We start from the raw sequence: 55,939 nt of genomic DNA on the forward strand, positions 1-55,939 counted from the left end.
GAAGGGCCGACTTCGTCCATCACCAGGATGTAGGGTTCATTGGGTTCCTGCGCAGTGTCGACGCCGCACAATTGCGCCAGTACGCGGCGACCGATGTCGCGCAGGTCGGCGGCGCGCTCGGCGAGCAAGGCATCCTGCAACGACTCCTGCTGCCGGGCAGCCGCTTCGATCACGCTCATCCAGGCCGCTTCGGCGCTTTCGCCTTGCTTGAGACGGGTGTCGACTTCGTCGGTCAGTTCCGGGTCGTCGAGCATTTCCTGGTGAGTGATGAAGATCTCGCGAATCGCCTTGGACTGGCTGCGTTCGATCAGACCCTCGATATCGCGACGCACATCACTCAGCGCAGCCTGCAGGCGCTGGCGCTCAACCGCGCAGGACTCACCGCGCAGTGGGTAGTCGAAGACCTGTTGCACCTGGATGTGCGCAGGGCCGATGGCGATACCGGGCGCGGCGGCAATTGCCTGGATCTGGCTACCGGACAGCGGCGCGCTGATCACCGGTTCGATGTCGACAGTGGCGGGCTGGGCGCTGACGGTCGGCAAAGGCTCGACCTCTTCCCCCAGGCCTTCTTCAATTGCGGTCAACAGGGCTGGCAGCGCATCCCCGGCAATGCTCGGCTCGGCGACGAATTCCAGCACCTGGCCACGCCGCGCGCCGAGGCTCAACAGCTTGCTCAGGCTTTTAACCGACACCGCGCCGACCGGACCATCGACAATGCGCACGCGAATATCGCCATCGAAGCTTTTCGCCAGTTGCGCGAGGATCTTCGCCGGGCGTGCATGTAACCCGTGGGCATTGGCCAGGGTGATGCGCGCGCTCGGCCAGTCGGGCGGCAGTTCGCCACCCAGCACCTCAAGCACGGCACGACTGCTGGTGGCGCGGCCCAATTCCTGGCCGCGCCCTTCGATCAGCAAGGCGCACAGGCGCTCGAGCAACGCCTGATGCGCTTCGCCCAGGCTGGCCAGGCAGAACAGGCCATTGAGCGGCTGGCCCAGGTAGCGCATGGGTTTGTCCGGCGTGACGAAGGCCAGGCCCGGGCGCTTGACCGTCTGCTCGCTGTGCAGCCACCACAGGCCATCGCCCAGGGGCAGTGCATCGACTTGCTGCAACACGGCGGCAAACCCGTTGCTCACGCAATCGGCCTGGCGCAACAGGCGCGCGCCGCGCCACACCAGTTCCTCGAAATCATCGGCCGACACGCCGAGGCTGATCATCTGTGCATCCAGTGCCAGTTCCTGCGGCGCGCCTTGCAGCAGTTTCAGCAAGGCGTCGGCAGAACCGGCACGGCGCAGCGCCTGGCCGAGGTCGGTCTCACCCAGGGCGCGGGTCAGCAATTGCAGCAGGCGCAAGTGTTCATCGGATTTGGCGGCAATCCCGATCGCCAGGTACACCACCTGGCCGTCGCCCCAGTCCACGCCTTCGGGAAACTGCAACAGACGCACGCCGGTGGAAAACACCTGGTCGCGGGTTTCCGGTGTGCCGTGAGGAATGGCGATGCCTTGGCCAAGAAAGGTCGAGCCTTGGGCTTCACGGGCTTGCAAGCCACTGAGATAACCTTCGGCAACCAGGCCATCGGCCACCAGTTTTTCCGCGAGCAGGTGCAAGGCCGCAGATTTATCCACCGCCACCTGGCCCATGGATATCTGCTCTACAGTGAGCTCGAGCATGCCGTTCTCCTAGTTAGTGCGGGGTGCGCACTAGGTATTGTTTTGAATAAATCAGCTTAGCGGTGTTCAAAAGTAACTGACTGAGCGGTCAGTTGGCAGTAGCCACTCAGCGGCGAACATCGTAAAAATACCCTTGCTGAAACGTTTAATCTAGAATTTATGGCAGATTACGCGTTAATTGCGCAAGCTTGAAGGGCCACTCGGCGCCTGTTGTGGGACATTGGTCGTATGCGGGAATCGGTTACGATTGGACAAAATGTCGGGGCACGCTCAAAAAAACAAGGAAACCCGGTTTGAAACTCAGTGATATCGCACGTCTGGCCGGTGTGTCGGTCACAACCGCCAGCTATGTCATCAATGGCAAGGCCGAACAACAACGTATCAGCAACGCGACGGTGGAGCGGGTGCGGGCCGTGGTCCAGGCCCATGGTTTTACGCCTAACCCGCAAGCCGCCGGCTTGCGCAGCCGGCACACGCGTACCCTGGGCTTTATCCTGCCGGACCTGGAGAACCCCAGTTACGCACGCATTGCCAAGTTACTCGAACAAGGCGCACGGGCGCGCGGCTATCAATTGCTGATCGCCAGCTCCGACGATGAGGCTGACAGTGAGCGCCAATTGCTGCAACTGTTCCGCGCGCGGCGCTGCGATGCGCTGTTTGTCGCCAGCTGCCTGCCGGCCGAGGATGACAGCTATCGCGAACTGCAAGCCAAAGGTTTGCCGGTAATCGCCATCGACCGGGTGATGGAGCCCAGCCAGTTCTGCTCGGTGGTCAGCGACGACCGCCAAGCCTGCCAGCAGCTCACCGGCAGCCTGCTGCAACCGTTGCCCAAGCAAATCGCGCTGATCGGCGCCCATCCGGAACTGAGCATCAGCCAGGAACGTGCTGCGGGTTTTCGTGAAGCCCTGCAAGGCTTTACCGGCGAGGTGATCGTCGAACAGGGCGAAGCCTTCAGCCGCGACTGCGGGCGACAGCTGATGGAGCAATTACTGCAGCGCCTGGGGCATCTGCCTGACGCGCTGGTGACCACGTCCTACGTACTGCTGCAAGGCGTGTTTGACGCCCTGCACGACTTCCCGCTCAAGTCGCGGCCACTGCGCCTGGGTACCTTCGGCGATACCCAGTTGCTGGACTTCCTGCCGCTGCCGGTCAACGCCATGGCCCAGCAGCATCAACTGATCGCCGACACCGCCCTGCGCCTGGCCCTGGCGGCCATTGAAGAAGAACATTACCAACCCGGCGTGCACGGCATCAGCCGAACCTTCAAGCAGCGTATTCACGAGGCCTGAGTGTGGAGCTGATCGACACCCATACCCACCTGGATTTCGCGGACTTCGACAGTGATCGTCCGCAGGTCCTCGCCCACAGCCGTCAACTCGGTGTGCGGCGCATGGTGGTGCTCGGGGTTTATCAGCGCAATTGGCAGCGGTTGTGGGATCTGGTGGTAGAGGATGAAGGCTTGTTCGCCGCCTTCGGCCTGCACCCGGTGTATCTCGATGAACACTGCCCTGCCGACCTGCTGGAATTGGGCGACTGGCTGACGCGCCTGCAGGGCCACCGGCAACTGTGCGCCGTGGGTGAAATCGGCCTGGATTACTTTCTTGAGCACCTGGACCGAGCGCGCCAGCAAGCGCTGTTCGAAGCCCAGTTGAAACTGGCGGTGGATTTCACCCTCCCCGCTTTGCTCCACGTACGCCGCAGTCACGCGGCGGTGATCGCCACACTCAAACGCATCCACCTGCCGCGTGGCGGCATCATTCATGCGTTTGCCGGCAGCCGGGAAGAGGCCCGCGAGTACATCAAGCTTGGCTTCAAGCTGGGCCTGGGCGGTGCCGCGACCTGGCCGCAGGCCTTGCGCATGCACAAGGTGCTGGCCCAATTGCCACTGGAAGCGGTGGTGCTGGAGACGGACGCGCCGGATATGGCGCCGGCCATGTATCCGGGCCGGCGCAACAGCCCACACCACTTGCCGGACATCTGCAGCGCCCTGGCCGAGCGCATGGGCATCAGCGCGTCACGGCTGGCTGAGGCGAGCACACGCAATGCGTGCGAGCTGTTCCAGTGGTAAGCGGCTGACGACTTGCAGGTTCAAGGTCATCCGTTGCCGATGCCGCACGTAGCGCAGCACCAGAAAGTGGATCAACAGCGTCGTCAGCGAAATGTTGAATTGCCCGATCACACTGAGCAGCCCCAGCCACTCTGCAAACAGCGCTGCCAGGAGGGTCGCGCAGGTCAGCATGATCATGCCGGGCGGCACCAGCGCCCAGTGGTCCAGGGCACGAAAGCGACGCAGCTGCTTGCGGCAACACAGCTGCAGGCACGTGTGGCAATAGGTACAGACGAAGGGTTCGTCGATGGCGATGGCGTTCAGTTGCCAGGGTTTGAGTTCAAACGTCATGTCGCAGTGGGCGCAATGCCCTTTGATGCCGATGACAGCGGCCATCGCCGTGCCTCCTTGAGACCGTGACCAGATGATTCAAATGTTCACTCATTCACGGCATATTGAAAGGCCAGTAGCGAAATCAGGATAAGGGCCACGTGTGACGGGGTTAAATCCCACCGAAAATTCCTACGTGCGGAACGCGCCATAGGTATCTACACAACTTTGGCGTGACGCCGAACTTGCTCCCCGTTGCTACCCGTAGGGGGCACAGCAGCCTATCTTACTGATACCCCACAAATCCAAATGTGGGAGGGGGCTTGCCCCCGATGGCGGCCTTAGGGCCGACCAGGATGTTGGATTGGGTTGAGTACATATCCGTTTCTGCGGTCACGGCTGCTTAGGGTTCCGCTTTTACAGCGGCTCACTTTTGAAAAGCGCAAAAGTAAGCAAAACGCTCTTGCCCCACCACTCGGCACCTCGCCTAGGCTCGGTGTGCCCGAACGCAGGCTTGAATCCGTGGGCCGCCGCAATGGGCCATCCATGGCCCAGTGCGGCTAACCCGGCGTCCTGCCGGGTTACCCACGGATTCAAGCCTTCGTTCGGCCAGCGTGGTTTAACGGGGCGCCTAGGATCAAAAGCAGATCAAGATCAAGGGCGACTCGCTTCGCATCGTGGTTAGCTTTGGTGGCTATAGCCTACGAAGTTGTGTAGATATTGGTTATCGGGGGCAAGCCCCCTCGCACGCTGACTGCGCCTCCCCGATTTTGGCTGATCCCTGCTCGGTCAAATGTGGGAGGAGGCTTGCCCCCGATGGCGGTCTCAGGGCAACACCGTCCAGATTGCAAATCCGGCATACCACAGCACCGCCGCACGCAGCAGCAATTCCCACAGTTGATCAAGACTGCTGATGCCTTCGGCGCCCACCACCGGTGGCGGTATTTCCGCAGCGGCCAGGCCGACTTTTTCCACCAGTTGTGCAGCGCTGATATCCCAGCTGAGCAATTCGTGGAGCATGACCCGGCTGACCCCGACAAAGTTGCCCACCAGGGCAAAGCTCGCGGCCAGCAGGCGCACCGGCAGCCAGTCAAAGGCGTGGCGCATTTGCGTGGCGCGTTCGGCCACCAGGGGGTTCTGGCTGTGCTCACTGGCCAGCGCCAGCAGGCGATAGGCCAGAGCCGCCACCGGGCCCAGCAGGAAATACCAGAAAATCACCGCGAAAAAGCTCTGGTACGCTTGCCACAGCAAATGGCCTTGAACCCGCTCGAGCAACTGCTCGCCACTGTCGGCACCCAGCTTCAGGTCACGTTCGGCCACGTGCTCGGCGGCTTGCAGATCACCCCGCCGCCAGGCATCACGAAACGGTCCCAACGCGGCCAACAGATCGCCACGGCCCAGACTGTAGATCACCACCAGTACATGCACCGGCAACGCCAACAAGCCATAGGCCACGGGCTCCAGCACCAGCAGCAACAAGCCCAGCAGCGCCGAGGGCAGCACCACCAGCGCCAGAAGGATCAGCCAGGGCCGCTTGCCCATGCGCGGGCTCGATTCAAGCCTGGCCAGCTCGCGCAGCCAGCCGCCGTCGCGCTGCAACCGCTGGCGCAAGGCCGAGAACTTCTCGATCCACACTGCCAGCACCAGCACCAGGAAACTCATAGTTTGTGTCCTCCATCCTGCAGCGCGCCACGAAAGCGCTTCCAATCAAAAGCCGGGCCCGGATCGGTTTTGCGGCCTGGGGCGATGTCGCTGTGACCGCAGATACGTTGGGGGGTGATCGCAGGATAAGCTGCGAGCAACTGACGCGTCAGCTCAATCAGCGCCTGGTACTGGGCATCGGTGAACGGCAGATCATCTGTGCCTTCCAGCTCGATTCCCAACGAGAAGTCGTTGCAGGTGTCGCGCCCTTCAAAGCTGGAGACGCCCGCGTGCCAGGCCCGGTCCCGGCATGCCACAAACTGCGTCACTGTACCGTCACGCTCAATCAGAAAATGCGCAGAGACCCGTAGGTCGACTATCCCCTCAAAGTAGGCGTGCTCCGTTACATCCAGGCGATTCTGGAAAAACTCATGCACCTTACCGGTGGCAAACTGCGCCGGGGGCAAGCTGATGTTATGTATCACCAACAACGATACCTCACCTGCCGGGCGCTCGTTGAAGTTGGGCGAAGGGCAATGGCCAATGCCCTCGAACCAACCGCTGACGGGGTCCAACTGCATACAGGCTCCTTGACTGAGACAAAGTGTTACCAGTATGCCGCGTTCCGCCCTGCGGTTGCGATCACTTGCCGCGATTGAGTTGGCGCAGGTTGCCCATCACCGCCGCCAGCGCGCGGTCGAACAGCGGCCCCTCGTCCAGGCTGTGCAGGGCGCCGCGCTTGAAAGCCGCAGCCAATTGCCCGGGGGTTTGCTCCAGGACCTTGAGCCCCGTGCGGCTGACGAAAATATAACGATGGTTCGGCGCCATGATCGCCGTGAGCTTGCAGCGCAATACCGTGTCGTCGTCCTGGCGCAACTCCACCCAACCGCCGACCCGCAACGGGAGCACCTTGAGCAGGTCCGGGTCATCATGCGGCCAGTCCTCGCCGGCGTCCGACAGTGGGGTGCCGAGAACAAAGGGCTCGCGAACTTCAATCAGCCCGTCGTCGCCTCCGCCTTCGCATGTTTGAACATGTACGGTCTGCAAGCGTAAAAAAAACTCCCGCGTGCTGAAAGGATCGAACGCCGCACTGGCCAACCCGTCGCGCAACGACTTGAGCAACCCTGGCAATTGCGCCAGCAGATGCCGGCCTGCCTCGGTGTCTTCGTGCAGGCCGACGCTCCAGATCAACTCATCCATGGTGCGCAGCCCGGTCTGCCACTGCACCGAGTGTTCGCCGTGCTTGAGAGCGGCCAGCAACAATACCTGGCTCCAGGTTTGTTGCAGAAATTGCACCACGAACGGCGGCAGGACCTTGCCCAATAGCCGCCGGTTCAGCGCATGCGCCACGCGCTGACGAGCGACCTCGGTACGCAGGCGACCTTCCTCGACGTCGCGGGTGTGCTGTTCGAGCAACTCACTGCGCCGCTGCTCTTGATCGATGAAGGTGCTGAATGGCGCCAGTAACTGCGAAAAAATCAGCGGATCTTCGGCAAATTCATTCAACAGGCGCTGGATGACCTGTTCGATACGCAGGTACAGGCTGTCGTTCTGATCGCCATCGTGCGGGCTGCACCCCATGGCGGCACTGGCGATCTGATTGAGCAAGCGGCGTGCCGGGTGCCCGGGGCAACTGAACAGGCTCTTGTCGAGCACGGCAACTTTCAGTATCGGAATCTGCAGGCGAGCGATCAGGGCCTTGAAGGCGTGGGGCACACTGCGGTCATTGCGGATGAACTCGAAAAGCAGCGCGACGAGGTTGATCACATCTTCGTCGGCCGCCTCCAACACCCGCGACTTGCCGCTCTTGACGCTGACCCGGGTCAGCAACTGTTCGAGCTGGTTGCGCAGGTCGAAATCGTCCTCGGCGCCAGGCTCCGGTACGTATTGCTGCAAATGCGACAGCAGGCGCAGCAAGTCTCGGCTGGCGATGGGTTGCGGTTGCGCACTGGCTTCAAGGGTTGGCGCTACGCTGCCGCGCACCGCCACCAGCAAGGCTTGCAGGGCGGCAAAGGCTTGCTGGCCGCTTTCGTCACAAGGCGGTTCGGCGGCCGGCGGACGCGCCGGTTGCGGGAGCTCACACGCCGCGCGGCCACCGGCACGACGGGACGGCACGCTCTGGAGTCCGGGCAGGACCCCGGTGGCAACCAGCAGTTGGTTGGCTTCGCCATACAGGTGGTCGGCATCGCTGAGCACGTATTTCTCGAAGAGCTTGAGCATGATCAGCTTGACCCGGATCTCCACCCCCAGGCTGCGGCCCGCCTGCAAGAAAAACTGGCAAAGCCGTGCAGGGCCCAGAGGGTTCTCATGATCGGTCATGGGCCTGCCCAACACTTCACTCAGGCGCGCGCTCAATTGCCCGAGCGCCACGCCGTCACGGTGGCGTACCCGACCGAGCATTGCCTCCAGTGCCACGGCCTTTTCCCGGTCATCGGCCCGGATAGCGCCGGCCACCTCATAGGACACCACAGGCACCGGGTGCAACGCACCGCTATCGGCCTGGCTCAGGTTGGCGAAGGCGGCATACAGTTGTTCCATGAACACGCGCTCGAAGTTCTTGCGCTTGAGGCGCAGGTCGCGCATGGCCTGAAAGAAAATATGCTGGTCAACCGTGCTGCGGGCCTTGTCGGCCATTTCAAACAGGGTGTCGTCGGCGTTATCGAACAGTTCCTGCAACCCCTGTTGCAACTGTTGCGCCGCTTTGTCACGCACCTGCAGCACCACCACCGGCAGACGTGCGAGCGGCGATGGCGTGGCCTGTGCCTGCTTGATAGGCACCACCTTCCCGTCATTGTGCATCCTGGCCTCCTGAAACGGCGGGTGTTGAGATGGGCAGGAACGGGGCCTGACCCGCTGGGCATTGCAAATACCCGATCACCATCAGGACGTCAAAGCTATGACGCCAATTGCAAGGCGCGAGATTATCGGCAAATCATGGACATTGCGCCAGTAAACTCTGCCCGGCGCGGTAAATGAGTAACGCGTCTGGGTTCCAGTTCACACAGCCCCTATAATCGCGGCACTTAGTCTGTGGAGCCTGTTATGCCGAACCTGCGTCTTGCCGACCTCGCCGCCGAAATCGAAGCCAACGTGCGCCGCGCACTCCTGGAAGACATCGGCAGTGGTGATATCACCGCACAGTTGATCCCGGCCGAACGGCTGGCCAAGGCCACGATCATTACCCGCGATGCGGCCGTGATTGCCGGGACCGCCTGGGTGGATACGGTCTTCCGCCAACTGGACCCCCGCGTCGCCGTGCATTGGCAGGTGGCCGACGGTGAGCGCGTCAGTCCCAACCAGCCGCTGTTTCACCTTGAAGGGCCGGCGCGCTCGCTGCTCACCGGTGAACGCAGTGCGCTGAATTTCCTGCAGATGCTGTCAGGTGTCGCCACCCGCGCCCGATACCTGGCGGATTTCGTCGCCAGCACCCAGGTCAAGCTGCTGGACACGCGCAAGACGTTGCCGGGCCTGCGTCTGGCGCAGAAGTACGCGGTGACCTGCGGCGGTTGCCACAATCATCGCATCGGGCTGTATGACGCCTTCCTGATCAAGGAAAACCATATCGCCGCGTGCGGGGGCATTGCCCAGGCCATCAGCGCGGCCCACAAAATCGCCCCCGGCAAGCCGGTGGAGATCGAAGTGGAAAGCCTGCAGGAGTTACGCGAAGCACTGGCGGCGGGTGCCGACATCATCATGCTCGATGAGCTGAGCCTGGACGACATGCGCGAAGCCGTGCGGCTGAACGCGGGCAAGGCCAGGCTGGAAGCCAGCGGCGGGATCAATGAAAGCACGCTGCTGCCCATCGCCGAGACCGGCGTGGACTACATCTCCATTGGTGCGATGACCAAGGATGTGAAGGCTGTGGATTTGTCGATGCGGCTCAGTATCTAAAGAGCCTAGGCAGTAGGAGCGAGCTTGCTCGCGAAAAACTCAACGGCGCCGCGTGCACTCGGATGTCACGCGTTATCGTTAACGTTTTTCGCGAGCAAGCTCGCTCCTACCGGCAGCGTTTAGACTACCAGATTATTCATCTCGCAGTACTCGTCCCATTCGACCCCCAGCACTTCGGCGGCCTCCTTGTGCAAGGCCAGGCGTGCGGCTTCGAATTCTTCCGGTGCGCAGGTGTACTTGAGGGTCAGTTCCCAAGGCTGGAGATTCTGGCTCTCCGCCTCGTCCTCGAATGCCCACTGAATCTGATCACGCTGGTCGTCAGCGCTCAGGTCCTTGATCTCGTCTTTGAGCTGCGGCGTTGCCTCGAGGTATTTGTCGAGGGCTGCTTGGTGCCGAACTTCCTGGGTCATCTCAGTCGTGGTCATGTCGTTCTCTTAGATCGAGGAATGGGGATGCATCTGGGTCATCAAGGTTGCGCAGATACGAAAGAGCAGGCGCGAATGCCGGCTCGTCTGGCCTTCAGAACCATTCTGGGATCATCTGAAAACTGTGCCTTTGAAACAGGCCTTTTGAAGCGGGCCCTTGAAACATGCCAGTGAAACAGTGTTGCCTTGGTGCCCGAGACAGGAATCGAACCTGCGACCTTCGCGTTACGAGTGCGCTGCTCTACCGGCTGAGCTACACGGGCGGTGGGCTAAAGCTAGCACCGCATTGGGCATGCGGCAACCGGCTCGCTCACCACCCGCCAGACGTCATGCGCCGTTGGCGCCACAACCCTTGGCGACGTATTGCGCCTCGGCCGTGGTTGCACAGGTCCAGCCGCTGGTGGCGCTGCGCGTCAAGGTGATGGTCTTGCCCAGTACGGGCGCAGGCGCATCAACGATTTCACAGCTGATGGAGCCGCTGCCCGTGGCGACATCTCCTGTCACATCGACCTTGCAATTGGCGGTGGGGCTCTTGCCGCCAATCAACGGCAGCGTGGGTACGGTGCCCTGGTTAATCACATCTTCGTAGCCGGCCTTCAACGCGCTGATTTCGGCCAACCCCGCCGTGAACTTGGCCTTGGCCTGGTGCTTGGTGTACATGGGCAAGCCAATCGTGGCCAAAATGCCGATGATTGCCACGACGATCAACAACTCGATCAAGGTAAAGCCTTTCTGATGCATCACTTTCACTCTCCAGAATAGAACCATGACAAGGCGCATCCTGCGCCCCGTATTGTGCAGCGGCGCCAGTGTACTCATCCCTGCGCGGCCAATCGCATACCAGAAGCACAATCTGACATTTTATCGGCCAACGCCAGCCTGCCTGTATCCGCCCGCTGGCTAAGCTGTAAATTCTTAATCTGCATGTGCGAACGCGACATGAACGACACCTCGACGATCTACGCCTGGCAGGGCATCAACCGCAACGGCCGAAGGGTGTGCGGGAAAATTTCGGGGCATGACCCTGCGTGGGTCAAGACACGACTGCGCCAGCAGGGAATCTGCCCCGAACATGTGCGCAAGCGATCGTCAGGCCTGCCACGCCTGACGGCGCCGATACTGCCGGCTGACATCGCCCTTTTCACCCGCCAACTGGCGACGCTGTTGAAGGCCGGTATCCCGCTGTTACAAGCCTTCGACATTATCGGCGAGGGCGTCGAAAACCGCACACTGCGCGAGCTGGTCAAGGGTATGAAGCAACACGTCGCCGCTGGTAACAGCCTGACCGGTACGTTGCGCCAGTACCCGCGTTATTTCGATGACCTGTACTGCCACCTGATTGCCGCCGGCGAACAGGCCGGAGCCCTGGAAACGCTGCTGGAGCGCGTGGCCATTCATCTGGAAAAAAGCCAACGGCTCAAGACCAGAATCAAGAAAGCCATGACCTACCCGCTTGCCGTGCTGGTGGTGGCCGGCCTCGTCAGCGCCGTGCTGTTGATACAGGTGGTGCCGCAGTTCCAGCACCTGTTTGCCGGAGTCGACAGCCAATTGCCCGGCTTCACCCTGGGAGTCATCGCCCTCTCCGACTTTCTGCAACAGGCCTGGTGGATACTGGCGCTGGGCCTGGGCACGCTCATCGGCGGGCTGCGCCACGCCTACCGTAGTTCTGTGCGGTTTCGCTACCGGCTGGAGGCGGGTTTGTTGAAAGTCCCCCTGGCAGGCAAACTGTTGAACAAAGCTGCCGTCGCCCGCTACGCCCGCACGCTTGCAACCACCTTTGCGGCAGGTGTTCCCCTGGTGCAGGCGCTCGGCTCAGTGGCCGGCGCCGTCGGCAATGGCCCTTTCAAACAGGCAATCGAACATATGCGCCACGATGTATCCAGAGGCATGCAGTTGAATCAGTCCATGGCCGCCAGCGGCCTGTTTCCAGGCATGGCGATCCAGATGACGGCCATCGGCGAAGAGTCCGGCACCCTGGACCACATGCTGGAAAGGGTCGCAAACCATTACGAGGCCGACGTAGAGAGCCTCGTCGATAACCTCACAAGCTTGATGGAACCGCTGATCATGGTGGTACTGGGGAGCATCGTCGGCGCGTTGGTGATTGCGATGTACCTGCCGGTGTTTCAACTGGGTTCGACATTTTGAGCGCGTTGTCGGGCGAGCAGCCCTGGGCGTTTGTCGGCATGGCGCTGGTGCTGGGGCTGATCGTTGGCAGTTTTATCAATGTGCTGGTGTGGCGCCTGCCCAAGATGCTCGAGCGCGAATGGCGCGCACAGGCCCGTGAGATCCTCGGCCTGCCCGACGCGCCGGCGGGGCCGGTCTATAACCTGATGCGCCCGAATTCCTGCTGTCCACACTGCGACCAACCGATTCGCCCTTGGGAGAATATCCCCCTGCTCAGCTACCTGATGCTCAAGGGGCGTTGCGCCCGTTGCCGTGCATCCATCAGCGCGCGCTATCCGTTCACCGAACTGGCCTGTGCGCTGATATCCGCCACCATAGCCTGGCACTTCGGCTTTGGCTGGCAGGCGGGCGCGGTGATGCTGCTGAGTTGGGGGTTGCTGGGCATGAGCCTGATTGATGTAGATCACCAACTGCTGCCGGATGCCCTCGTGCTGCCGCTGCTATGGCTGGGGCTTATCCTTAACAGTCTGGGCCTGTTCGCAACATTGCCCGATGCGTTATGGGGCGCGGTGCTGGGCTACATGAGCCTGTGGAGCGTGTTCTGGCTGTTCAAGCTGGTGACCGGCAAGGATGGCATGGGCCATGGCGACTTCAAGCTGTTGGCGCTGTTCGGTGCCTGGGGCGGCTGGCAGATACTGCCGATGACGCTGCTGATGGCCTCACTGCTCGGCGTGTTTGCCGGGTTGCTGCTGATGCGCTGGCGCAAGACGCACGTGTCGGCACCCATGCCATTTGGACCCTGCCTGGCAATTGCCGGCTGGATTGCATTGCTCTGGGGTGGTCAAATAACCGACTTCTATCTGCAGTCTGTCGGTTTCACATGACCACTCCTGTTGCAACACCCTGGATTCTCGGCCTCACAGGCGGTATCGGCAGCGGTAAAAGCGCTGCGGCCGAGCACTTCACCACGCTGGGTGTCGACCTGGTCGATGCCGATCATGCCGCCCGCTGGGTGGTCGAGCCCGGCCGGCCGGCGCTGGCGCGCATAGCCGAGCATTTCGGCAGCGCTGTGCTGCAGGCGGACGGCCAACTGGACCGCGCCGCGTTGCGCACATTGATTTTTGAAGTACCCGAAGAACGTCGCTGGCTCGAGGGCCTGTTGCACCCGCTGATCGCTGACGAGATTCGCGATCACCTGGCACGCGCCCGGTCGCCCTACGCGATCCTGGTGTCACCGCTGCTGATCGAGTCCGGCCAATACCGCATGACCCAGCGCATCCTGGTGATCGACGTGCCGCAATCCCTGCAGATTCAGCGTACCCTGCAGCGCGACGGCATCAGCGAGCAACAGGTGCAGGCGATTCTCAAGGCCCAGTCGAGCCGCGAAGACCGCCTGAACCATGCCGATGACGTACTGGTCAATGACCAGGACCTTGCCTGGCTGCACGGTGAGGTCGAGCGACTGCACCACTTTTACCTTACTTTGCGTGGAGGCCGATCATGAGCCAACCCTTGACCGTCGACTGCCCAACCTGCGGTGCACCCGTGGAATGGAAACCCGACAACCTCAACCGGCCGTTCTGCTCGGACCGTTGCAAACTCATCGACCTGGGTGCCTGGGCCGCTGAAGAACACAAGATCCCGGTAGCCCCGGACGCCGAAGACGAGTTGTTTTCCGAAGACCTGCCGCCGCGCCACTAAGGCCGCATAAAGGCATATTCCTGCTGGTCGTCGAGGTTTTCCGCAAGGTATTGCAACTCGTCGGCCAAGTCTTCAAAGCTGCGAACGCCCTTGCTCTGCTGCACCACCGCGCTGAGCATGGCGCGCAGGGTCAGGCCTGGATCAAAACCGATTTCCTGCGCGGCATCCTGGCTTCTGCGCAGTTCCTGCCGTGCCCATTCGTACACACTCATGATTGGTGCTCCTGAAATTTCGCAGAGCATGGGCCTGTGCGCTCGGCGCCTTTTTGATCTGGATCAACGCGCTGAATCGTCATCCTTCCACGGCGCCGAGAGGTAGCGGGTGCGGTTGAAAGTCTCAAGCCATTCCGGGCAAAACACCACCAGGGCACTGATCACCATGCCGTTGATAAACGCTTCGGGAAAGATGATCAGCCACAGGTAGCCGACGAAATCCTCCAGCCATTGCGGCATTTCAAATCGACCATCGAACCACAGCAACCCCAGGCCGACCAACAGGCAAAGCAACGCCGACAGCGCCGCAGCGAAAAAACCGGAACAGAAGATATACACGAAGGGGTTTCGCGGTTGCGCCCGCTCCACGAGTCGCGCGCAAAGCTCAGTGATGAGTACCGGAAGGCCAATCAACAACAGGCCATTGACGCCGACAGCGGCGAGGTCCTGACGCCCCAGCCATACCAACCCCAACTGCGCGGCCACCCCACCGACGATTGCGAGCGGCCAATCCAGCAACAGGGTCACCGCGGTCATGCCAATAAAGTGGTACGACACGCCCGTATCGAAATCCCGCCGCACCAGCCACAACATGAACAGCGCGAACACCGTGCCGAACAGCAAATGCTGGCGACGTCGGTCGGCAAACAGTTCGACCCAGGGCGCACGCACAATCGCCCAGATCACCAGCGGGGCATACAACAACCAGCCGATGCCGAGCGTCGAGGGCGCTAGAACAGCTGCACTGATCACAGATGCACCACCTTTATAGACCGCCTCACCGCACACCTCATCCCTGGGCTTGCTGCCAGATGAACAGTCTACACCCGCGTTTAAAGCAAGACTTCCTGCGGTCATCATTTGAACGCTAAGCTAGGCAGATGGACGACTCAGATTATTTGCGCTTGCTCACCGTAGCAGCCGAACAAGCCAACGCATTCCTGTCCAATGCCCGCAAATGGGAGCGTGAGCGTTGGGTCTGCCAGCGCCTGCTGCAAGGCTTGAACGTGCCCTATCGCGCCGAAGAATTCCACGCCGCAGGCACCGAGCCGCCGGACGTGCTGTTTCGCGACGCCAGTTTTGAAGTGTTCTTTGTATTGGACGAAGGCCGCCGCCTGAACGACGAATGGCGCGACGAATTGCTGCGCAGGCGCAGCGCTTTCTCCTTGAGCCAACTGGTGCGGCGCGAAGCCAAGCCAAGGCGCATCCCCGCCCATGAGTTCCTGTTGCGCCTGGCACCGACACTGCGCAAGAAAGCGCACAACTACAAGGAACGCGGCATGGACCTGGGGGAGCTGGACCTCATCGCCTTCGCCAGCCTCAAGCGCGAAGTGCTGGACCTCAACAGCCACTTTCCGCCGCCAACCGAATATCTGCGCCAGGGCTGGCGCTCCCTGTCACTGGTGGGGCCGACCTTTGCGCGGGTGCTGTTCGCTCATCCGGACGCGCCGGATTTCTTGCGCAACAACCTGGGCCGCAGCATAGTGTTCGATGTGGGCATCAGCCTTTGATCCACAGGCTGTAACGTGACGCCCTTTTGCAACGTCTACCTGACGAGGCCTTTATGAGCAGCCGCCTGAAACCCGATGACCAACAGCATGTCGAAGAGTACCTGCAACTCTCCCAGCACCGAGTCGAGCGCAAGCCTTTCAAGCCGTGGCTGCTCCTTGGTGTGGTGCTGGTGGTGGTGATCGGGCTCGGTTTGCTGAGCCGCCTTTTGAGTTACCTGACGCTATGAGCTGCCTGGCGCTCGCGGGGGTAACTGCTCCGATTTCTTTTAGCCTTGCGAGATATCCCCATGACCCATCGTATTATTGTCGTCGGCGGCGGAGCCGGCGGCCTGGAGCTGGCGACCCGCCTGGGTAAGACCCTGGGCAAACGCGGCAAAGCCAGCATCACGCTGGTGGACGCCAACCTGACGCATATCTGGAAGCCGTTGCTGCACGAAGTAGCCGCCGGCTCGCTGAACTCTTCGGAAGACGAACTCAATTACGTCGCCCAGGCGAAATGGAACCACTTCGAGTTCCAGCTGGGTCGTATGAGCGGGCTTGACCGCGAACAGAAGAAAATCCAACTGGCCGCCACCCTCGACGAAGAAGGCCGGGAACTGGTGCCTGCACGCGTCCTGGGCTACGACAGCCTGGTCATTGCAGTGGGCAGCACCACGAACGATTTCGGCACCGAGGGCGCCGCGCAACATTGCCTGTTCCTCGACACCCGTAAACAGGCCGAGCGCTTTCATCAGCAGTTGCTCAACCATTACCTGCGCGCCCACGCCGGGCAGACCGACACGGTCGAACAAATCAGCGTCGCCATCGTCGGCGCCGGCGCCACCGGCGTTGAGCTGGCGGCGGAACTGCATAACGCCGCCCATGAGCTGGCGGCGTACGGCCTGGACCGCATCAAGCCGGAAAACATGCACATCACCCTGATCGAAGCCGGCCCACGGGTATTGCCCGCGCTGCCGGAGCGGATTGGCGGGCCGGTGCATAAAACCCTGGAAAAACTCGGGGTGACCGTGCTGACCAACTCGGCCGTCAGCGAAGTGACCGCCGACGCGCTGATCACCAGCAGCGGCCAGGTGATCCCGGCCAGCCTCAAAGTCTGGGCTGCCGGGATCCGCGCACCGGGTTTTCTCAAGGACATCGATGGCCTGGAGACCAACCGCATCAACCAGCTGCAGGTGTTGCCGACGCTGCAGACCACCCGCGACGAAAACATCTTTGCCTTTGGCGATTGCGCCGCCTGCCCGCAACCAGGCACCGACCGCAATGTGCCGCCACGCGCGCAAGCCGCTCACCAACAGGCTTCATTGCTCGCCAAGTCGCTGAAGCTGCGGATTGAAGGCAAGGAACTGCCAACCTACACATACACCGACTACGGCTCGCTGATCTCGCTGTCGCGCTTTTCCGCCGTGGGTAACTTGATGGGTAACCTGACCGGCAGTGTGATGCTGGAGGGCTGGCTGGCGCGGATGTTCTACGTGTCGCTGTACCGTATGCACCAGATGGCGCTGTATGGCTTTTTCCGCACGGCGATGCTGATGCTGGGCAGCAAGATCGGACGCGGGACTGAGCCGCGCCTGAAACTGCACTGACAAGATAAAACAATGGGGTAGGAGCGAGCTTGCTCGCGAAAAACGTCAACGATAACGCGTGTTTCCTGAATGAACGCGGTGCCTGTGAGTTTTTCGCGAGCAAGCTCGCTCCTACAGACGGCGGTGAAGCCCCCACCTACCTCGCGCAAAATCGCCATCCGGACCAGCCTCTGGCAAGACGCGCCTGGTTATGTAAGGCTTTTTTCGAAGTAAACGCGATCGAAACCATACTCCATGCGCTCAGCTACTTTTACATAACCAAGCTTGGGATATATCGAGAGGTTGTCTGCCATCTTCGCATTGGTATAGAGATGAACGGCGTTCACACCGCGCGCGCTGGCGGCTTTTTCACAAAAGCTGATCAGCGCCCTTCCAACCCCCCGCCCGGCTGCGCTCGGGAGGACTGCCACGTTCTCCAATAGGCAATACCCGTCCTTGAAATAGAAGACAATAAAGCCCTGAAACCTGGCTTGATCGTCAAGCGCAACATAGACCACTCCGGCCGCTATCTGCGTGATGAAATCGGCGATCATCGGGGCTGGCTTGCGCCCGATCACGGGCACATAACGCGCGTAGGCTTGTTCAGCGCAATGTCTGATCTCGAACTCATCACTTGCTTCGGCTAACCGGATCATATCGCTGTCCTTAAGGCGCTCTATACCGCCAAGCTGTTATCTGCAACTTCCCATCCTGAATGCTTCCCTTCAAAACACTGGACGCTTTGAAAAAGAATTACGCAGCCCATCACTCCATTGGCGGGCACGTTATGGCTCGCCTAGCTGAACAATCGTTTTACCAAAATTACGTCCCTTGAGTTGGTCAATCAAGGCTTGCGGCGCTGTATGCAACCCATGGGTAATCTGCTCGCGATAAGTCAACTTGCCGTCGGCGATCCACTGGACCGCCTCCTCGAGAAAATCTGCCATTTGCTCTTCAGCGTATTCCGTCTGGATGAAACCGCGCAGGGTAAGGCTCTTGCTCATTATCTGCGCCATCGTATTGGATAGACGATCAATGCTTTCCTGAGCGCCGGACGGTTTCTCGTATTGAGAAATAATCCCGCAGACAGGAACGCGAGCGTAAGTATTCAAGAGCGGCAGTACAGCATCCCAGATTTTTCCGCCGACGCTTTCAAAGTACACATCAATGCCGTCCGGGCAGGCGTTGGCCAGTTGTTCTGCAAAGTCCGGCGCGTTGTAATCGGCGACTGCATCGAAATGCAGCTCGTCCTTCAGGTAGGCGAGCTTTTTCGCACCGGTAGTAATGCCTACCGCTCGAGCGCCACGCAGGCGGGCGATTTGTCCGACCATAGAGCCGACCGCGCCACTCGCAGCAGCAACCACTACGGTTTCACCGGGATTGGGCTTGCCAATGTTGCGCAAACCCGCATAGGCCGTGAAACCTGTCATTCCCAGTACGCCCAATGCGGTGGAAGGCGGTGCCAGGTCTGGATCAAGTTGACGCAGGTCGCTGCCATCTGAAATGGCAAAGCGTTTCCACCCGGAAAAAGCCAATACCCACGCACCGACTGGCCAATCGGGATGATGGGACTCCCTCACCCGGGACACCGTGGCGCCGACGATGACCTGGTCGATCTCGATAGGCTCGTTATAGGATTTTTCCGCCCTCATCCACCAGCGCATATAGGGGTCAATGGAGAGGTAAATGGTCTCCAGCAGAACTTCGCGCTCGCCTGGTATGGGTACTGCGACATCTTCAAGGCGAAGATCGGATGGCTTCAGGTCCCCATCCGGGCGCGCCGCCAGCACGACCTGCTGATTCGATAGCGTTGTCATTACATTTCTCCCGCTCAGGTTGACCAAATGATCCGGTGGGCAGCTTTCGCCGCACTCACATACAAAGTGTATGTAATTAATGTATTAACATACGCACCGCATGTCAATGCACCCGTGATTGATAAGGAGAGCCTGATGGCGCGACAAAAACGTGCGGATATGATTGCGTCAACACGCAGCAAGTTGATCGCTGCAGCCCGCAAAGCCTTTGCAGAAAAGGGCTACGCCGAGACCGCCATGGAGGATCTGACAGCGGATGCCGAACTGACACGCGGTGCGCTCTACCACCACTTCGGCGGTAAGAAAGGCCTGCTGGAAGCCGTTATTGCCCAGATAGACGAAGAGTCCTCTGCGCACCTGCGTGCAGTTGTAGAACAGGCCAGTACGCCTTGGGAGGGGTTCGTCGAGGAAAGTGTCGAATGGATCAAGCTGGCACTTAACCCGGAAATTCAACGTATCGTTCTGCTGGATGGCCCTGCGGTTCTTGGCGATCCGGCGCGGACGGCCAGCCAGAGCGCCTGCCTGGCCAGCACTATGCGTAGCATTCAAGCGTTGATCGACCAGAACGTCGTCAAACCGGTAGATGCACAGGCGACTGCCTATCTGGTCAATGGTGCAGCGTTGAACGCTTCTCTGTGGATCGCTGGCGCGGCGGATCCACACAAGGCATCGACACAGGCAATCGCCAGCTTTCGTATCTTGCTATCGGGGCTGCTGCGATAGCGTTTGGCGAGCAAGCATCACAGGTAGTTCTCCTGGCGTAATCGGGGGCGAGTCGAATCGTCGCATCGCCCCTCCCACAGTGTTTCAATCGGTCCTGAGTTTCGCGCAGGCAAAAAAAATCCCCGTATCTTTCGATACGAGGATTTTTAATATGGTCGGGGTAGGGGGATTCGAACTCCCGACATCCTGCTCCCAAAGCAGGCGCGCTACCGGACTGCGCTATACCCCGGTAATAAAAAGGCGACCTTTCAGTCGCCTTCTTCGATCAGCGCTTTTGGCCTCTGATCTTAAGATCTGATTCCAGCGTGAACTGGTCTCAAAAATGGTGGGTCGTGTGGGATTCGAACCTACGACCAATTGGTTAAAAGACAATTGGTTTAGTGCTTCAGAGCCCAGGATCGTGTTCGCTACACATAGCTGTTTCCGTGGCCTCGCAGCCTCTAATGAACCCACATTAGAGGCTCCAAACCATGAAAATCTCTGCGGTCGTTTCGACCAAAGGCGGCGTAGGCAAAACCACCATCGAGGCCAACCTCGGCGCTTTTTGTGCGGATGCAGGGCTGCGCGTGCTCCTCATCGACCTAGATCCTGCACAGCCCTCACTCTCCTCGTATTACCAATTGGTCGATGAAGCTCTGGGCGGCATCTACGACCTGCTGGCATTCAATATCACCGAATCAGTCAAGATCATATCCAGCACAGCGATTCCAAACCTGTCGCTTGTCATTTCCAACGACATCAACAACCAACTGAACAGCCTACTCCTGCAAGCACCTGACGGACGGTTGCGACTCGCCAACCTGATGCCAGCGTTCAAAGACCATTTCGACCTGGTGCTGATTGACACCCAAGGCGCCAGATCGGCCATGCTCGAAATGGTGGTCCTAGCCTCTGATTTGGTCATCTCCCCGCTTCCGCCCAATATGCTCGCTGCTCGGGAGTTCAGCCGGGGAACCATGCAGATGTTGGACGGCCTGCGCGCCTATGGGCGCCTGGGCATGAAAATCCCTCCCGTGCGGATCGTCGTCAACAATCTCGACCAAACCACTGACGCGCAAATGATCGAGCAGTCGGTACGGGAAATTTTCCAGGACAATGACGAAATCAACGTTCTGGATAGCGTCGTCCCCAGCGCAGTGGTGTTTCGTAGCGGTTCTTCACTGGGCGTCCCAGTACATCGCCTGGAATACCGACAGCCTTCAAACCGAATATCTCCGGCAGCCCTAGTCGTCATCCGCCGTTTGGCCATCGAGCTTTTCCCAGAATGGCGTGACCGCTTCGAGGCCATGACCGAGGAAAAGGTAGCCAACTTGGTGAGGGAGGGTCGTTGAAATGGCGAAGCCCTCCATTACCGACGCCCGCAGTATTACTGCAGATCTCATCCTAGAGGTTGGCAAGTACTACAGCGCTCAGCAATTGCGCAGCTTGCAAGCCAAGCTCAGTGGAACCGCACGAGAAATCAGAGCCCTGACAAGCGGTTGCCATCTGCCCGGTCGGATTGGCGCCCAGTTGAGCGTTGAACAGATTCAGCTTTTGCAAGACGCAGCGAAGCTAATCGAGTCAGTGAACTCGAACATAAAGCACGCGAAGGAAAAGCGCGGCCGCGACGAAAGCCAAGCCAAACACCGTCAGCAAAGTCGATATGCCGAAGCCAAACGCCTGGTAGCTGAAACATATCTAGAACCTTTTGTTCCTGAGTCAACGGCTTTGGACCCTCTCCTAGATATTCTTAAAGCAGCGCTGACGCTCAATCGCGCAGACGTTTTCAGGAATGGTTATTCACCTAGGGAGTTCAATCTCAGGCTCCGTGATTACCTGTCGCCTGCCAGAACTCGAAAGCTTATTGGCTGGACCAGTCCAAGTGCTTTCTGGATAAGCAGGGTTCTCTCTCTGCGTAATGACGTTGTGCAATCTGTTGAGCAAGAGATTGCTTACGACGATGGCTCAAGTGTTCAAGACCGTCTTGATGCCTTGAAACAGAAGGTTGCGGACTGTCTTGCCCGGACTCACCTATCTGCTGATGAGGAAGAAACACTTCGCCTGTGGTCTGAGGCGCTCTCCCCCCGCATTCAACAGGAAGGGGGTGAATGATGGACAAGCAAAAAGTCCTCAGCAAGGTCGCCAAACTCATGGCGCTGGCCAAGTCACAAGGCGCTGCCCCAAACGAAGTGGAAATTGCACTTCGCCAAGCGCGCCATTTGATGAAGCAGTACAACCTGGAACACACCGAAGTCGCTGCCCATACAATCGAAGAAGCCATTGTCGGTACCAAAACCCGTCGGGCACCGCAGGATTGGCTGCACCACCTGGCTTCAATCTGCTCTCAAGCCTTCGATTGCAGCCACTTGGCGTATTTCAATCCGTTACTTGGCTGGTCCTTCAAGTTCTTGGGGAAAGGTATTTCACCCGAGCTGGCAGCTCACACCTATTCATCGCTGCATCACCAGCTTGTCGCAGCCCGACGAGCTCATGTTGCCCAGCAGAAGCGCTGCCAACTGAAAACCAAACGCCACCGCGGCCAACTGTTTGCCGAGGGCTGGCTCAATGCCGTCGCCTCCAAGGTGAACCAGTTTGCAGGCGGGATAGACGAAAACACTGCGCTAGAGATCCAAGCCTACCTGGAATGGCACCATCCAAAACTAACACTAGCCATTATCAAGCCCATCGAAGCCAAAGGTCATGACACCCGCTCTTTGCAAGCGGGATGGGACCAGGGCAAGCATGCCAGGCTGCATCGTGGTGTTGGACAGCAGTCGCAAGGAGCCCTTGGGCATGGGGGGAGCCAATGAGAACTCATTCGCTTTCACCTTTGGCCATGGCTGCGCTGGAACAAGCCAGATCCCAGCTTGGGCTTACCCCGGTTCACAAACACCATGTTTGGAGTGAGGCAGAAGAGCGCACGCTCATTGCCCGTTATCCCGATGAACCGACTCATGTCCTAGCCGCCGAATTGGGGTTCAGCGTCTATCAGGTCTACGCCAAAGCCAAACGGCTGGGTTTGAGCAAAAGCACCGAGTTTCTTCGCAGTAGTCTCTGTGGCCGGCTTGACGGCAAGTTGGGCGCTGAATTCCGCTTTCCCAAGGGTTTTGTCCCGTGGAATAAGGGCCTCAAGGGGCTCCCCTCCTCTGGCCGCATGACTCAAACGCAGTTTAAGGCGGGGAATAAACCAGGGAACTGGCTCCCTGTTGGCAGCCTGCGCACGACTCCTGACGGCTATCAGCAGAAGAAAATCACCGATACAGGTTATCCGCCCGTTGACTGGAAAGCGGTGCACGTACTGCTCTGGGAGGAGCATCACGGACCAGTCCCTTTAAACATGTGCGTGTGCTTCAAGGACGGCAACAAGGCCCATATAGCCCTGAATAACCTGGAGTTGCTGACGAGGGCAGAACGCATGCGTCGTAACACCATTCATCGGTATCCGGAAGAGCTGAAATCCGCAATACGCGCTATCGGCAAACTCAAACGCACCATCCGGGAGGTTGAAAATGAAGAACAAGATTGAAGATCTACGTAATCACCTGTTCGTCGCGATCGAGAGCCTCCTGGACCCGGAAAAACCAATGGAAATTGAACGGGCTAAAGCGGTAGCGGAGGTTGCTCAGGTCATGATCAATTCAGCGAAGGTTGAAGTCGACATGGTCAAAGCCCTGGGGGCACGCAACGGGAGTGGTTTTCTTCAGATAGGTCAGGAGTCAGGGAAATGAATCACCTTGACCTATCACCGCCCTACTCCGTAGAGGCTGAACAAGGTGTGTTAGGTGGGCTACTGCTCGACAACAACACCTGGGATCTCGTCGCGGACAAACTGGATGCCTCTGATTTTTTTCGACACGACCATCGGTTGTTGTTCCGGACAATGGCAAGCCTTGCTGACAAGTCGATTCCGTTCGACATCGTCACCGTCCACAACGCGTTGGAGGAGCCAGACGAAGCCGGAGGGCTGAGCTATCTGGGCGAGCTGGCCAAAAATACGCCGTCTGTAGCCAACATCGAGCATTACGCATCCATCGTGCGTAATCGCTCTCGGCTCAGACAGCTCATGTCCCTTGGATACCAATGCTCTCGCGAGGCGACAGACCCGTTGGCAAGTGCGGAAAATGTTCAAGAATCAATTGAACAGCAACTGTTCGCTCTGGGTGAGGGCAAGAGCGCAACGGAATTCGTCAATATCAACCAGTGCCTGACGAACGTCGTCGAACAAATAGACGAGCATTTCAACGGCAATATCACCGTGACCGGCCTGCCTTCAGGCCTGGAGGACCTGGACGAGCTGACGTCGGGTTTTCAAGAAGCCGACCTGATCATCCTCGGCGCGCGCCCGTCTATGGGGAAGACCTCTCTGGCCTTGAACTTCATAGATACGGCTCTGCAGGCAAAGCTTGATCGTACAGTTCAGGTTTTCAGCATGGAAATGCCGGCCAAAGCATTGATGTATCGATTGATGGGCATCCTAGGCCATATCGATCTGGGCAGGCTATTGAAGGGCAAGCTCGATGATGATGATTGGCCGAAGCTGACTGCAGCTGTTTCACGTATCAATGGCTATGGCGAGCGCCTGGTCATCGACGACTCATCAGCGCTCACGCCTGCAGTAATCAGAGCCAAATCTCGTCGAGCAGCTCGTCGCTTCGGGCACCCGAGCTTGATCCTGATCGATTACCTGCAGCTCATGCGCTGCCCAGGTCAGGAAAACAGAGCCAACGAGATCAGCGCTATATCCCAGTCCCTCAAGGCCCTGGCGAAAGAGATGAATTGCCCGGTGGTTGCGCTTTCCCAGCTCAACCGGGAATTGGAGCGACGGCCAAATAAGCGTCCGATCAACGCAGACCTGCGTGATAGCGGTGCAATTGAACAGGACGCTGACCTGATTATGTTCGTCTACCGGGACGAGGTGTACCACCCTCAGAGCGAACACAAAGGCATTGCAGAAATCATTCTCGGCAAGGCGCGTAACGGCCCAACTGGAACCGTCCGAACAGCTTTCATCGCCAACCAGACCCGATTTGCCAACCTCAGTCCCAGCGCCGGCTGGCAAGGGGCTCAACTATGAAAAAGCATTCCTCAGCGATGAATACTCTCGTCCGCATCACTCACCGGTGCCTTCAATGCGATAGCCACCACCCGAAACATCAAGTGAATGGGGCTCCAGCCTTACCCGACGGTGAAGTGGACGAGCTTATTTGCCCTACTTGCAATAGCTATGACATCGAGGAGCTTCAGGAGGTGTCGGATGCACAGTAGCGTCGAGCTATTTCCTAGTATCCATGCCGGTGCGGTGTTCGAAGCCTCTGCCGTGGCTCACGCCCATAAATCTGGGATCAACCCAGTGGAGCTCGACGCATTAGCTCAAGCGATCGGCCGCCTTGCTCGTGACCACACCACCGTGGTCCCAATGAGCATGCGTGAGGATCTGTTGGAGTTTGAGAAGCTCTGCTACGTCGAGCTCACCAACACGCCCAGCGCAACAATTACCGTTGAACTGCTCTGCGCGGGCGCCTTGCTATCCAGCTACTTCTGGTCGGTTTGGGTGCCCCGCTACCTCCAGTGCTGCTCGCTGAAAGTGGGCGTCATGTCTCACCTACAACACCCCGCGGAAGTTCAGCACTGCAGCGTGGTGTTCCGCGTGCCTGGAGCACGTGAGGCTACGCGTCACTTTTTGCATGAGCTCGGCACCAAGTTTCCTGGCGACCAGGCTGAAATCATCGCGATCCAGGCCGGTAACGTTCTGGCAGACAGGGATGCAGAGCTATGACCACCAATCTCCTACGCGGAAAAAGCGAGAGCCTTCGTGTACTCGTGAAGTTTGCTGAAGCGAATGGCTGGACGGTGTCTCGCACTCAAGGTGGCCACATCAAGTTCACGAAGTCTGGCCTTGGATCGATTTACACCTCATCAACCGCAAGCGATTACCGCTCAGGCCTCAATGCCAAAGCCCGTATTCGTCGTGCTGATCGAGCTCAAACCATACATTCGCAGGAGGCAATCTAATGCCTATCCGTCATTGCATCGTCCACCTGATCGACAAAAAACCCGATGGCACACCAGCTGTTCTCCAGGCACGCGATTCGGAGCTATCCGAATCGGTCGCCATTGAGGACATGCTTGCCAACCTCAACGAGAGCTATAACGCCAAACAAGGCAAGGCCTGGGGTTTTTTCCATGCCGAGTCCGGCGCGCACCCGTTTAGCGGCTGGTTAAAGCAGTACTTTGAAGGTGGCCAGGACTTCACCGCCTTCAGCCACACGGCGGTCGAGCATCTGCAAAAGCTGATGGAAGAATCCAACCTCTCCACCGGTGGCCACGTACTGTTTGCCCATTACCAGCAAGGCATGACCGACTACCTAACTGTCGCCCTGCTCCATCACAGTGAAGGCGTGGTGGTTACTGACGACCTGGACGTCACTCCTTCACGCCACCTGAACGTTGGACAGTTGCACCTTGCGGCGCGTATCAACTTGTCCGAGTGGCAGAACAACAAGCAGTCCAAGCAGTACATCTCGTACATCAAAGGCAAGAACGGTAAGAAGATCTCGGGGTATTTCAGCGACTTCATTGGCTGCATGGAAGGCGTCGACGGCCCGGGCGAAACCCGCACCCTCCTCAAGGCGTTCAGCGACTTCGTTGAAAAAGAAGACCTGCCAGACGAATCGGCCCGCGAGAAAACCAAGGCCCTGGTGGACTACGCCACCAGCCAGGCCAAGCTCGGTGAACCCATGGGCCTGGAGGAACTGTCGGGCTTGATCGATGAAGATCGTCCCAAGGCGTTCTACGACCATATCCGCAATAAGGACTACGGCCTGTCGCCGGAAATCCCCCTGGATAAACGCACTCTCAACCAATTCCGTCGGTTCACCGGCCGTGCCGAAGGCTTGTCCATCAGTTTTGAAGCGCATCTGCTAGGGGACAAGATCGAGTACGACGAGGCGTCCAATTCATTAGTCATCAAGGGGTTACCTACCCAACTCTCTGATCAGTTGAAACGTCGCTGAACACACTTTCTACCCTATGCATCGGAGCCCACCATGAGTAACAAACCAAAGCGTCTGCATGAAGAAAAATTCGTTATTCGCCTTCCCGACGGGATGCGCGAACGCATCGCGTTGGAAGCACGTGACAACGCCAGGTCGATGAACTCAGAAATTGTTTATCGGCTGGAGACAACTGCCGAACTTGAAGCCGCTCTGGATCGCGCTTTGAAAATCATTGACCAGCTCTTGGCGGCAAGCCCGGTTTACGAGCAGCCAGGAGCCAGAGTATGAAAGCGTCTTTGGCCCAGACCATGAAAGATAAGCTGTTGCTGCCGGCGTTTGAATCGAAGTCGCCGGTGGCAGAGCGAATGAGTGACCCCATCGTCGATACCCCCATGCTGTTGACCCTCGACGAAACGCTGCCGTATGACGAAAACCCAAGGACGACGCGTAACCCCAAGTACGATGAAATTAAAGAGTCGATACGGAATCGGGGTCTCGATACGCCACCTCCCGTAACCCGTAAACCTGGGGAAAATAAGTACCGGATCCGCAACGGCGGCAACACGCGTCTGGCAATTTTAAACGAGTTGTATCGTGAGACCGGCGACGAGAAATATTTCAAGTTCCACTGCCTATTTCGCCCCTGGGACGCCGTTCGGGGCGAAATCATTTCGCTCACCGGCCACTTGGCTGAAAACGACCTGCAAGGCCAGCTCCTGTTCATTGAGCGAGCTATTGGTGTCGATAAAGCAAAAGTGTTGTATGAGGCTGAAGCTGGAGAATCGATCTCTCAACGTGAACTTGCAAGACGACTGGCCGCTGATGGATATCCAGTTTCACAATCACACATCAGCAAAATGCTGGAAACAATCCGACACTTACTGCCTGCTGCTCCAAACCTGCTTTATTCAGGGCTTGGAGTAGACCGTATTACGAGACTTCTAGCATTACGCAAAACAGCCCTTCAGTGCTGGGATCGTAATTATCAAGAGCAGGAGCAGCACCTTGATTTCGATACGCTTTTCCAAGATGTACTGTCCCAGTTTGAGGGCGACGCTGAAGAATTTCTATTTCAGCGATTTCAGGACGAATTGATAGATCAGCTTAAAAAGCCGCTGAACCTCGGTTACGAGCAGATACTGTTGGAAATCACTCAGAACCAGGACCAATTGCGTCGGTCTACGCCGGTTCTTGAGCTGCCACAGTACCCTGCATCGCAATTTGAGGGGGGGACTCAACTTAACGTTTCAAACAATGGCATTGAGTCTAATCAGAACACTCTACAACTACCCCCTACTACTTCGGGGGGCAGCACACATAAGACGACGCCCTCCAAAGAGAGTCCTTCACCTCAAAGGGTGCAACAGCAACTGGCACCTGCTCCGCAGGAGCAAATGAGCCCACAAGAGCGCCAAGCACGTATCGATGGGCACGTTGCGAGCCCTGTGAAGACTTCTCCCAGAGTCGACAAGATGAAACGGGAGCTCGCTGCGCTTGACGGTGAGGTCTTGCCCGACTTCGCCTCCAATGCCTTGGTGGCCATCCCTGTTCAAGCTGGCGGGCTCAATCCCATTTCTGACCTTTGGTACATCGAACGCGAAATAGACAATACCGAGACCCTGCGTCAGCACATCGCTCAATTGGCTCGCGAAATAGCCAGCTCGGTCAAAGCCCCAGGTCAATTTATCGATATCGATGGTGGCGTCGGGTTCAGCTACCGACACCCCGAAGCGGAAGTCGAAATTACTGCCACAGCCCAACATACCTTGACGCTGCTCCAGTCTTTGAGCGGCTCGATGGCCATCGTACTGAAAATGATTCAGCAGCAGCCCGAGCTTCAAATCGACGCGTTGGCTGACTTTGAGTTCGCAGCCGGGCTGGGCCAGATCTTACTAGGTCAGCCTCACACAAAAGATCAGCCCCCTGAAAGTGAATGCCGTCTCAGCGACGGCGCTCTAGTGAAGCTGTTCCGCATTATTCGTCTCGCAAGACGTTTGATTGACCTGGAAATCCAGTCAGTCGCCAACAACGGTCCGAATTCAGCCAGTTAACACACGGACTCTACAAGGGGGAGTCGTCATGTCCAAGACACCAATAAATGAAGCAATCCTGTCACAGGTGCTTCATCACATGCGTAATGGTCAACTTCGGCGCTGCATCGAAATGGGCCTGGAGCCAGAGATATTGGCTCAGCTCCAACAACCTTCAGTACTGAGCTTGCTGCTTAACACTCCCGTGTCTTGGTGCAACGTCACCATTGATGGGGACATGGTAAAAAAACTACTGTCAGGCGCGCAGCGTTCTGATGAAGAAGTGCGCATGATTGAACGTGCGTTGCGACTTGGCGCGACCACTCAAATGCTGCAACAGTTCTTCGGGCTGTCTCCGCAGGATGTGGCACTTCAACGCCTCATGATCGGCGTGACGGCACGTCGTGGCCGTTGGCGCGAATTCAGTGAGGAGATGGACGCTCAGCTTTGGTACCGATGGACGCACCTAATGCAAGAGCATCAGGTAGAGCTTGGCGACAGTCTCGCGTTGCTGGACATCGCCATGTTAGTCGCCGAGGAACTCAATGCTCCACAGGATACTAGCCAAGATGAAACCCACGAAAACCTCAGCCTGGCCATCATCTGGCATCGCATTCAGTCCTGGATAAAGGAAGGGCTTTACCCTCCTGCAAACCCTGGCCTTCCGAGAAGGCTACAGCTTGTGTCTTCTCAACGACTTGCACAGCCTGCAGCGACATCGGTGGAAGGTGACTCTGTATTATGAGGTTGTCTCGGCTCCGCTTGTCGACGCTTTTAGACTCGGCCTCGGGTCACCTTGAAGCTCACTTGCTTCAGAAAAAAGAGTCGGCGCCTCCGGGGATTGAAGGGTTTCCCCCCTACTCCGGAATTATTTTCAGCGGGAACCCACACGAAACGGTACCTCGCCGATTGCTTTTGGATGATCGCTTAACCCCGCTTGAAAGAAACACCTGGCAGGTATTTCGCCTACTGATCAATGACGACGGCCTTACGGCGTTCCCTACCTACGACCAACTGCGGCCATATTTGGGTATGCAACCCGGTAGGCCTGCCTCACGTGAAACTGTATCAAAAGCATTAGTCACCTTACGTCTCACCCGTTGGCTTAGCCTTGGGCGACGGGTGCGCAATGACCTGAGTGGACAAGTGCAAGGCAACGTCTACCTGCTTCATGACGAACCGGTCACACCGGCCGAAGCTCTAGAGTTCGACAAGGACTACTTGCAGCTACTCGCGCAGTCAATGCAGCACCAGACCAAGGTGATTCGCGAAGTAGCGGAAATTGCCTGGAAGGAATTTGCAGCTGATCCTGACGTTGGCCAACGCTTACCTAGCAGGCTGGACATCATCGAATCCCGCATGAATAGCCAGGTTTGGACCAAAGCGCAGGCGCCAGTCGTACCTAAAGCGACTGAGTTCGGAATCCGAACTCAGCAAAATATAGCTCTATCTCCACTGAGTTCGGATACCGAACTCAGTGAAAAAGGCGAAGAGCGAATCGCTTTGGAGCAGAGTTCGGATGCCGAACTCAGCCGTAAATCACTGAGTTCGGGCTTAGTTCGGCATCCGAACTCATATAGTACGTATACAGATACACACAAAGATGTTTGTAAAAGCTCTGTACATGTACCGCCCGCACCAAACGACATCGCTGCCGATTTGCTCGGTGCACTGCATCGACTACCGGTCGAGCAAAAACAGAACGCGGTCCTGGCGCTCCAAAAGGTTCCAGCAGAATTGAAAACGGCGCTCATCAAACAATGGGTCCATCGCTGTGACTCGGGAGGGGTCCGAAACCCGCTTGGATACTTGATGACGCTAGTCGGCATGGCCGTTCGCGGCGATTTCAACAGCCAATGGAACCCTGACGACAAGGCAAAAGCGAGCCCCGGGCCTCAAGACGCTTCAGCCCCGCCAGAGGGCGCAGAGCAGCCGACGAAGACGGTAACTCAGCCGCGTAGCCCTGAGTCGATACAAACCGCGAAACACACACTCAGCGGAATGTTGCATTTGCTGAAACCGAGTCGGGGGACAAACCCATGAAGCCGGGAGGAAAACTAGCTTATCGAAAAGTTGCGACCCGCAACGCCCAGTTAAAATCTGGCATCCGTACCGCAAACACATCAAGTGATGTGGCCAGCATCACCCAGTCGGTATCCGGCATCGATGACGGCGCTCTTGCGAGTGATTCGGCCCGAATCACTCTGGCAAGATCCCACATTGGTGGTGAACTTCCTGCAAGTGATGTCGCCTACTTCACCCAGCCAACATCCGACAGCGTTGCTGGCAGTCACGCGTGCGATTCGGCCCGAATCACCTCGGCAGACTCCCGGATCGTTGCTGACAGTCACGCAAGTGATTCGGCCCGAATCACTCTGGCAAGATCCCACACTGGTGGTGAACTTCCTGCAAGTGATGTCGCCTACTTCACCCAGCCAACATCCGACATCGTTGCTGACAGTCATGCGAGCGATTCGGCCCGCATCACTTTGGCAAGATCCCACACTGGTGGTGAACTTTCTGCAAGTGATGTCGCCTACATCACCCAGCCAACATCCGACATCGTTGCTGGCAGTCACGCGAGCGATTCGGCCCGAATCACTCTGGCAAGATCCCACACTGGTGGTGAACTTCCTGCAAGTGATGTCGCCTACTTCACCCAGCCAACATCCGACATCGTTGCTGGCAGTCACGCGAGCGATTCGGCCCGAATCACCTCGGCAGACTCACGGATCGTTGCTAACAGTCACGCAAGTGATTCGGCCCGCATCGCCCTCGACAGGCTCCGATATCGGTGCCGGGGACACAGCAAGTGTTGTGGCCCACAACACCCTGACAAGATCCGGCACCGGAGGTGGTAGCCATATAAGTGTTGCGGCCCGCAACACCTTGGCAGGATTCAGCATCGGTTGGGCGGCTCTGCAAGTGATTCGGCCCGCACCGCAATGAAGGAGTCCGAAATCGGTGGTGGATATCAGCTCACTGGCGAGTTACAGCTATTCCTATATACAGAGGCCACAACAAATCCCCTTCCATCGGGCTACTTATTTAATGCTGCGTCTCCTATAGCCAAATTGCAGCATGGGTACGTCAATCCTCTTCCCAAGGAAACACTGCACCATGGCTGATAACTTCCGGCTCAACATCGGTTCACTGCGCAGCGATGTGAAGCTCACCCTACACACCCACCATGCCGCTCGTATATGGATGGGGCGCCCTAAAAATGACCTCAAAGCCGGCATCATCGGTCTGTCAGGGTTCTGCACTGTCGTCAACCGAATGTCTCGAGGCGCCCAACAGGATGATCCCTATTCTGACTGGTGGATGATCCTCCTCGAAGAGAAGATCAACGATTCCAAGGAAGCGTTAAAGACCATCGAAGATCGCCTGGACACAGCCATGGCCTCCCTTCCGCCGGCCATCAGCATTAGCGAAAACCTTTCAATCCAGCCTGTCAGCCTCCCGCTGTACATCTCCAATCCCCTCGGATTTCAGGCTGTGTACCTGCTGACGAACTACGACGAAATTGTCAGACGCATTTTGCTGGCCCAGCACGTTGGCCTTGTCGGGCGGCACGACATGGAAACCTGGATTGATGAAGGCGCAGCGGTACTGCGGAGACTGTTTGGCCTGGCCCAGATCTATAAGTACTCAGGCGCTGCTCGCGACGACTTCGCGGCAAACAATGCCAAAGCTGAAGCAGCCCGCAAAATGTACGAGCGCTACGGTGAGCTGCCACAGGACATCCTGGAAGGCACCCGCCGTTCGAATTTCGCTCCACCGATCATCCGCGGTCAGCAGCAAACCGAGACGGATGATCATCTCGATGACTCCGTTGAGGGTTAAAGAGCATGGGCCAGATTCCCTCCAATGATGGGTCGCTGCAACAGACCGCCTTCCGGCCACTGCAACAGGAAGCCTTCCAGCGACTGCAACAGGCCGCCTCACTAAAAGGCCTTTTAAAGCCTTTTAAAGGTAAGGGGGAGCTGACCCAATTTGCCGATCTTTGCCGAGTTCAAGAATCGGACCTAAAAGCTCTCGCCCAGGAAGTACTGAGCCAAGCCCGTCGATATCCATTCACCCTTGTTCCAGTGCGATTGACTGAGCAGAACACCCAAGCCGGTACCCAGTTTTTGAGATGGCAGCAGGTGACAGATCGGCGCATGGGCGTAGGGGTTTGGGCAGAAATGATGGGCTCACCCAGAACACCGGAATCCATGCTGCAGGATCTTTACGTGATGGAACTGCAGCGCATCACCTTGAACATGCAAATGAGTTTGCTGCACTCGATCACCAAACAGGCCGCCGAGTGCGCAGAAAAAATGGGCCAGGCAGAGGCCGTGTATACCGCTCGCCTGCAGCAGCTCAACAACCCAACGCAACACCAATAACCTCGGAGAATACTCATGGGCACGCCCGTACAAGGCTGGGAAGGCAATATCGGTTCTGCACCGGAATTCAAAGAATTCCCGAACGGCAATAAAGATCCACGTCGACTCATGCGAGCCAACGTTTACTTCGACAACTCGATTCCGGATGGCAAAGGCGGCTACGAAGATCGTGGCGGTTTTTGGGCGAACGTGGAGTGGTGGCACAAGGACGCCGAGCATTATTCGCAACTGTTCCAGAAAGGTATGCGAGTGCTGGTTTCCGGCCGTGCCGTGATGGACCGCTGGGAGAAAGAAGGCGAAGAAAATGCAGCTCTGAAGGTTCAAGCCTCCCGTGTCGCTATTCTGCCGCACAGGATTTCGGACGTGACGTTGTCGCAGTCGCAGTCGCAGTCGCAGTCGCAGTCGCAAAATCAGAGCAGCACTCCACGCGATCAACCCAGTCATCAGCCTGCAACTGATTTTGACGACTATCCGGACCCCGACCGACCATTCTGATTTCTAGGGCGTAATTTTGGCGCCCCAATCGTGATGTTTGTGGTGGAGGGGAATTACTTTTCGTTTTCCTCTCCCCCAACATGAAGCCTGAAGGTGTATGACAATGCAGGACGATGAAGAGGTGAGGTGCCCAGATGGGTGGCTACTGATAGCAGCAGATCATCCTAAGTTGGGACGGCTGTATTGGCGGTACTCGGATGAGAGTAGTGTAAACGCAGCAGACTTCTACGGTATCACCGAGAACATTCAACTCGCCTCTTGGGTAAAAGCTGGTTGGCGTGATGGTGACGTCTGGGCTGAGGATTACAGCGACATGAGTTCAATAATTGCGCGGAAATTCTTGCAGGAGCTTCTCAATCCGGATCGCTACGACACCAACTATTTTGAACATTTAAACTGGGATGAAGAGTGCGAGGATATTGCACTTTACGGCGATCTAGGCGAGTTGCAAGCACGAAGTGGTCAGTCAATTGAATGCTTCGTACATTGGCTGAGGGCAACCGAATGGTTCGACACACCGGCTCCTAGCTGAAACACTTTCTCAAAAAAAATCGCGCCATGCGCGGGTGTGCTGAAAGATGAAGTTGAGCATCGAGGAACAACCGGCATGGGTGATAACGCATGCTTAACTAAAGCCGCTGACAGGCGAAGTTTCAACAACCCTCACCGTGAGGTTTTTTCCGCTGGTATGACCGCTGCGCGGAAAGGGCTACGGGTGTATGACTGCCCTTACCACCATCCTGCAATGCGCGCGTCGTGGCTAAAGGGCTTTGCCCAGGAACAGCAGCTGACGCTAAACCTCTAGGCAATAAAAACTTGGGGGGCACGTCGAACTCTTGTGATTGAAACTATTGCGCCCAGAATGAACACTCTCTGAACAGTCACGGGCGTGGGGCTTTTGAGTCGCGACCTTGTTTCTGGTTAGGCTGTCAGGCCGCCATCGCGAGGAAGCCCCTCCGACATTTGGATCGCGGTGCATCAGTTAGATAGCTATAAGCTGAAGGAGCAAGTCGCACCGCCCCTCCCACATTTCTGATCCCGCTGTGTCATTGCTTGCCGGGCATGTCGATGCCCAGTTGGTTGACTCGGCGGTAGAGGGTGGCCCGGGAAATCCCCAGCGACTGCGCCGTCGGCAACGGCTTCCAGCGATGCCGGATTAACGCGTCCAGCACCACCTGCCGCTCCGGGCTGACGCTGTGCTCGGTCAGCGTCTCGACCTGCTCCCCACGCACTTCCACCGGCAAGTCCGCCAGCTGAATCGTGCCGCCTTCACACACTGCACAGGCATACGCAAGCACATGGTGCAGCTGGCGCACATTGCCCGGCCAGGCATAGCCCAGCAGGCGTTCCAGCGCGGCCTGGCCGATGCCCACCGCGACGCCGCTGCTGCGCGCTTGCTGCTCCACCAGCCGGTTGATCAACGCCAGCTTGTCGCTGCGCTCGCGCAGCGGCGGCAGGCAGAAGCGTGCGCAGCCGAGGCGGAAGTACAGGTCTTCGCGAAAGCGCCCGTCGCTGACCAGCACGGCGAGGTCGCGGTGGCTGGCGCAGATCACCTGAACGTCTACCGAGCGGGTTTTGGCCCCGCCCAGGGGCGCGATTTCACCCTCGGCTATCACCCGCAGCAGGCGCGTCTGCAACGCCAGCGGCATATCGCCGATTTCATCGAGGAACAGGGTGCCGCCATCGGCCTGCACCAACAGCCCCGGCATGCCTTTGCTGGAGGCACCGGTAAAGGCGCCGGCCACGTAGCCGAACAGCTCGCTTTCAATCAGGTTCTCGGGGATCGCCGCGCAGTTCACCGCCACAAAGGGCCCCGCACGCCGGGCGCTGCGTTCGTGCAGTTGGCGAGCGAAAACTTCCTTACCGGCACCGGTTTCACCCTGCACCAGCACCGGCAGGTTGCGGTCCTTGACGCGCACGGCCAGGCGCAGGTGTTCTTCCACCCGGGGGTCGACTTTAGTGTGCGCAACGGCTCGCGGCGGTTTGCGTCGCGGGGTATTGACCCGCACGTGCAATACGCCAGGCTCGCCCAGCCATGGCAGGTGTTGGGTCGATTCGTCCGTCACCGAGCGCAACGCATCCAGGTCGAACATTTCACCGATGTAGTCGGGCACCTGGGCGAAGCGCCGGCGCAATGCCTGGCGTGCCTTGCTGTTCATGGCCTGTAGCCGACCGTCCTGATCCCAAGCCAGCAGCAGGTCCGGCTGGCTGTCCACATAGCCCGGTGTGCTGTGGGCCTGGAGCACCCAATGCTCGCGGGCGCTGTGCATGAAGAAGGCGTTTTCGATGGCTTGCGCACTCTGCGCCACCATCTGCCGCACCAGGTGCTGGCTGCGCCGGTCATCCGGGGATTTGAGCGCCGAGGCGTCCATTACCCCCAGCAGGTTGCCCTGGGGATCGAAGATCGGGGCGGCGGAGCAGGTCAGGCCGATAAAGGCGGCACGGAAATGATCGCGCTTGTGCACGGTCACGGCGGCTTTGCTGGTCAGCACCGTGGCCACGCCGCAGGTGCCTTCCTCGGCTTCCGACCAGCAGGTACCGAGGTACAGGCCGGCTTTGCGACAGTCGCTGCGAATGGCGGTGTCCACGCGGTGGTCGAGGGTCTGGCCCTGGGCGTCGGTAAGCATCACGCAGTAGTCGGCATGGCGCAAACGGTGGTGCAGTTGCCCGACTTCTTCGCCGGCGATGCGCATGAACAGCTCGGCGCGCTCGCGGCATTCCTTGAGCAAGGGTTCGGTGAGAATGCGCGGCCCCTGCAGCGACCCGGGGTCGAGGTGGTATTGCTCCATGGAACGGCGCCATGAATCGAAAATCAGCGACGGCACCGGCGTCTGGGGCAATCGATCGGCATTGCGGACCACGCGACTGACGCAGTCGACGTGTTCTCTGGAGTTCGCGGCGAGCATAAGGCCTCCGGTTCTCGATCATTGTTGTTATACCCGCCATTAAGCGCCCTTGGGGGCCGACCGACAAGGTTGGCCGGACCAACAGCCGGGGTTGAGACGCAGCGTCTCAGTCATTCTGAGACGGGGCCTGCACAGTGCAATGCGGGGTCTCATTCTGCGCGGGCATGGCGCTGCGGCACAATCGTGCGGCACTGCTCTGCATCAAGGCTTTGCCTGTTATTTGTGTGCCTTGGCACAGCCTGTGCTCAAGAGCTTACAGCTGGCCACAGCCAGCCTTTGTGTGTCGAGACAACCTGGAGAACAACAAGATGTCCACTCACCTGTCTACTGATCAATTGCTGCATGCCTATACGGTGATGCGCACCATCCGTGATTTCGAAGAACGCCTGCATGTGGAATTCGCCACCGGTGAGATCCCTGGTTTCGTGCACCTGTATGCCGGTCAGGAAGCCAGCGCCGCCGGGGTCATGGCGCACCTCAACGATGAAGATTGCATCGCCTCCAATCACCGTGGTCATGGCCATTGCATCGCCAAGGGCGTGGATGTGTTCGGCATGATGGCCGAGATCTACGGCAAGAAAACCGGCGTGTGCGGCGGCAAGGGCGGCTCGATGCATATTGCCGACCAGGAGAAGGGCATGCTCGGCGCCAACGGCATTGTCGGTGCCGGTGCTCCGTTGGCGGCAGGCGCTGCGCTGGCCTCCAAGCTCAAGGGCAGCCAGGGCGTGGCCGTGGCTTTCTTCGGCGACGGCGGTTCCAACGAGGGCGCGGTGTTCGAGGCGATGAACCTTGCGTCGATCATGAAGCTGCCGTGCCTGTTCGTCGCCGAGAACAACGGCTATGCAGAGGCCACCGGTTCCGGCTGGTCGGTGGCGTGCAAGGACATTGCCGAACGGGCGGTGGGCTTTGGCATGCCGGGAGTGATTGTCGATGGCAATGATTTCTTCGCGGTGCACGCGGCGCTGGGCGTGGCGGTGGAGCGCGCACGCCAGGGCGAAGGGCCGACATTGGTGGAAGTGAAGCTCAGCCGCTTCTATGGCCACTTCGAAGGCGATGCACAAACCTACCGCGGCCCGGATGAAGTCAAGAACCTGCGCGAATCCCACGACTGCCTCGCCCTGTTCCGCCAGCGCTGCAATGCCGAAGGCTGGCTCGATACCGCGCAGTTCGAACGTATCGACGGCGAGGTCGCGCAGTTGATCGACGACGCCGTGCGCCTGGCCAAGTCCGATCCCAAACCCCAGGCCGTCGACCTGCTCAGTGATGTCTACGTCGCTTACCGCTAATAACAACAACAGGTGGAGAAAAACCCATGGCTCGCAAAATCAGCTATCAGCAGGCAATCAACGAAGCCCTCGCCCAGGAAATGCGCCGGGACCAGAGCGTGTTCATTATTGGCCAGGATGTGTCCGGCGGTACCGGTTCGCCCGGCGAGCAGGACGCCTGGGGTGGTGTGCTAGGGGTGACCAAAGGCCTTTACCCTGAGTTCCCGGAGCGCGTACTCGACGCGCCGTTGTCCGAAGTCGGATACGTCGGCATGGCCGTCGGCGCCGCCACCCGTGGCATGCGCCCGGTGTGCGAATTGATGTTTGTCGACTTTATCGGCTGCTGCCTCGACCAGTTGCTCAACCAGGCCGCCAAGTTTCGCTACATGTTCGGCGGCAAGACCACCACGCCACTGGTGGTGCGTGCCATGTACGGCGCCGGCCTGCGCGCGGCCGCCCAGCACTCGCAAATGCTCACCTCGATGTGGACGCATATTCCCGGTCTCAAGGTGGTATGCCCGGCTACGCCATATGACGCCAAGGGCATGTTGATCCAGGCGATCCGCGACAACGACCCGGTGATCTTCCTCGAACACAAGATGCTCTACAGCCTGCAAGGCGAAGTGCCGGAAGAGCTCTACACCGTGCCGTTCGGCGAGGCCAATTTTGTACGCGAAGGTCGCGATGTGACCCTGGTGACCTACGGTCGCATGGTGCAAGTCGCCCTGGAAGCCGCCGCCAACTTGGCGCGCCAGGGCATCGACTGCGAGGTGTTGGACCTGCGTACCACTAGCCCGCTGGACGAAGACAGCATCCTTGAGAGTGTGGAAAAAACCGGGCGCCTGGTGGTGATCGACGAGTCCAACCCACGTTGTTCCATCGCCACCGACATCAGTGCGTCGGTGGCCCAGCAAGGCTTTTCTTTCCTGCGTGCGCCGATCGAGATGGTCACTGCGCCGCACACGCCGGTGCCGTTTTCGGATGCCCTGGAAGACCTGTACATCCCCAACGCGGCGAAGGTCGAAGCCGCGGTGCTGAAGATCGCCGACAGGAGGAATGCTGCATGATCCATACCTTGACAATGCCCAAGTGGGGGCTTTCGATGACCGAAGGCCGCATCGATGTCTGGCTCAAGCAGGCCGGCGACCGGGTGGAGAAGGGCGAGGAGGTGTTGGACGTAGAAACCGACAAGATCTCCAGCAGTGTCGAGGCACCGTTCAGCGGTGTATTGCGCCGAGTGCTGGCGCTGAGCGACGAGACCTTGCCGGTGGGTGCGCTGCTGGGGATCGTGGTGGAAGGTGAGGCCAGCGAGGCGCAGATCGATGCGGTGATCGAAAGCTTCAACGCCGGCTTTGTCTCCAGCCGCACCGAAGCCGAAGCAAGCGGGCCGAGTGCGCAGAAGATCGAGGTGGGCGGCTGCCTGTTGCGCTATCTCGACTTGGGCGAAGGCGCTACGCCGCTGGTGCTAGTGCATGGTTTTGGCGGCGACTTAAACAACTGGATGTTCAACCAACCGGCCCTGGCCGCCGAACGCCGGGTGATCGCCCTGGACCTGCCAGGGCATGGCGAGTCGGGCAAGGCCCTGCAAACGGGGGACGCCGAGGAACTGAGCCAGGCCGTACTGGCATTGCTCGATCACCTGGAACTCGACCGCGTGCACCTGGCCGGGCACTCCATGGGCGGGTTGGTGTGCCTGACAGTCGCGCGCCAGGCACCGGCGCGTGTTGCCTCCCTGACCCTAATCGCCAGCGCCGGGCTGGGGGCGGCTATCAATGGCGATTACCTGCACGGTTTTACCGAGGCCAACAATCGTAATGCGCTCAAGCCGCAACTGGTGCAACTGTTCAGCGACCCGGCGTTGGTGACGCGGCAAATGCTGGAGGACATGCTCAAGTTCAAGCGCTTGGAAGGCGTGGATCAGGCCTTGAAGCAACTCAATGCGCAGTTGTTTGAAGGCGGGCGCCAGCGCCTGGATTTGCGCAACGTGTTGGGGCAGCAACCGAGCCTGGTGATCTGGGGCAGTGACGATGCAATCATCCCGGCCGGCCATGCCCAGGGCCTGGAGGCCCAGGTGGAGATCCTGAAGGGGCAGGCGCATATGGTGCAGTTGGAAGCAGCGGAACAGGTCAACCAACTGATCGCAACCTTCCTCAAATCCCAGCCTTGAAATGCAGCCAAATGTGGGAGGGAGCAAGCCCCCTCCCACATTATTGACTGCATTTCACAGTGCGCGCTTGAGCGTTTCGCTGGGTCTTTCCTTGAACAATCCTCGATAGCTGTTAGAGAACCGAACGACCAGTTCCATCGCCACTTCGGCGACGGTGGTGCTGGATGAATTGAGTAACTCCCGCCGCGACCCATTCAACCGGCGCAACCTCAACCACTGCGACGGGCTCATCCCGGTATAGGTCTTTAAGCCTTGCTGCGATTGGTGCAACGGCACGCCGGCAATCTGCGCCAGTTCCAGCAGGTTGTTCATGCACTCCTCCTACGCCTGCATGGTTAAAGGGCTTTGCCCAGGAACAGCAGCTGACGCTGAACCTCTAGCCGCTAAAAGCCTTCAGTTGTGCATTGACCATTTCTCATTGAAGCCCTACCTGCCATGACGTGACAGTCCCTCTCTGCATAATTGAGAAGGAGCACACCGTGAAGCTATTGATCATCGAGGCACCTGGGAAGCTGAAAAAGCTTCAGCCAATGATGAAGAAGCTACGCCCAGGCGAAGACTGGTTGGTTGTCGCCAGTGGTGGGCACATACGTGACTTGCCGGCCAGAGGGCAGGACGACAGCATGATCACCACAGGCGTCCGAAAAAATTACACACCGGTGTACGAGATCCTGGATAAGAGCGCCAAGGCCGTGCGGACCATCAAGGCCGCAGCTAAACAGGCTGATGAAATCTACCTCGCAACCGACCCGGATCGCGAAGGTGAAAGCATCAGTTGGCACATCCAGCAGGTACTGGCGGTCAAATCCTACAAACGCATCACCTTCAATGAAATCACCCTCAAACGTGTCGCAGAGGGTCTAGGCAATCCTCGCCAAATCGATTTGAACAGAGTCGCGTCACAAGAATGCCGGCGTGTACTTGATCGCCTGGTGGGTTACCTGGTGACTCAGGAGCTACGCCGACTGATGGGCAAGCCCACCTCTGCAGGCCGCGTGCAATCGCCTGCCGTATATCTGGTGGTTTTGCGCGAGCGCGAGATCCGCAACTTTCAGGTAGTCAACCACTTCGGTGTGCGTCTGAACTTTGTGGATATGAATCAGGGCACCACCTGGTATGCAGATTGGCAACCGGTACCGGATTTCGCGAGCAAAGACTTTCCTTACGTTCAAGATGCCAACCTGGCCCAACTCGTCGCCGACACACGTAATGTCGTCGTCGAGTCCTGTGAAGACCGTAAGGCCGAGCGCCACCCACCCGCGCCCTTCATCTCTTCCACCCTTCAACAAGCAGCCAGCAACGCCTTGAAATGGGACCCGGACAAGACCATGCAAGTCGCCCAGCGATTGTATGAAAAAGGCGTCATAACCTACCACAGGACGGATAATCCCAACGTACCAGACGAAGCCATGGAGGATATTAGAACCGTAGCTAGATCTATCGGGTTGAAGACCGTCGACGAGCGACGAACATTCAAGGCCGCCGAAGGCGCGCAGGAAGGCCACCCCGCTATCACCCCGACGCATTGGGCTGATGCAAAAGCTGGTGAGAACGACGAGGAGCTCGCCCTGTACAAGTTGATTTGGGTCCGGGCGCTGGCCAGCCAGATCGAAGCGGCGGTTTTCGACGTGCGTGCTGTAAAACTGCTCGCGGTTGGCCCAAATGGAAAGGCTCTGCGATTCAATGCAACTGGTGAAACCCTTTTTCATCCTGGGTGGCGGAAACTGCTCAAGGGCGATGACACAGACGATGAGGAAGATGCAGCAGCGAGCAACCCAGCTCCTGCACTCTCACCAAAACAGATCCTATCTGTGCACAACGGAGAACTGCTGAAGAAGAAAACTCAGCCACCATCCCGCTACACCAAGGCCAGTCTGATCAAAGAAATGGAGCGCCGCGGTATTGGTCGTCCCAGTACGTTCGCCTCGATCTTGAAGAACATCACCAGCAAAGGAATGATTGAGGAAAAAAGCCGCAAGCTGGTACCGGCGCCGCTGGGGGAGGAAACAATCGCGAAGCTGGAAGGGTTCTTCAGTTTCGTGGAGCTCGATTTTACGAGGGAGCTGGAGCGCGATTTGGACAAAATCGCCCAGGGCCAAGACACCTATGGAGCTGTCGTTGCACGTCTGCATAGGCGCCTGGAAGAGGAACTGTCTCAGCAACGTGGAATGCCAAGTGTGCCCATGGCGTCAGCCCCACGCCCAGCCAAAGCAGGTGGCGATTTCAACTGTCCCAAGTGCAATCAGCCCCTCGCAAGGCGACAAAAAAAAGGAGACGGTGGCTACGACTTTTGGGGTTGCACAGGCTTCAAATCGAATGGATGCAAGGTGAGTTTTCCAAACTTGAATGGCAAACCAGATCTCAATAAACCCAGAGGCGTGTGACTTCTGCCATTGCCGATATAAATCACCGACAACGCCGTTACGCATTAACCCTAGAAGCCCACCATTCCTATACCTGACAGTCCTCTGCGAAATTGCAGAGGAGGTCATGGGTGAGCGTACAGAAGAGACAATCGGTGGTGGGGCTGCGCATCTTAGCGCCGAAGCTGGAGAAGTTCTCAGACCGGCAAATTGAAGTCGCCCAGACCTGGGCTTTACAATTTAACGTACCGCCCTCCAAGCTGACCTCCTTCATCGATACCTATCTGAGTTCCACTGTCCATACTCGTTGCTGGTGCGTAGCCCTGCCCTCTACAGATGATCAAACACGGCTGGTCCTGGCCAGAATCGGCGATCACCTCCAGTACTTCGATGGTCATCAGGTTAAGGCCTGCAAAATCTTCAGCAAGGACCGCGTGCATAAGAGAAAACCCACCGCAATGGTGGCCCAGCAGCTACTGCTCAGGTTTGAAAAACGCTGGTATGCAGACGTCCTACTGACCTCCTTCTGCAAGTCGGCTGGAGAGAGGGCGAAAGCCCTTTCGATTGAAGATCTAGGAAGCTTTAATCGCCGCGGCTTCGATTGGACGGCGAGCAGCAATCGGTACTTCAATCCCCGCACCCGATTTTACCTGAAGCAGATTGGCAGCACGCTGAAGCAGTTTTGCCAGTGTCTGGACCAAGAGCTTTTATTCGCCATTCGTTCAGCGCAATGTCCCTCACCCAAGCTCTATAACTGGCTGGCTCAAGGTGACCGAAAACGCCGCCTTCAGGCCCTAAAAGCCCAGCCAGTACTGATTCCACTTCTGGTACTAGCAGATCAATGGCCGTGGCCGTGGGATGGGCAGCAGCAGGTATACATGAACTGCCCATGGGATGAACTTCAGGCGTGGCGCCCATACTGGAGTGAGGACCGTTATTTGATTTCCGCTGAAGAGTGCCTGCTAGGTCGCATAGCCGACGCGGGCCTCCCCCTTTCCGACACACTGGCTTGGCTGCTACAGGCGCCGCGCACTGCAGTGCGCTACCTGGGTCAACAGCGGGTATTCGATACCGGCAGTGCATTGACCCGTATCAGCCGCGAGGGGCCACAAGGACCCTGGCATCGACTGCTGCTGGGAGCCTCACTGGGCAATCGCCGTCCTCTTAAAAAAGCGCACTGGATCACTCTCTTCGCGCTGCTGGATAAAATCCCGTATCAACTGCTGGATCAAACGCAGGACTGGAACAGGCTGCTGTCAGGGTGTCCAACTGATTGGTCGGACGACAATTGGTCCAAAATCGCCGACGACTTTCGAGACCTGAACGAGCTCTTTAACAACGTTGATGAGAGCGACGGACCAGCTTCTGGTGAAGCACTGCAGAAACTCAAAAGCTTCATTGCTACTGCTTCCTATCACCAGATCGCCAGCTTGGTGAATGGCTTTCACCTCGCGTTGATAGACATCCGTGAGGCTTTAGATGCAGTAGATCCACAAACAAGAACAGACTCTTTAACGCCCTGGAAGCCGCTGCTTTATTCAACCAGCACACCCCTCGTGAGTCCAAATGGGCTGCAAATTATCGAACTGAAGTGCCCCGCCGATCTTGATGCGGAACATCGAGCGCTGGGCCATTGCATTGATGGTTACGACTACAGCGCTTATCGGGGCATCTGCCGTCTTATTTCGGTTCGCGAAAACGGGAAATCGCTGGCCTCTGCAGAGATCCAAATGGATGAAAGTGCCTGGGGCGAAACGTTAGCAAAATTGACTCCCAAGCATCTGGTGACGATTCAACTGAGAGGGCTCCGCAATCGCACACCTAAGTCGGGCTCCAAGGTTGACCGGGCCTATCAATGGTTTTGGGCAAAGATCAAATCGGGTGAACTCGCCATTAACATGGAATGGCCCGACCAAACACTATCCATGTCGCGCTATACAAATCGAAACCGGAAAAAACTGCATGCCCAGGCCTGTGCGGAATGGATCAACCAACGCTTGAGCAGGACATGAGTCGTCCGCGTCTGATGAACCGCCGGCAGGACCTGGTCGAAAAAGTCATTTTTGACGGCTATGACTTCGGGGTCTTAATGCAATACGTTGAGGGTGCGAACCGGCTGTTTCTCGAACGTAATGGTTTCTATATTCGGCGTGCCGAGCATCCTCAACATCGCTATTGGCGATTACCAAAAGGCAAGTTACTGGATGACCTGGATGTGCTCTTCCACCGATTGATGGAGTTGTCCGAGGACCGCTTCAATGAAAGTTGGGAGACGTTTTCACATAAAATCACAGCCGCACAGAACGACCCAGATCGGCAGGCATTCACGTGGGGGCTGACTTTTCGGATAGCTCCACTCGTTCAGGGCGGGATCCTGCTGTCAGGTGACTACCATCCTGGCGCGGTCGCCGTTTCAAGGCGCATGCACGGCGTGTTTCTCGGGCATTCCAAGTCCTGGCGCATCGACGCTGGTGCGGAAGTGGTGCGAAGCAACTTGATCCTGGAGCTTGGATTGTCGGAGGATCAGTTCGAAATCCTCGACACCGTGCAAGAGCTGCTGACCGACGGATCCGTCGTTCCAGCTGATGAAATCACCCGCATCAGTCTTGGTGGACCGCCACAAGAGCGCGCAGCAAAAGCGGTTGATGACAGCACCTCAACCGATGTGTATCTAGCCGCGGTGCCCTCAATCGAGCGCACCGGGTTCACTACCGAACAGATTAACCAGGCATTGGCTGGTTATTCTTTACTGGACCATCAACCGGCAGGCATCCGGCACTTGCTACAGCGCACAAGCGCCTTGCTTGCGGATGACATGGGACTTGGCAAAACTCGCCAAGCAATCATTGCCGCTTCAATCCGAGCAGCTGATAGACCCATCTTGGTTATCACCCTGTCGACGTTGATCATCAACTGGCAACGCGAAATCCAGATGGTGTATCCCGAGGCCACAATCGGCCAACAGGTCTTTGATCCCTCTTCGCAATGGATTATCACCAACTACGAACGCCTGGGCGATTTTGTTCTGCATGCAGGCCACTTTGAGGTGATGATCATCGATGAGGCCCACCGTTTGAAAGAGCCGACAGCCGCGTGGACACGTCACGGCTTCGACATTGCCGCCAAGATACCCAATCGTTACCTGCTGACGGGTACGCCAGTCCTCAACCGAGAATCAGAGCTGCACACGCTGTTACGGCTATCCGGTCATCCTGTAGGGAAGCTGCCCCTCAAAGAATTCTGCGAACAGTTCGCCGGCAGTCAGGATTTCCGCAAGAATCTGCGCGACGCGATTGGCGACTGGATGCTTCGTCGACGCAAGGATGTCTTGCCCGGTCTCAAAGGCAAACAGCGCCAAACGTTACCCGTCGAGCTCACTGCTGAAGAGCGCAAGCAATACGATCAGATTCGCCTTGAAGATCGACCTAGCCTCGCCAGGTTGGGATCACTGCGTCAGTTACTCGAGCAGGTGAAGGTTCGGGTTGTCATGGATTTGCTGTGCGAACTGGACGCGGAGGACAAAGTCATCTTGTTCTGTGAGTTCAAGGATACGGTAGGAACACTTCGCACTCGGTGCAAGCAAGCTGAGTACGGGTGCGTCACGGTCGTCGGCAGTGACTCTCTAGGCAAACGGCAGAAGGCAATAGATCAATTTCAAAGTGATCCAGAAACGCGCATCTTTGCCGCCACTACCTCGGCTGCCGGCACCGGCAACAACCTCACTGCAGCCAACTATGTCATGTTCTTGGGCTTGCCGTGGACGCCTGGACTGCAGGACCAGGCAGAGGATAGGGCCTATCGGAATGGGCAATTGCGCATGGTCGTGGTGAAAATCCCTCTGGTGGAAAACACCATCGACCAGATGCTCTGGCAAATGCTGCTGGATAAGCGCCAGTTGGCAAGTGACCTCATTGAGCCCGATGCGGCCGCCAACGCCAGACATACGTTGGCGAGCCATTTATGATTCGCCGTAAATTACTACTTAGAAGCTGTAATGTTTAAAACATACTTGGAACCATTGCTTTGACTCTCAGGAACCTGAAAGGTCTCGCCGTTCGCAACCGTAGTATCGCTGGCTGTTTGGAATATTTCCGTACGTGGCAAATCTAATTGGAGCTTCCCGACTTTTGTCGTGTTCATCTCAAGCAATCGAACATACTTTACATGGTAGCGAATCAGAATCTTTCCATTGCTCATAACGGCTGGGGTAATAAAACCGATTGTGCCAATATCAACATTATCAGCAACAGGCATACCGTGCTCCACGGATTTGTTGAAAGTAATAGTTTTCACATCCCGATATGGAAAAGTTACACGATCCGTTGTGTCACCTGAAAACCTCGCGACGCTTTCACCATTACGAGTCAACTCAGCAGTCAGATGTACTGTTTCAGCAGCTGAGGCGCCGGTTGCCAAGGTTGCTAATGCCATGAACAGGATTCCCTTCATACGATTGTCGCTCCGCTTCAGATTCATTTGATTATCCAAGTCAGCGCACAGGGATCTGTGCGTTTTTTTCGCAGGCCTTCAGCTCGGTCCGCGCCATCTTTGTATAGCCTATAAATGCCTTTATACGCAGTTTTCTATTTCCTACTGCGCAGCTGATACCAGCCTGTCAACGTTCCCCTATCATTACAGGGGGCCTCTCGGCACATGATCAGGCACGTCACCACGCTCTCGCTGCTCGCGTTAATCGCCAGTTGCACGACCCAAACGGCGCAGACACCCAAGCCCGCTTTCGACAGCAGTCGCAATCCGGACATGTTGACGCCAGACCTCTATCCTGGCGGCGCCGTTCCTGAAAAAGAACCAGTAGTGCGCTATGGGCGCTACACCCTCGTCAGCACGCTGCCAGATTCTGGCCAACGTGACCTGATGGCTCAGATTATCGACATCAGCATTCCAGCCAACATGCACCCCAATGTGCGTGAGGCCATGCAGTACGTGGTGGACCGTTCAGGTTATACGCTTTGCTCGGCAGACTCTGGCCACGTCAACATCCTTTACACCCGACCACTCCCAGCAGCCCAATATAAACTTGGCCCTATGACCCTGCGTAACACCCTGCAGGTGCTCGCAGGTCCGGCCTGGCAGGTGAAGGTCGACGAGGTCAACCGTCAGGTGTGCTACGTCCTGCGCCCTGGCTACCAGCTCCCGGACTCTCCACGTCCTGCATCAACTCAGATTGCTCAACTCAACACATCGACAGCTGCACAGCCTATCGCAGCGAAGAGCAATAACAATGATGCGGGCAGCCAAGTAGTAGTCGCCGCCGTTCCCCAAACAGCGCCTTTCACAACAACGGCATCAGCCGCTACCCCTGTGGCGAACGCTGCACCAGCCAAAACCGTGGCCCCTCCTAAGGTGATTACCAAGGATGGCTCTACAAAACAAACGTCTGCCTTGCCGACTCAGAGTCCGGCCTCGACCTCGTCCAGCAACCCAAATGCCAAGGCCGCTTCAACTCCGAAACTGGTCACCGCGCCGTCCGCAGTTTCTGCAGCGCCAAAGCCGGTTGCGACGGGCATTGCAGCGCCGAAGCCGCTGGCCCAGACATGGACGGCTTCAACTGGCTCAACCCTTCGTCAAACCGTCGAAGGCTGGGCTGAAAAAGCGGGCTGGAAACTGATGTGGCAGGTCGATGATTTGGATTACTCAATTGACGCTCCACTTCGATTTGAGGGCAGTTTCCAAGAAGCCATCGGGTCGATTTTCCCGCTGTACGACACGGCTCCACGGTCCTTTCTGGTCGACGTGGTCGACAGTAGCTCATCACAGCGGCTGATTTTTATTACAGAGAGGAACAAATGATGAATGCTCGTCTCTGGATCAAAGGCACAGCCTTGTCACTCATGGTCTCGCTGGTGAGTTCCTGTTCACTGCAGCGCGTGAATGAATCAGCCAGCCGAGCTGAAAATGACGCTGCGACAGCCTCCCAATACAGCCGATTTCTGAGAAATCAGCAGCAAGAGTCAGCGCGCGCTACGGTGGTGTTCAGCGACAAACCATGGGTATCCAAAAAACCGCTGGTCGCCAAGCGTGGTTTACCGCTGACCATGGATTGCGATATCACCTATCGCCCTTCGTATAACGTTGGGATCGCTGAGATTGCGCAGTACATCACTAGCGAATGTGGTGTTCCGGTCATCGTAGCCCCTGATGCAATCGACCCAAGTGTCCTTTCCAGTTCGACCCAGGGCAACTCAGGACCTGCAGTTCCACCTAGTTTGGGATCTGCCGACAACCTGGCCAACTTCATGCCCGCCGGCGTCATCGGCAATGTTCCGAGCAGCGCCCGCTCAATGAATTCGGTTGGGCTGACTGCGCCCAACTCATTCCCCATTAAGTACAGCGGCAAGCTGTCAGGGTTGTTGAATCAAGCGACCTCCCAGTTGGGTTTAGCGTGGAATTATTCCTCCGATGATCGCAGCGTGCATGTCACTTACTTCGACACCAAGACGTTCGACGTCTGGGCATTTGGAGATGACCAGGTCATTGAAAGCACAGTGAAGTCGGGCCTGCTGACCGCCACAGGCAGCGGGAGCAGTTCCGGTGGTGGTGGTGGCGGATCTTCATCGACAGGTGCGTCGGGTGAATCAGGCAGCAACCAGAGCACCACCGTCACCATCAAGACCTCGCTGATCGGAGACATTGAAAAAAACGTCAAGGCGATGCTGAGCCAACAGCCCCAAGGTCGGATGTTCCTCTCACGATCCACTGGCACCCTGACGGTAAGTGATCGACCAGAAGTACTCTCAAACGTTGCTAAATACCTGAATTCGATCAACAGCAGTATCACCCGTCAGGTGTTGTTCAACGTCAAAGTTTTCGAGGTAACTCTCACCGACACAGACCAGACCGGCCTGGACTGGACGGCTGTCTATACGTCCTTGAGCAACAAATGGGGCTTTTCGCTGAAGAATGCCACCACCGGCATAAGCACGGGCGCGGTGTCGGGCTCGTTGAGTATTTTGGACACGTCGAAGTCTCCTTGGGCTGGCTCCAACTTAATCATCAAAGCACTTTCCGAACAGGGCCGAATCTCGAACGTTCGCTCGCCGTCGGTCACCACGCTGAATCTGCAGCCGGCACCCATCCAGATCGGCAACGTAAAGAGCTATGTCGCATCAAGCTCGACAACCACCACGGCTTCCGTTGGATCGTCTACTTCGCTCACCCCCGCGACCATCACCAGCGGCTTCAACATGATGTTGCTTCCTCGAATCATCGACCAGGACAACATGCTGCTGATGATCACCCTGAGCATGAGTAGCAAACCGACCTTCACCACTTTTACGAGCAACGGCTCCAGTGTCCAGACAGCGGATTACGACACCAAGAACCTGTCGCCCAAGGTCAAATTGCGCAGCGGTCAAACCCTCGTACTGACTGGTTTTGAGGAGAACAGCGAAAACGCAACGAAGTCTGGCGTAGGGGATCCTGGATTCTTCGGTTTGGGCGGCAGCCGTGTCCGCACCACAGGGCACAGCGTACTCGTAGTGCTGATTACTCCTGTTGTTGATAGCGACACAGGCAGCCCCAGCGCGGTGATTTCACCTGCTGCCAACGACCCTTGGGGCTCTTGCCCTACCCCACTGCTGCATTGCACAGGTTCCAAGGGGTAAGCCATGGTTGCGGAAACCTCAAAAAATGCACGCTCTGCTCGAGTCCAGGTACTCCAGTATCGAGGAAAATCATTTGTCACCGGTCTGCGCTGGCATCCGCTGGGCAGTGTCACCGGTCACATGAAGGAAGCGCGCCAGTACGGTCGTGAGCACCACCTCGACATTGTCGCCATTAGAAGAACACCAGCCATTATTCAGGCAGGTTTTGTAGCGCGCAGCGAGGAGGTCACCAAAGGGATGTACTCGCTCGCGGCCACCCTGGCTGGACAGCTGGGAGACTCATGGATCGCGGCCTGGAAAACTGAAAGCGAGATTGACCAATATGCCCTCGTTGCTGTGTATCAAGGTGGCGTGATCTCTGGCTGCGACATGATCGGCACAGGTGCTGAGGTCCGCCGCCGAGTCGCGCAACAACGCAGTCGTGGCATCAACTTCGACAACGAGTACCTGCCCCCAGAGTTCGAAATGGGCGGTCAACCACTGGACGTGGAAGAGCTACTTCAGCCGTCGCATCTAAAACGCGAGTACCGGCTACGGCCACTCGTCTTTGGGCTATCCAAACCAGAACTTGTGCAGCTGGCGGTTCTTGGCGTGTTGATCACTGCCGGCATCATCGGGTGGGTTCAATGGCAGAGCCATCAGGACCAAATAGCCAAAGAGGCGGCTTTCCAGGCTGAACAGCAACGCCTGGCAGAGTTGGCCAGACTGCAAAAAGAATCCGGTATGGAACAGACGCCCCAAGCGCTTGAACACCCTTGGGCCAAACGTCCATCTGTTGCAGATTTCCTGGAGGGTTGCAGCAACGTCATTTATCAGTTGCCTCTGTCTATTCAGGGATGGCAGTTCACCAGTGCGGTCTGCGACGGCGCACAGGTCTTGTCCTCTTATAAGCGCTCGGGCAATAGCACGGCCGACAAACTGATACAGGCGACTCAGGGTCACTTTTCTGATCGGCCGGCCTTCTTTGACGAAGGCAACTCGGCCACGTTGAAATTCGACATCTCGCTACCCGCAGCTGGTGATGAGCCTCTTAATGAAGCCATCGTGATGTTGGCGAATCTCTCCTCTTGGCTGCATAGCTTCAATCAATCCCCAGTGCTGAAAGAAGTACCGGTGGTTGTGCCCGTTCAACCAGCCATTCCCGGTCAGCCTGCTCCGCCGCCGCCGCCACCACCTCAATGGAAGCAATTCGAGCTGAGCTATGCCACTGGCATTACCCCGCTGGACTCATTGTCTGGCGCACCCAGTCAAGGCTTACGGCTGCGTGAAATCACAACCAAATATGAGACCGGCCACCTTGTCTGGTCAGTAATAGGTGACCTTTATGCGAAATAAAGCGCTGTTCTTTTTGTGCTCCATCCTTGCGTTAGGGGCACCATCGAGCTGGGCGGATGAGAACACCCTATCTGGGGTGAACGTCGGCGAGTTGGCCCAGATTCAAAGCCAGACGATCTTGTTGAATGCCAAAGCCGAGAAGGCCAAGGCCGAAAGATCGATCAAGGGCGAAGACCAAAGTGCGACGGCGCAGCCGTCAACTGTGTTTTTTTCTCAAGGAAACCTCACACAGCCGGCTGCAGCCTCGACCCACAGCAGTGATACACAGTCTGAATTGCCTGTCGTGAAGGCGGTATTCGGCTCAGCAAAACGGCTCCGTGCAACCCTGCTCTACAGCAGTGGATTTGAAGTAGACGCAGATGCCTCATCTCGGGAGTTACCCGGTGGCTACCGCGTGGCCATCCTATCCGTCGAAAACGTGACCCTCGAGCGTGGTGGTAAGCGCTACCCCCTCGGCTTTTCCAGTACCCCCCCGGCCAGCTTGAGCAACGTCAACAATCCCGCCCCCAGCATTACCCCATCAGCACCAATGCCGCCTGGGCTGATCCCTGGCCAACGTTGATTGAGAAGTTCGATGACGATCCTGACTGAAAAACCAGATGTCATAGAGCCTGACAGTGATGAGTCTGCTGCAGTCCTACTGAAGTCGCACCAAACATTGCTGACGGCCCCTGGTGGACCGTTTGAGCTGAAACCCGAGCTGCGTCAACTATGTGCGCTGACCAGCGATGGGATTTTTTATGTGTCAGCCCAACACCAAACGGATGCCTATGTCATGGCATTCGAGGACCAGCTGGAACACGAGAATCACCACTTTGAGGTCAAGGTCTGCTCGATGAGCACGATCAAGGCACTCTACCGCGCCAATGATGATGCAAATGGTAAAGCGCTATCGGCGACCGAGACGAAGCGCCAGGCCCAGGTGGTGCAGCTTTTAGGAGAAGCCCACCGGCGCAATGCGAGCGACGTCCACTTTGTCGTAGGTCACGATATCACCCGAATCTTCTTTCGCATCCACGGGCTCTTGTGGGAGGCGGAGCAGCATCAGAGTCAGGTGGGCATGGAGCTCTGCTCGTCCCTCTACAACAGCATGTGCGATGTCGCGAAAGACCACTACCAGCCGCAGGTGAGCCAGGACGCTAGGGTGAAACGCGCCTATGTCGACCAGCTCGGTTTGTTCGGTGCACGAGTCGCCACTCGGCCGCTCGTAGATGGCCCACTAATGGTTTTGCGTCTGCTGTATGACGACAAAACCAAAATGACGCTGAGTGATCTCGGTTTTCTGACGCAGCAAATTGATGCATTCAGCCGCATCCGCAGTCTGCCTTATGGGGTGAACCTGATCACTGGACCCACCGGTTCCGGGAAATCGAAGTCGCTGCAGGTAAACCTGAACCTCTTGCATGAAGAGTGCGGTGGAACAAAACACATTCTGACGATGGAAGATCCACCTGAATATCCACTCCTCGCCAATCAGTCACCGCTGGGCGCCGGTGAAACTTGGAATGACGGGATCACCAACTCCATGCGGCTCGACCCTGACATTCTCATGTATGGGGAGATCCGGGACCTTGCATCAGCACAAGCAGCTTTCCGCGGCGGTATGACTGGTCACCTGGTGCTGACGACACTGCACACGAACAACGCTGTAGCAGCTCTTCAACGACTGATCGACATGGGTGTAGACCGACACCTGGTTACTGATCCTGCATTGATGACAAGCGTGGTCAACCAATCCCTCTTGCCCGTGCTGTGTTCCCACTGCCGCGTACCCGCACGCGAGCACCTCGGGGAGCTCAACAGTGCGCTGGTGCAGCGCTTGAGCGATCTGGAAGCGATTGATGAGACCTACCTCAAAGGACCTGGATGCCCGCACTGCAAAGGCTTGGGCATCACCGGCCGCACGGTAGTGGCGGAAACTTTGCTCACCGACCTTGAGTTCATGCGCGTTTTCAATGGGCAGGGTGCAAGTGCGGCACGTCGCCACTGGGTCAAGGAAATGGGCGGTATTACCAAGACCGCACACACGATCATCAAACTGAAACAAGGCTTAGTAGACCCCCGCCACGCCGAAATGACGGTGGGGCCTTTGGACTTTGACAAGCAAATCCTGGAGCTCGCTCATGCTGAGTGACTTCAGAGCGATGCTGAATCGTTGGGCAGAGATCTTCTATGCCAAGCAGTTTGGCAAAAACGAGAGAATCCAGTTCTACGAGAGCCTCATGGGCATCCTTGAGGACGGTGTGTCGCTTGAGGACGCGCTGCATACGGTGGCAAGAGCGTTCAGCGATAACGGGCAGAAGTTGCATCCGGTATCCCTTGCATGCAGGGATATCGCGCAATCGGTGAAAGGCGGGAAATCCCTGAGCATTTCCTGCGAAGGCTGGGTTCCCTATGACGAGAACTCTCTGATCGCTTCCGGGGAAGACACGGGCAACCTGGTGCAGGCATTTCGGGACTGCGTGAGGATCATCGAAGTACGTCAGCGGATCAGCAAACTCGTAGCGTCCGCTACCGTTTTCCCCTCCGTGGTGTGGAGCGTCATGGCGGCGTTGCTGTATGTGATTGCAGTATGGATGGTGCCCTCCATGACACGACGCTCCAACCCCGAGGCGTGGACCGGCGTGCCGGCCTTCCTCTACGCCCTATCGAATTTCGTGACCCACTACGGACTTGTGACGCTGATAGCTGTGATTGTCTTCATCCTCATATCGATAGTGACTCTCCCCGTATTTTGCGGACTTCAGATCACGGCCGCCAGCCCGTCGTGGAAGCTGCAGTTGAACAAGCTGCTCCAGATCCTGCGAGTGCGAGCAGAGAGGCTCCCGCCTTGGTCAGTCTACAAGGCACTCCACGGTTCGATATTTCTGCTCAACATGGCTGTGATGCTGCGCTCCGGCATCAACCAACTCGATGCGTTGACCTCTCTTCAACGCAATGCCTCTCCATGGTTGAAAGAGCGCCTGAGCGCCATTCATTACGGAGTGAGCGCCGGCAAAAACTTCGGTACCGCATTGAAGCTTGCGGGTCATCAATTCCCAGACCCCATGGCGATGCATTTTCTGGAAGTGCTCGCCACCCGCAAAGGCTTCGCTGAATCGATGGAACGGTTTTCCAACCGGTGGCTGGAGCAAACACTTCAGCGCGTCGAAGCGATCGCCAAATCTCTTATCGGCATGTCCTCCATGGCCATGGGGGTCATGATGATTCTGGTGGTGATCGGGATCTTCCAGTTGGCCGGCAATGTGACTGCAACGCTTTAAATCAAACCTAAATGAGGTACTGGAAATGCCAACAAACACTCCAAACAACCAACGTGGATTTCTCTCCCTGGACGGGATGTTCTGGTTGATGCTGATCGCGGTAGCACTTGGTTTCATCGTGTTCATGGGCTACAGAACGTTCGGAAGCTCGGACGTCACTATTGAACAGAGCAATCTCGGCACGTTGCTCAGCAATACCAAACGGCTGAAAAGCACCACGGGTTACGCCACGGCAGGCACCAACTTGGCGCCTTCTTTGATCAACCTCGAGGCAACTGGTGGCATGAGCATCAACGGTAATGCCCTGTCCAACCGCTGGAACGGCGCAGTGACCGTTATGAGCAACGGCATGACCTTCACCATCACAGAATCCAACCTTCCGAAAAATGCCTGCATCACCCTTGCCTCAAACATGGCCAAGGACAAACAGACAACGACAGCGATCAACGGCGGCACTGCAATTGCCGGCGAAATCACTGCAGTGGCAGCTGCAACCAGCTGCTCCTCGGACGCCAATACCATCGCTTGGACTTCGTACTAAGGAATTCAGTGTGAGCGTTATCTCTGATGCTGAATTCGTTGACCTGTACCTCGGCGATGGATTTGCCGATGCCAAAGGTCTCCCTGGGCAGGCACGAAGGGTTGAAGCGCCCGCCGAGTGGCGGGCGGACCTTGAGCGCTTAAGGGCGCAGTGCGAGGAAAAGCACAAGGCAACCCAGGATCCAGAGTTCGCCCTAATTGAAGATGGCGTCGTCCTTCGTGTAACCCAGTTGCTGGATTTAAATGGCAAGCCTGTGTTTGTCGTAAGCAAATCCTCAGTCCAGATCCGTCCATTGGACCTGCTGGGTCTGCCAGATTATCTGCAGGACGCGCTGATGAGCGACACAGTTCGCGGCCTGATATTCATTTGTGGGGAAATGGGCACAGGGAAAACCTCCAGTGCTGCATCACTGGTGAAAGCCCGCCTTGAGACCTGGGGAGGCATTTGTGTGGCTGTCGAGGATCCTCCAGAACCGTTTTTGAATGGTCGGCATGGTAGTGGGCGCTGCATTCAAGTTCCGGTCTCTCGCCGGATGGGGGGATACGAGGAAGCGTTGATTCTAGCGCTGCGCACAAGAGCCGATTTCCTGTTCGTGGGAGAAATTCGCGACAGCTCGACAGCAGCACAAGTAATTCAAGCCTCGATCAATGGCCATCTCATCATCAGCACAGGCCATGCAGGCAGCGTTACTCAAGGCATTGAACGTATATCAGCCCTAGCTCAGCCGTTACTCAAAAACGCCCGAGAGCTGCTCTCCAAGGGGTTGGTGGCCGTTCTTCACCAGTCCTTATCAAGCGGCAACGAAGGCAGTCGTCGATTAACCCTGCAGAGCCTGCTTTTCACGGGCGATGACGGACCGGGCATCCGAGAGAAAGTCCATGCAGGAAAGATCACGATGCTCGATCACGACATCGCTCACCAATCATC

General features: G+C 57.6%; 57 protein-coding genes, 2 tRNA genes and 1 pseudogene (1 of these 60 cut by a window edge). 44 read left to right on the top strand and 16 right to left on the bottom strand.

Features of this window, described 5'->3' with window-relative positions; all coding sequences use genetic code 11:
* A partial coding sequence (fruB, locus tag BFP96_RS03920; RefSeq protein ID WP_139113338.1) for a fused PTS fructose transporter subunit IIA/HPr protein occupies nt 1–1,667 on the bottom strand: 1,667 nt, incomplete at its 3' end.
* 293 nt (nt 1,668–1,960) lie between these two features.
* Here fruB and cra point away from each other — a divergent pair.
* Complete coding sequence (gene cra, locus BFP96_RS03925; RefSeq protein ID WP_065891889.1) at nt 1,961–2,956, top strand: catabolite repressor/activator; 996 nt, start codon at nt 1,961–1,963, stop codon at nt 2,954–2,956.
* A gap of 2 nt (nt 2,957–2,958) precedes the next feature.
* Nucleotides 2,959–3,735, top strand: a complete 777-nt coding sequence (locus BFP96_RS03930) for a TatD family hydrolase (protein ID WP_065935626.1) — start codon at nt 2,959–2,961, stop codon at nt 3,733–3,735.
* Here the strand turns inward: BFP96_RS03930 and BFP96_RS03935 are convergent.
* From BFP96_RS03935 to BFP96_RS03950, 4 genes are all read right to left on the bottom strand, one after another.
* On the bottom strand, nt 3,682–4,110 hold the full coding sequence (locus BFP96_RS03935; RefSeq protein ID WP_065887981.1) for a hypothetical protein: 429 nt from the start codon (nt 4,108–4,110) through the stop codon (nt 3,682–3,684). The two genes, BFP96_RS03930 and BFP96_RS03935, sit on opposite strands and share 54 nt — an antisense overlap.
* Nucleotides 4,111–4,869: 759 nt before the next feature.
* A complete protein-coding gene (gene ampE, locus BFP96_RS03940; RefSeq protein WP_065935627.1) occupies nt 4,870–5,706 on the bottom strand; it encodes a regulatory signaling modulator protein AmpE in 837 nt (278 codons plus the stop codon).
* The gene (gene ampD, locus BFP96_RS03945) at nt 5,703–6,266 is read right to left on the bottom strand and encodes a 1,6-anhydro-N-acetylmuramyl-L-alanine amidase AmpD (protein ID WP_065935628.1); all 564 of its coding nucleotides are present in this window, start codon (nt 6,264–6,266) and stop codon (nt 5,703–5,705) included. Before ampD ends, ampE begins: the two co-directional genes overlap by 4 nt.
* 61 nt (nt 6,267–6,327) lie before the next feature.
* Nucleotides 6,328–8,484, bottom strand: a complete 2,157-nt coding sequence (locus BFP96_RS03950; RefSeq protein ID WP_065935629.1) for a DUF1631 domain-containing protein — start codon at nt 8,482–8,484, stop codon at nt 6,328–6,330.
* A gap of 243 nt (nt 8,485–8,727) precedes the next feature.
* On the opposite strand from BFP96_RS03950, the gene nadC reads away from it, so the two are divergent.
* Nucleotides 8,728–9,576 (top strand): carboxylating nicotinate-nucleotide diphosphorylase, encoded by an 849-nt coding sequence (gene nadC, locus BFP96_RS03955; RefSeq protein WP_065891885.1) that lies wholly within the window; start codon nt 8,728–8,730, stop codon nt 9,574–9,576.
* 119 nt (nt 9,577–9,695) lie between these two features.
* Here nadC and BFP96_RS03960 read toward each other — a convergent pair whose 3' ends face one another.
* From BFP96_RS03960 to BFP96_RS03970, 3 genes are all read right to left on the bottom strand, one after another.
* A complete protein-coding gene (locus tag BFP96_RS03960; RefSeq protein ID WP_065891884.1) occupies nt 9,696–10,001 on the bottom strand; it encodes a DUF6388 family protein in 306 nt (101 codons plus the stop codon).
* A gap of 187 nt (nt 10,002–10,188) precedes the next feature.
* Nucleotides 10,189–10,264 (bottom strand) — tRNA-Thr (locus BFP96_RS03965).
* Between the two features lie 64 nt (nt 10,265–10,328).
* Nucleotides 10,329–10,742: a pilin gene (locus tag BFP96_RS03970; RefSeq protein ID WP_065887987.1), complete on the bottom strand. Its 414-nt coding sequence runs from the start codon at nt 10,740–10,742 to the stop codon at nt 10,329–10,331.
* A 198-nt stretch (nt 10,743–10,940) separates the two neighbouring features.
* Here BFP96_RS03970 and BFP96_RS03975 point away from each other — a divergent pair, with 198 nt between their 5' ends.
* Genes BFP96_RS03975 through yacG form a run of 4 tightly spaced genes read left to right on the top strand, consistent with a single transcriptional unit; the run spans nt 10,941 to nt 13,829 of the window.
* Nucleotides 10,941–12,149: a type II secretion system F family protein gene (locus BFP96_RS03975; RefSeq protein ID WP_065935630.1), complete on the top strand. Its 1,209-nt coding sequence runs from the start codon at nt 10,941–10,943 to the stop codon at nt 12,147–12,149.
* Nucleotides 12,146–13,012: a prepilin peptidase gene (locus BFP96_RS03980; RefSeq protein WP_065935631.1), complete on the top strand. Its 867-nt coding sequence runs from the start codon at nt 12,146–12,148 to the stop codon at nt 13,010–13,012. Before BFP96_RS03975 ends, BFP96_RS03980 begins: the two co-directional genes overlap by 4 nt.
* Nucleotides 13,009–13,632, top strand: coding sequence for a dephospho-CoA kinase (gene coaE, locus BFP96_RS03985; protein WP_065896498.1), 624 nt, complete (start codon nt 13,009–13,011; stop codon nt 13,630–13,632). Before BFP96_RS03980 ends, coaE begins: the two co-directional genes overlap by 4 nt.
* Nucleotides 13,629–13,829 carry a DNA gyrase inhibitor YacG gene (gene yacG / locus BFP96_RS03990; protein ID WP_065887991.1) on the top strand — a complete coding sequence of 67 codons (201 nt, stop codon included), beginning with the start codon at nt 13,629–13,631 and terminating at the stop codon, nt 13,827–13,829. Before coaE ends, yacG begins: the two co-directional genes overlap by 4 nt.
* On the opposite strand, the gene BFP96_RS03995 is transcribed toward yacG, so the two are convergent.
* Both BFP96_RS03995 and BFP96_RS04000 read right to left on the bottom strand, forming a co-directional pair.
* Nucleotides 13,826–14,041, bottom strand: a complete 216-nt coding sequence (locus BFP96_RS03995) for a hypothetical protein (protein ID WP_003171680.1) — start codon at nt 14,039–14,041, stop codon at nt 13,826–13,828. The two genes, yacG and BFP96_RS03995, sit on opposite strands and share 4 nt — an antisense overlap.
* Nucleotides 14,042–14,104: 63 nt before the next feature.
* Nucleotides 14,105–14,794: an energy-coupling factor ABC transporter permease gene (locus BFP96_RS04000; protein ID WP_065935632.1), complete on the bottom strand. Its 690-nt coding sequence runs from the start codon at nt 14,792–14,794 to the stop codon at nt 14,105–14,107.
* Nucleotides 14,795–14,922: 128 nt separating this feature from the next.
* Here BFP96_RS04000 and BFP96_RS04005 point away from each other — a divergent pair, with 128 nt between their 5' ends.
* The 3 genes from BFP96_RS04005 to BFP96_RS04015 are packed head-to-tail and all read left to right on the top strand — an operon-like array spanning nt 14,923 to nt 17,138.
* Nucleotides 14,923–15,552 (top strand): DUF1780 domain-containing protein, encoded by a 630-nt coding sequence (locus BFP96_RS04005; protein ID WP_065887993.1) that lies wholly within the window; start codon nt 14,923–14,925, stop codon nt 15,550–15,552.
* Between the two features lie 53 nt (nt 15,553–15,605).
* Nucleotides 15,606–15,779, top strand: a complete 174-nt coding sequence (locus BFP96_RS04010) for a DUF3094 family protein (RefSeq protein ID WP_065935633.1) — start codon at nt 15,606–15,608, stop codon at nt 15,777–15,779.
* Between the two features lie 60 nt (nt 15,780–15,839).
* Nucleotides 15,840–17,138 carry an NAD(P)/FAD-dependent oxidoreductase gene (locus BFP96_RS04015; protein WP_065891873.1) on the top strand — a complete coding sequence of 433 codons (1,299 nt, stop codon included), beginning with the start codon at nt 15,840–15,842 and terminating at the stop codon, nt 17,136–17,138.
* Nucleotides 17,139–17,326: 188 nt separating this feature from the next.
* Here BFP96_RS04015 and BFP96_RS04020 read toward each other — a convergent pair whose 3' ends face one another.
* Together BFP96_RS04020 and BFP96_RS04025 are read right to left on the bottom strand one after the other, a co-directional pair.
* The gene (locus BFP96_RS04020; RefSeq protein ID WP_065935634.1) at nt 17,327–17,773 is read right to left on the bottom strand and encodes a GNAT family N-acetyltransferase; all 447 of its coding nucleotides are present in this window, start codon (nt 17,771–17,773) and stop codon (nt 17,327–17,329) included.
* A 129-nt stretch (nt 17,774–17,902) separates the two neighbouring features.
* Entirely contained in the window at nt 17,903–18,934 is a 1,032-nt protein-coding gene (locus BFP96_RS04025) for an NADP-dependent oxidoreductase (protein ID WP_065935635.1), read from the bottom strand.
* Nucleotides 18,935–19,069: 135 nt separating this feature from the next.
* On the opposite strand from BFP96_RS04025, the gene BFP96_RS04030 reads away from it, so the two are divergent.
* Nucleotides 19,070–19,657 carry a TetR/AcrR family transcriptional regulator gene (locus BFP96_RS04030; protein WP_065896505.1) on the top strand — a complete coding sequence of 196 codons (588 nt, stop codon included), beginning with the start codon at nt 19,070–19,072 and terminating at the stop codon, nt 19,655–19,657.
* A 152-nt stretch (nt 19,658–19,809) separates the two neighbouring features.
* Here the strand turns inward: BFP96_RS04030 and BFP96_RS04035 are convergent.
* A tRNA-Pro gene (locus BFP96_RS04035) sits at nt 19,810–19,886 on the bottom strand.
* Nucleotides 19,887–20,127: 241 nt separating this feature from the next.
* On the opposite strand from BFP96_RS04035, the gene BFP96_RS04040 reads away from it, so the two are divergent.
* The 19 genes from BFP96_RS04040 (at nt 20,128) to BFP96_RS28765 (ending at nt 34,352) form a co-directional block, all read left to right on the top strand.
* Entirely contained in the window at nt 20,128–20,988 is an 861-nt protein-coding gene (locus tag BFP96_RS04040; RefSeq protein WP_065935636.1) for a ParA family protein, read from the top strand.
* A gap of 1 nt (nt 20,989) precedes the next feature.
* Entirely contained in the window at nt 20,990–21,748 is a 759-nt protein-coding gene (locus tag BFP96_RS04045; protein WP_065935637.1) for a hypothetical protein, read from the top strand.
* Nucleotides 21,745–22,446, top strand: a complete 702-nt coding sequence (locus tag BFP96_RS04050; protein WP_057726155.1) for a DUF2786 domain-containing protein — start codon at nt 21,745–21,747, stop codon at nt 22,444–22,446. The genes BFP96_RS04045 and BFP96_RS04050 overlap by 4 nt, the downstream gene beginning before the upstream one ends.
* Complete coding sequence (locus BFP96_RS04055) at nt 22,443–23,162, top strand: HNH endonuclease signature motif containing protein (RefSeq protein WP_065935638.1); 720 nt, start codon at nt 22,443–22,445, stop codon at nt 23,160–23,162. The genes BFP96_RS04050 and BFP96_RS04055 overlap by 4 nt, the downstream gene beginning before the upstream one ends.
* Nucleotides 23,146–23,364, top strand: coding sequence for a hypothetical protein (locus BFP96_RS04060; protein WP_032877851.1), 219 nt, complete (start codon nt 23,146–23,148; stop codon nt 23,362–23,364). The genes BFP96_RS04055 and BFP96_RS04060 overlap by 17 nt, the downstream gene beginning before the upstream one ends.
* Complete coding sequence (dnaB, locus tag BFP96_RS04065) at nt 23,361–24,710, top strand: replicative DNA helicase (RefSeq protein WP_065935639.1); 1,350 nt, start codon at nt 23,361–23,363, stop codon at nt 24,708–24,710. Before BFP96_RS04060 ends, dnaB begins: the two co-directional genes overlap by 4 nt.
* 180 nt (nt 24,711–24,890) lie before the next feature.
* Complete coding sequence (locus BFP96_RS04070; protein WP_065935640.1) at nt 24,891–25,412, top strand: putative protein CP11; 522 nt, start codon at nt 24,891–24,893, stop codon at nt 25,410–25,412.
* A complete protein-coding gene (locus BFP96_RS28760; protein WP_083216575.1) occupies nt 25,409–25,648 on the top strand; it encodes a type II toxin-antitoxin system HicA family toxin in 240 nt (79 codons plus the stop codon). Before BFP96_RS04070 ends, BFP96_RS28760 begins: the two co-directional genes overlap by 4 nt.
* The gene (yejK, locus tag BFP96_RS04075; RefSeq protein WP_065935641.1) at nt 25,648–26,649 is read left to right on the top strand and encodes a nucleoid-associated protein YejK; all 1,002 of its coding nucleotides are present in this window, start codon (nt 25,648–25,650) and stop codon (nt 26,647–26,649) included. The genes BFP96_RS28760 and yejK overlap by 1 nt, the downstream gene beginning before the upstream one ends.
* Nucleotides 26,650–26,682: 33 nt before the next feature.
* Nucleotides 26,683–26,919 carry an Arc family DNA-binding protein gene (locus BFP96_RS31565; protein WP_065935642.1) on the top strand — a complete coding sequence of 79 codons (237 nt, stop codon included), beginning with the start codon at nt 26,683–26,685 and terminating at the stop codon, nt 26,917–26,919.
* Nucleotides 26,916–28,682: a ParB family protein gene (locus BFP96_RS04085; RefSeq protein ID WP_065935643.1), complete on the top strand. Its 1,767-nt coding sequence runs from the start codon at nt 26,916–26,918 to the stop codon at nt 28,680–28,682. Before BFP96_RS31565 ends, BFP96_RS04085 begins: the two co-directional genes overlap by 4 nt.
* A gap of 28 nt (nt 28,683–28,710) precedes the next feature.
* Nucleotides 28,711–29,406, top strand: coding sequence for a DUF2857 domain-containing protein (locus BFP96_RS04090; protein WP_065935644.1), 696 nt, complete (start codon nt 28,711–28,713; stop codon nt 29,404–29,406).
* Nucleotides 29,403–30,704: an STY4528 family pathogenicity island replication protein gene (locus BFP96_RS04095; protein ID WP_065935645.1), complete on the top strand. Its 1,302-nt coding sequence runs from the start codon at nt 29,403–29,405 to the stop codon at nt 30,702–30,704. Before BFP96_RS04090 ends, BFP96_RS04095 begins: the two co-directional genes overlap by 4 nt.
* On the top strand, nt 30,701–31,522 hold the full coding sequence (locus tag BFP96_RS30040; protein ID WP_139113340.1) for a hypothetical protein: 822 nt from the start codon (nt 30,701–30,703) through the stop codon (nt 31,520–31,522). Before BFP96_RS04095 ends, BFP96_RS30040 begins: the two co-directional genes overlap by 4 nt.
* Before the next feature lie 259 nt (nt 31,523–31,781).
* Nucleotides 31,782–32,507, top strand: coding sequence for a PFL_4669 family integrating conjugative element protein (locus BFP96_RS04100; protein ID WP_060765247.1), 726 nt, complete (start codon nt 31,782–31,784; stop codon nt 32,505–32,507).
* Between the two features lie 5 nt (nt 32,508–32,512).
* Nucleotides 32,513–33,052: a DUF3158 family protein gene (locus BFP96_RS04105; RefSeq protein ID WP_065935646.1), complete on the top strand. Its 540-nt coding sequence runs from the start codon at nt 32,513–32,515 to the stop codon at nt 33,050–33,052.
* 15 nt (nt 33,053–33,067) lie between these two features.
* A complete protein-coding gene (locus BFP96_RS04110; protein ID WP_065935647.1) occupies nt 33,068–33,547 on the top strand; it encodes a single-stranded DNA-binding protein in 480 nt (159 codons plus the stop codon).
* A 103-nt stretch (nt 33,548–33,650) separates the two neighbouring features.
* The gene (locus BFP96_RS04115) at nt 33,651–34,079 is read left to right on the top strand and encodes a hypothetical protein (RefSeq protein WP_065935648.1); all 429 of its coding nucleotides are present in this window, start codon (nt 33,651–33,653) and stop codon (nt 34,077–34,079) included.
* A 75-nt stretch (nt 34,080–34,154) separates the two neighbouring features.
* On the top strand, nt 34,155–34,352 hold the full coding sequence (locus BFP96_RS28765) for a CrpP family ICE-associated protein (protein ID WP_083216576.1): 198 nt from the start codon (nt 34,155–34,157) through the stop codon (nt 34,350–34,352).
* A gap of 241 nt (nt 34,353–34,593) precedes the next feature.
* On the opposite strand, the gene BFP96_RS04120 is transcribed toward BFP96_RS28765, so the two are convergent.
* Nucleotides 34,594–36,453 (bottom strand): sigma-54-dependent Fis family transcriptional regulator, encoded by a 1,860-nt coding sequence (locus BFP96_RS04120; protein WP_065935649.1) that lies wholly within the window; start codon nt 36,451–36,453, stop codon nt 34,594–34,596.
* Between the two features lie 308 nt (nt 36,454–36,761).
* On the opposite strand from BFP96_RS04120, the gene BFP96_RS04125 reads away from it, so the two are divergent.
* From BFP96_RS04125 to BFP96_RS04135, 3 genes are read left to right on the top strand one after another with little or no spacing between them, the layout of a single operon-like run.
* A complete protein-coding gene (locus BFP96_RS04125; protein WP_065935650.1) occupies nt 36,762–37,739 on the top strand; it encodes a thiamine pyrophosphate-dependent dehydrogenase E1 component subunit alpha in 978 nt (325 codons plus the stop codon).
* Nucleotides 37,740–37,765: 26 nt separating this feature from the next.
* Nucleotides 37,766–38,785: an alpha-ketoacid dehydrogenase subunit beta gene (locus BFP96_RS04130; RefSeq protein WP_065935651.1), complete on the top strand. Its 1,020-nt coding sequence runs from the start codon at nt 37,766–37,768 to the stop codon at nt 38,783–38,785.
* Nucleotides 38,782–39,885 (top strand): acetoin dehydrogenase dihydrolipoyllysine-residue acetyltransferase subunit, encoded by a 1,104-nt coding sequence (locus tag BFP96_RS04135; protein ID WP_065935652.1) that lies wholly within the window; start codon nt 38,782–38,784, stop codon nt 39,883–39,885. The genes BFP96_RS04130 and BFP96_RS04135 overlap by 4 nt, the downstream gene beginning before the upstream one ends.
* A 54-nt stretch (nt 39,886–39,939) precedes the next feature.
* Here the strand turns inward: BFP96_RS04135 and BFP96_RS04140 are convergent.
* A pseudogene (locus tag BFP96_RS04140) lies at nt 39,940–40,191 on the bottom strand (helix-turn-helix domain-containing protein); the annotation flags it as partial.
* 173 nt (nt 40,192–40,364) lie between these two features.
* On the opposite strand from BFP96_RS04140, the gene topA reads away from it, so the two are divergent.
* The 3 genes from topA to BFP96_RS04155 all read left to right on the top strand — a co-directional run bounded on the left by topA (nt 40,365) and on the right by BFP96_RS04155 (nt 46,212).
* Nucleotides 40,365–42,269, top strand: a complete 1,905-nt coding sequence (topA, locus tag BFP96_RS04145; RefSeq protein WP_065935654.1) for a type I DNA topoisomerase — start codon at nt 40,365–40,367, stop codon at nt 42,267–42,269.
* A gap of 110 nt (nt 42,270–42,379) precedes the next feature.
* Nucleotides 42,380–44,260, top strand: coding sequence for a hypothetical protein (locus BFP96_RS04150; protein WP_065935655.1), 1,881 nt, complete (start codon nt 42,380–42,382; stop codon nt 44,258–44,260).
* Entirely contained in the window at nt 44,257–46,212 is a 1,956-nt protein-coding gene (locus BFP96_RS04155; RefSeq protein WP_065935656.1) for a DEAD/DEAH box helicase, read from the top strand. Before BFP96_RS04150 ends, BFP96_RS04155 begins: the two co-directional genes overlap by 4 nt.
* A gap of 14 nt (nt 46,213–46,226) precedes the next feature.
* On the opposite strand, the gene BFP96_RS04160 is transcribed toward BFP96_RS04155, so the two are convergent.
* The gene (locus tag BFP96_RS04160; RefSeq protein ID WP_139113341.1) at nt 46,227–46,697 is read right to left on the bottom strand and encodes a hypothetical protein; all 471 of its coding nucleotides are present in this window, start codon (nt 46,695–46,697) and stop codon (nt 46,227–46,229) included.
* A 204-nt stretch (nt 46,698–46,901) separates the two neighbouring features.
* Between BFP96_RS04160 and BFP96_RS04165 the strand changes: the two genes are divergently transcribed.
* The 8 genes in view from BFP96_RS04165 to BFP96_RS04200 are tightly spaced (at most 25 nt apart) and all read left to right on the top strand, a layout consistent with a single transcriptional unit that may run on beyond the window.
* Nucleotides 46,902–48,059, top strand: coding sequence for a PFGI-1 class ICE element type IV pilus protein PilL2 (locus tag BFP96_RS04165; protein WP_065935658.1), 1,158 nt, complete (start codon nt 46,902–46,904; stop codon nt 48,057–48,059).
* On the top strand, nt 48,059–49,873 hold the full coding sequence (locus BFP96_RS04170) for a PilN family type IVB pilus formation outer membrane protein (RefSeq protein WP_065935659.1): 1,815 nt from the start codon (nt 48,059–48,061) through the stop codon (nt 49,871–49,873). The genes BFP96_RS04165 and BFP96_RS04170 overlap by 1 nt, the downstream gene beginning before the upstream one ends.
* A gap of 3 nt (nt 49,874–49,876) precedes the next feature.
* On the top strand, nt 49,877–51,208 hold the full coding sequence (gene pilO2 / locus BFP96_RS04175; protein WP_083216577.1) for a type 4b pilus protein PilO2: 1,332 nt from the start codon (nt 49,877–49,879) through the stop codon (nt 51,206–51,208).
* On the top strand, nt 51,198–51,770 hold the full coding sequence (pilP, locus tag BFP96_RS04180; protein WP_065935661.1) for a type IV pilus biogenesis protein PilP: 573 nt from the start codon (nt 51,198–51,200) through the stop codon (nt 51,768–51,770). The genes pilO2 and pilP overlap by 11 nt, the downstream gene beginning before the upstream one ends.
* Before the next feature lie 12 nt (nt 51,771–51,782).
* A complete protein-coding gene (locus BFP96_RS04185) occupies nt 51,783–53,342 on the top strand; it encodes a GspE/PulE family protein (RefSeq protein WP_065935662.1) in 1,560 nt (519 codons plus the stop codon).
* Entirely contained in the window at nt 53,332–54,471 is a 1,140-nt protein-coding gene (locus tag BFP96_RS04190; RefSeq protein WP_065935663.1) for a type II secretion system F family protein, read from the top strand. The genes BFP96_RS04185 and BFP96_RS04190 overlap by 11 nt, the downstream gene beginning before the upstream one ends.
* A gap of 25 nt (nt 54,472–54,496) precedes the next feature.
* Nucleotides 54,497–55,012, top strand: coding sequence for a type 4 pilus major pilin (locus tag BFP96_RS04195; RefSeq protein ID WP_173667485.1), 516 nt, complete (start codon nt 54,497–54,499; stop codon nt 55,010–55,012).
* Nucleotides 55,013–55,022: 10 nt separating this feature from the next.
* Nucleotides 55,023–55,939 carry the 5' portion of an ATPase, T2SS/T4P/T4SS family gene (locus tag BFP96_RS04200; protein WP_065935664.1) on the top strand. The gene runs 25 nt beyond the window's last position, so the window shows 917 of its 942 coding nt (coding positions 1–917); its start codon is at nt 55,023–55,025; its stop codon lies off the right edge, out of view.

The organism is Pseudomonas sp. 34 E 7, assembly GCF_900005715.1.
Lineage (GTDB): Bacteria > Pseudomonadota > Gammaproteobacteria > Pseudomonadales > Pseudomonadaceae > Aquipseudomonas > Aquipseudomonas orientalis_A.

Coding starts and splice junctions, on each gene's coding strand:
- BFP96_RS03935 (WP_065887981.1), bottom strand. CDS start 4,110: ATGGCCGCTGTCATCGGCATCAAAGGGCATTGCGCCCACTGCGACATG.
- ampE (WP_065935627.1), bottom strand. CDS start 5,706: ATGAGTTTCCTGGTGCTGGTGCTGGCAGTGTGGATCGAGAAGTTCTCG.
- ampD (WP_065935628.1), bottom strand. CDS start 6,266: ATGCAGTTGGACCCCGTCAGCGGTTGGTTCGAGGGCATTGGCCATTGC.
- BFP96_RS03950 (WP_065935629.1), bottom strand. CDS start 8,484: ATGCACAATGACGGGAAGGTGGTGCCTATCAAGCAGGCACAGGCCACG.
- nadC (WP_065891885.1), top strand. CDS start 8,728: ATGCCGAACCTGCGTCTTGCCGACCTCGCCGCCGAAATCGAAGCCAAC.
- BFP96_RS03960 (WP_065891884.1), bottom strand. CDS start 10,001: ATGACCACGACTGAGATGACCCAGGAAGTTCGGCACCAAGCAGCCCTC.
- BFP96_RS03970 (WP_065887987.1), bottom strand. CDS start 10,742: ATGCATCAGAAAGGCTTTACCTTGATCGAGTTGTTGATCGTCGTGGCA.
- BFP96_RS03975 (WP_065935630.1), top strand. CDS start 10,941: ATGAACGACACCTCGACGATCTACGCCTGGCAGGGCATCAACCGCAAC.
- coaE (WP_065896498.1), top strand. CDS start 13,009: ATGACCACTCCTGTTGCAACACCCTGGATTCTCGGCCTCACAGGCGGT.
- yacG (WP_065887991.1), top strand. CDS start 13,629: ATGAGCCAACCCTTGACCGTCGACTGCCCAACCTGCGGTGCACCCGTG.
- BFP96_RS03995 (WP_003171680.1), bottom strand. CDS start 14,041: ATGAGTGTGTACGAATGGGCACGGCAGGAACTGCGCAGAAGCCAGGAT.
- BFP96_RS04005 (WP_065887993.1), top strand. CDS start 14,923: ATGGACGACTCAGATTATTTGCGCTTGCTCACCGTAGCAGCCGAACAA.
- BFP96_RS04010 (WP_065935633.1), top strand. CDS start 15,606: ATGAGCAGCCGCCTGAAACCCGATGACCAACAGCATGTCGAAGAGTAC.
- BFP96_RS04015 (WP_065891873.1), top strand. CDS start 15,840: ATGACCCATCGTATTATTGTCGTCGGCGGCGGAGCCGGCGGCCTGGAG.
- BFP96_RS04020 (WP_065935634.1), bottom strand. CDS start 17,773: ATGATCCGGTTAGCCGAAGCAAGTGATGAGTTCGAGATCAGACATTGC.
- BFP96_RS04025 (WP_065935635.1), bottom strand. CDS start 18,934: ATGACAACGCTATCGAATCAGCAGGTCGTGCTGGCGGCGCGCCCGGAT.
- BFP96_RS04030 (WP_065896505.1), top strand. CDS start 19,070: ATGGCGCGACAAAAACGTGCGGATATGATTGCGTCAACACGCAGCAAG.
- BFP96_RS04040 (WP_065935636.1), top strand. CDS start 20,128: ATGAAAATCTCTGCGGTCGTTTCGACCAAAGGCGGCGTAGGCAAAACC.
- BFP96_RS04045 (WP_065935637.1), top strand. CDS start 20,990: ATGGCGAAGCCCTCCATTACCGACGCCCGCAGTATTACTGCAGATCTC.
- BFP96_RS04050 (WP_057726155.1), top strand. CDS start 21,745: ATGATGGACAAGCAAAAAGTCCTCAGCAAGGTCGCCAAACTCATGGCG.
- BFP96_RS04055 (WP_065935638.1), top strand. CDS start 22,443: ATGAGAACTCATTCGCTTTCACCTTTGGCCATGGCTGCGCTGGAACAA.
- BFP96_RS04060 (WP_032877851.1), top strand. CDS start 23,146: ATGAAGAACAAGATTGAAGATCTACGTAATCACCTGTTCGTCGCGATC.
- dnaB (WP_065935639.1), top strand. CDS start 23,361: ATGAATCACCTTGACCTATCACCGCCCTACTCCGTAGAGGCTGAACAA.
- BFP96_RS04070 (WP_065935640.1), top strand. CDS start 24,891: ATGCACAGTAGCGTCGAGCTATTTCCTAGTATCCATGCCGGTGCGGTG.
- BFP96_RS28760 (WP_083216575.1), top strand. CDS start 25,409: ATGACCACCAATCTCCTACGCGGAAAAAGCGAGAGCCTTCGTGTACTC.
- yejK (WP_065935641.1), top strand. CDS start 25,648: ATGCCTATCCGTCATTGCATCGTCCACCTGATCGACAAAAAACCCGAT.
- BFP96_RS31565 (WP_065935642.1), top strand. CDS start 26,683: ATGAGTAACAAACCAAAGCGTCTGCATGAAGAAAAATTCGTTATTCGC.
- BFP96_RS04085 (WP_065935643.1), top strand. CDS start 26,916: ATGAAAGCGTCTTTGGCCCAGACCATGAAAGATAAGCTGTTGCTGCCG.
- BFP96_RS04090 (WP_065935644.1), top strand. CDS start 28,711: ATGTCCAAGACACCAATAAATGAAGCAATCCTGTCACAGGTGCTTCAT.
- BFP96_RS04095 (WP_065935645.1), top strand. CDS start 29,403: ATGAGGTTGTCTCGGCTCCGCTTGTCGACGCTTTTAGACTCGGCCTCG.
- BFP96_RS30040 (WP_139113340.1), top strand. CDS start 30,701: ATGAAGCCGGGAGGAAAACTAGCTTATCGAAAAGTTGCGACCCGCAAC.
- BFP96_RS04100 (WP_060765247.1), top strand. CDS start 31,782: ATGGCTGATAACTTCCGGCTCAACATCGGTTCACTGCGCAGCGATGTG.
- BFP96_RS04105 (WP_065935646.1), top strand. CDS start 32,513: ATGGGCCAGATTCCCTCCAATGATGGGTCGCTGCAACAGACCGCCTTC.
- BFP96_RS04110 (WP_065935647.1), top strand. CDS start 33,068: ATGGGCACGCCCGTACAAGGCTGGGAAGGCAATATCGGTTCTGCACCG.
- BFP96_RS04115 (WP_065935648.1), top strand. CDS start 33,651: ATGCAGGACGATGAAGAGGTGAGGTGCCCAGATGGGTGGCTACTGATA.
- BFP96_RS28765 (WP_083216576.1), top strand. CDS start 34,155: ATGGGTGATAACGCATGCTTAACTAAAGCCGCTGACAGGCGAAGTTTC.
- BFP96_RS04120 (WP_065935649.1), bottom strand. CDS start 36,453: ATGCTCGCCGCGAACTCCAGAGAACACGTCGACTGCGTCAGTCGCGTG.
- BFP96_RS04125 (WP_065935650.1), top strand. CDS start 36,762: ATGTCCACTCACCTGTCTACTGATCAATTGCTGCATGCCTATACGGTG.
- BFP96_RS04130 (WP_065935651.1), top strand. CDS start 37,766: ATGGCTCGCAAAATCAGCTATCAGCAGGCAATCAACGAAGCCCTCGCC.
- BFP96_RS04135 (WP_065935652.1), top strand. CDS start 38,782: ATGATCCATACCTTGACAATGCCCAAGTGGGGGCTTTCGATGACCGAA.
- BFP96_RS04155 (WP_065935656.1), top strand. CDS start 44,257: ATGAGTCGTCCGCGTCTGATGAACCGCCGGCAGGACCTGGTCGAAAAA.
- BFP96_RS04160 (WP_139113341.1), bottom strand. CDS start 46,697: ATGAAGGGAATCCTGTTCATGGCATTAGCAACCTTGGCAACCGGCGCC.
- BFP96_RS04165 (WP_065935658.1), top strand. CDS start 46,902: ATGATCAGGCACGTCACCACGCTCTCGCTGCTCGCGTTAATCGCCAGT.
- BFP96_RS04170 (WP_065935659.1), top strand. CDS start 48,059: ATGAATGCTCGTCTCTGGATCAAAGGCACAGCCTTGTCACTCATGGTC.
- pilO2 (WP_083216577.1), top strand. CDS start 49,877: ATGGTTGCGGAAACCTCAAAAAATGCACGCTCTGCTCGAGTCCAGGTA.
- pilP (WP_065935661.1), top strand. CDS start 51,198: ATGCGAAATAAAGCGCTGTTCTTTTTGTGCTCCATCCTTGCGTTAGGG.
- BFP96_RS04185 (WP_065935662.1), top strand. CDS start 51,783: ATGACGATCCTGACTGAAAAACCAGATGTCATAGAGCCTGACAGTGAT.
- BFP96_RS04190 (WP_065935663.1), top strand. CDS start 53,332: ATGCTGAGTGACTTCAGAGCGATGCTGAATCGTTGGGCAGAGATCTTC.
- BFP96_RS04195 (WP_173667485.1), top strand. CDS start 54,497: ATGCCAACAAACACTCCAAACAACCAACGTGGATTTCTCTCCCTGGAC.